48 protein-coding genes (1 of these 48 only partly in view) are annotated in these 57012 nt (G+C 70.5%); 19 read left to right on the top strand and 29 right to left on the bottom strand.

Annotated elements, in window-relative coordinates; genetic code table 11:
* Positions 1-565, top strand: partial view of a S9 family peptidase gene (locus ACILRB_RS08080; RefSeq protein WP_395665786.1) — the final stretch only. 1688 nt of this gene lie to the left of the window's left edge; 565 of the gene's 2253 nt are visible here — the last part of the coding sequence; the start codon falls outside the window, past its left edge; it ends in the stop codon at positions 563-565.
* Between the two features lie 3 nt (positions 566-568).
* Here ACILRB_RS08080 and ACILRB_RS08075 read toward each other — a convergent pair whose 3' ends face one another.
* On the bottom strand, positions 569-1588 hold the full coding sequence (locus ACILRB_RS08075) for a hypothetical protein (RefSeq protein WP_395665785.1): 1020 nt from the start codon (positions 1586-1588) through the stop codon (positions 569-571).
* 341 nt (positions 1589-1929) lie between these two features.
* On the opposite strand from ACILRB_RS08075, the gene ACILRB_RS08070 reads away from it, so the two are divergent.
* Entirely contained in the window at positions 1930-2529 is a 600-nt protein-coding gene (locus ACILRB_RS08070) for a superoxide dismutase (RefSeq protein ID WP_395665784.1), read from the top strand.
* Positions 2530-2625: 96 nt separating this feature from the next.
* Here the strand turns inward: ACILRB_RS08070 and ACILRB_RS08065 are convergent, their stop codons facing one another.
* The gene (locus ACILRB_RS08065) at positions 2626-3183 is read right to left on the bottom strand and encodes an HPF/RaiA family ribosome-associated protein (RefSeq protein ID WP_395665783.1); all 558 of its coding nucleotides are present in this window, start codon (positions 3181-3183) and stop codon (positions 2626-2628) included.
* 266 nt (positions 3184-3449) lie between these two features.
* On the opposite strand from ACILRB_RS08065, the gene lexA reads away from it, so the two are divergent.
* On the top strand, positions 3450-4151 hold the full coding sequence (gene lexA / locus ACILRB_RS08060) for a transcriptional repressor LexA (protein ID WP_395665782.1): 702 nt from the start codon (positions 3450-3452) through the stop codon (positions 4149-4151).
* A 37-nt stretch (positions 4152-4188) separates the two neighbouring features.
* Here lexA and ACILRB_RS08055 read toward each other — a convergent pair whose 3' ends face one another.
* The 7 genes from ACILRB_RS08055 to madL form a co-directional block, all read right to left on the bottom strand.
* Positions 4189-4857, bottom strand: coding sequence for a DUF1134 domain-containing protein (locus tag ACILRB_RS08055; RefSeq protein ID WP_395665781.1), 669 nt, complete (start codon positions 4855-4857; stop codon positions 4189-4191).
* Between the two features lie 105 nt (positions 4858-4962).
* Positions 4963-5850, bottom strand: a complete 888-nt coding sequence (cysQ, locus tag ACILRB_RS08050) for a 3'(2'),5'-bisphosphate nucleotidase CysQ (protein ID WP_395665780.1) — start codon at positions 5848-5850, stop codon at positions 4963-4965.
* A gap of 160 nt (positions 5851-6010) precedes the next feature.
* Positions 6011-7819, bottom strand: coding sequence for a glutaminase A (gene glsA / locus ACILRB_RS08045; RefSeq protein WP_395665779.1), 1809 nt, complete (start codon positions 7817-7819; stop codon positions 6011-6013).
* 106 nt (positions 7820-7925) lie between these two features.
* Positions 7926-8726, bottom strand: a complete 801-nt coding sequence (locus tag ACILRB_RS08040; protein ID WP_395665778.1) for a lytic transglycosylase domain-containing protein — start codon at positions 8724-8726, stop codon at positions 7926-7928.
* A 194-nt stretch (positions 8727-8920) separates the two neighbouring features.
* Positions 8921-9640 (bottom strand): GntR family transcriptional regulator, encoded by a 720-nt coding sequence (locus tag ACILRB_RS08035; protein ID WP_395665777.1) that lies wholly within the window; start codon positions 9638-9640, stop codon positions 8921-8923.
* A gap of 2 nt (positions 9641-9642) precedes the next feature.
* Positions 9643-10407 (bottom strand): malonate transporter subunit MadM, encoded by a 765-nt coding sequence (gene madM, locus ACILRB_RS08030; protein WP_395665776.1) that lies wholly within the window; start codon positions 10405-10407, stop codon positions 9643-9645.
* Complete coding sequence (madL, locus tag ACILRB_RS08025; RefSeq protein WP_395665775.1) at positions 10404-10862, bottom strand: malonate transporter subunit MadL; 459 nt, start codon at positions 10860-10862, stop codon at positions 10404-10406. Before madL ends, madM begins: the two co-directional genes overlap by 4 nt.
* Before the next feature lie 383 nt (positions 10863-11245).
* Here madL and mdcA point away from each other — a divergent pair, with 383 nt between their 5' ends.
* The 7 genes from mdcA (at position 11246) to ACILRB_RS07990 (ending at position 17404) form a co-directional block, all read left to right on the top strand.
* Positions 11246-12892, top strand: a complete 1647-nt coding sequence (mdcA, locus tag ACILRB_RS08020; protein ID WP_395665774.1) for a malonate decarboxylase subunit alpha — start codon at positions 11246-11248, stop codon at positions 12890-12892.
* A gap of 11 nt (positions 12893-12903) precedes the next feature.
* On the top strand, positions 12904-13221 hold the full coding sequence (gene mdcC, locus ACILRB_RS08015) for a malonate decarboxylase acyl carrier protein (RefSeq protein WP_395665773.1): 318 nt from the start codon (positions 12904-12906) through the stop codon (positions 13219-13221).
* Complete coding sequence (locus tag ACILRB_RS08010) at positions 13218-14174, top strand: biotin-independent malonate decarboxylase subunit beta (RefSeq protein ID WP_395665772.1); 957 nt, start codon at positions 13218-13220, stop codon at positions 14172-14174. The genes mdcC and ACILRB_RS08010 overlap by 4 nt, the downstream gene beginning before the upstream one ends.
* Positions 14161-14886: a biotin-independent malonate decarboxylase subunit gamma gene (locus ACILRB_RS08005; protein WP_395665771.1), complete on the top strand. Its 726-nt coding sequence runs from the start codon at positions 14161-14163 to the stop codon at positions 14884-14886. Before ACILRB_RS08010 ends, ACILRB_RS08005 begins: the two co-directional genes overlap by 14 nt.
* Before the next feature lie 81 nt (positions 14887-14967).
* Entirely contained in the window at positions 14968-15573 is a 606-nt protein-coding gene (gene mdcG / locus ACILRB_RS08000) for a malonate decarboxylase holo-[acyl-carrier-protein] synthase (RefSeq protein ID WP_395665812.1), read from the top strand.
* Positions 15570-16481 carry a triphosphoribosyl-dephospho-CoA synthase MdcB gene (mdcB, locus tag ACILRB_RS07995; protein WP_395665770.1) on the top strand — a complete coding sequence of 304 codons (912 nt, stop codon included), beginning with the start codon at positions 15570-15572 and terminating at the stop codon, positions 16479-16481. Before mdcG ends, mdcB begins: the two co-directional genes overlap by 4 nt.
* Complete coding sequence (locus ACILRB_RS07990) at positions 16478-17404, top strand: acyltransferase domain-containing protein (RefSeq protein ID WP_395665769.1); 927 nt, start codon at positions 16478-16480, stop codon at positions 17402-17404. The genes mdcB and ACILRB_RS07990 overlap by 4 nt, the downstream gene beginning before the upstream one ends.
* A gap of 7 nt (positions 17405-17411) precedes the next feature.
* Here ACILRB_RS07990 and ACILRB_RS07985 read toward each other — a convergent pair whose 3' ends face one another.
* Complete coding sequence (locus ACILRB_RS07985) at positions 17412-18872, bottom strand: hypothetical protein (protein WP_395665768.1); 1461 nt, start codon at positions 18870-18872, stop codon at positions 17412-17414.
* Between the two features lie 324 nt (positions 18873-19196).
* On the opposite strand from ACILRB_RS07985, the gene ACILRB_RS07980 reads away from it, so the two are divergent.
* The 3 genes from ACILRB_RS07980 to ACILRB_RS07970 all read left to right on the top strand — a co-directional run bounded on the left by ACILRB_RS07980 (position 19197) and on the right by ACILRB_RS07970 (position 25055).
* Positions 19197-20324 carry a hypothetical protein gene (locus tag ACILRB_RS07980; RefSeq protein ID WP_395665767.1) on the top strand — a complete coding sequence of 376 codons (1128 nt, stop codon included), beginning with the start codon at positions 19197-19199 and terminating at the stop codon, positions 20322-20324.
* 127 nt (positions 20325-20451) lie between these two features.
* The gene (locus ACILRB_RS07975) at positions 20452-21810 is read left to right on the top strand and encodes an aspartate aminotransferase family protein (RefSeq protein ID WP_395665766.1); all 1359 of its coding nucleotides are present in this window, start codon (positions 20452-20454) and stop codon (positions 21808-21810) included.
* Positions 21811-21902: 92 nt separating this feature from the next.
* On the top strand, positions 21903-25055 hold the full coding sequence (locus ACILRB_RS07970) for an AMP-binding protein (RefSeq protein WP_395665765.1): 3153 nt from the start codon (positions 21903-21905) through the stop codon (positions 25053-25055).
* Between the two features lie 88 nt (positions 25056-25143).
* Here ACILRB_RS07970 and ACILRB_RS07965 read toward each other — a convergent pair whose 3' ends face one another.
* Positions 25144-26049 (bottom strand): glycosyltransferase family 2 protein, encoded by a 906-nt coding sequence (locus ACILRB_RS07965; protein ID WP_395665764.1) that lies wholly within the window; start codon positions 26047-26049, stop codon positions 25144-25146.
* 277 nt (positions 26050-26326) lie between these two features.
* Between ACILRB_RS07965 and ACILRB_RS07960 the strand changes: the two genes are divergently transcribed.
* The 3 genes from ACILRB_RS07960 to ACILRB_RS07950 are packed head-to-tail and all read left to right on the top strand — an operon-like array spanning position 26327 to position 29809.
* Complete coding sequence (locus ACILRB_RS07960; protein WP_395665763.1) at positions 26327-27451, top strand: glycosyltransferase family 4 protein; 1125 nt, start codon at positions 26327-26329, stop codon at positions 27449-27451.
* Between the two features lie 4 nt (positions 27452-27455).
* Positions 27456-28583, top strand: a complete 1128-nt coding sequence (locus ACILRB_RS07955; protein ID WP_395665762.1) for a glycosyltransferase family 4 protein — start codon at positions 27456-27458, stop codon at positions 28581-28583.
* Complete coding sequence (locus ACILRB_RS07950; protein ID WP_395665761.1) at positions 28568-29809, top strand: glycosyltransferase family 4 protein; 1242 nt, start codon at positions 28568-28570, stop codon at positions 29807-29809. The genes ACILRB_RS07955 and ACILRB_RS07950 overlap by 16 nt, the downstream gene beginning before the upstream one ends.
* A 55-nt stretch (positions 29810-29864) precedes the next feature.
* Here the strand turns inward: ACILRB_RS07950 and ACILRB_RS07945 are convergent, their stop codons facing one another.
* The 7 genes from ACILRB_RS07945 to ACILRB_RS07915 form a co-directional block, all read right to left on the bottom strand.
* Positions 29865-31286 (bottom strand): glycosyl hydrolase, encoded by a 1422-nt coding sequence (locus ACILRB_RS07945; RefSeq protein WP_395665760.1) that lies wholly within the window; start codon positions 31284-31286, stop codon positions 29865-29867.
* Positions 31287-31297: 11 nt separating this feature from the next.
* Positions 31298-32251 carry a glycosyltransferase family 2 protein gene (locus ACILRB_RS07940; RefSeq protein WP_395665759.1) on the bottom strand — a complete coding sequence of 318 codons (954 nt, stop codon included), beginning with the start codon at positions 32249-32251 and terminating at the stop codon, positions 31298-31300.
* 212 nt (positions 32252-32463) lie between these two features.
* Positions 32464-34449 carry a hypothetical protein gene (locus tag ACILRB_RS07935; RefSeq protein ID WP_395665758.1) on the bottom strand — a complete coding sequence of 662 codons (1986 nt, stop codon included), beginning with the start codon at positions 34447-34449 and terminating at the stop codon, positions 32464-32466.
* A gap of 219 nt (positions 34450-34668) precedes the next feature.
* Entirely contained in the window at positions 34669-36120 is a 1452-nt protein-coding gene (locus ACILRB_RS07930) for a lipopolysaccharide biosynthesis protein (protein ID WP_395665757.1), read from the bottom strand.
* Between the two features lie 79 nt (positions 36121-36199).
* The gene (locus tag ACILRB_RS07925) at positions 36200-37039 is read right to left on the bottom strand and encodes an inositol oxygenase family protein (RefSeq protein ID WP_395665756.1); all 840 of its coding nucleotides are present in this window, start codon (positions 37037-37039) and stop codon (positions 36200-36202) included.
* Positions 37040-37134: 95 nt separating this feature from the next.
* On the bottom strand, positions 37135-38370 hold the full coding sequence (locus ACILRB_RS07920) for a class I SAM-dependent methyltransferase (RefSeq protein WP_395665755.1): 1236 nt from the start codon (positions 38368-38370) through the stop codon (positions 37135-37137).
* 61 nt (positions 38371-38431) lie between these two features.
* The gene (locus tag ACILRB_RS07915; RefSeq protein ID WP_395665754.1) at positions 38432-38716 is read right to left on the bottom strand and encodes a hypothetical protein; all 285 of its coding nucleotides are present in this window, start codon (positions 38714-38716) and stop codon (positions 38432-38434) included.
* 404 nt (positions 38717-39120) lie between these two features.
* On the opposite strand from ACILRB_RS07915, the gene ACILRB_RS07910 reads away from it, so the two are divergent.
* Positions 39121-40050, top strand: a complete 930-nt coding sequence (locus ACILRB_RS07910) for a hypothetical protein (RefSeq protein ID WP_395665753.1) — start codon at positions 39121-39123, stop codon at positions 40048-40050.
* Between the two features lie 57 nt (positions 40051-40107).
* On the opposite strand, the gene ACILRB_RS07905 is transcribed toward ACILRB_RS07910, so the two are convergent.
* The 6 genes from ACILRB_RS07905 to rfbF form a co-directional block, all read right to left on the bottom strand.
* Positions 40108-40458: a hypothetical protein gene (locus tag ACILRB_RS07905; RefSeq protein WP_395665752.1), complete on the bottom strand. Its 351-nt coding sequence runs from the start codon at positions 40456-40458 to the stop codon at positions 40108-40110.
* 87 nt (positions 40459-40545) lie between these two features.
* On the bottom strand, positions 40546-41655 hold the full coding sequence (locus tag ACILRB_RS07900) for an NAD(P)/FAD-dependent oxidoreductase (RefSeq protein ID WP_395665751.1): 1110 nt from the start codon (positions 41653-41655) through the stop codon (positions 40546-40548).
* Between the two features lie 108 nt (positions 41656-41763).
* Positions 41764-42537 (bottom strand): sugar transferase, encoded by a 774-nt coding sequence (locus ACILRB_RS07895; RefSeq protein WP_395665750.1) that lies wholly within the window; start codon positions 42535-42537, stop codon positions 41764-41766.
* A gap of 145 nt (positions 42538-42682) precedes the next feature.
* Entirely contained in the window at positions 42683-43930 is a 1248-nt protein-coding gene (locus tag ACILRB_RS07890; RefSeq protein ID WP_395665749.1) for a class I SAM-dependent methyltransferase, read from the bottom strand.
* Positions 43931-43958: 28 nt separating this feature from the next.
* A complete protein-coding gene (locus ACILRB_RS07885; RefSeq protein ID WP_395665748.1) occupies positions 43959-45005 on the bottom strand; it encodes an NAD-dependent epimerase/dehydratase family protein in 1047 nt (348 codons plus the stop codon).
* Positions 45002-45778 carry a glucose-1-phosphate cytidylyltransferase gene (gene rfbF / locus ACILRB_RS07880; RefSeq protein ID WP_395665747.1) on the bottom strand — a complete coding sequence of 259 codons (777 nt, stop codon included), beginning with the start codon at positions 45776-45778 and terminating at the stop codon, positions 45002-45004. The genes ACILRB_RS07885 and rfbF overlap by 4 nt, the downstream gene beginning before the upstream one ends.
* 495 nt (positions 45779-46273) lie before the next feature.
* On the opposite strand from rfbF, the gene ACILRB_RS07875 reads away from it, so the two are divergent.
* Entirely contained in the window at positions 46274-49453 is a 3180-nt protein-coding gene (locus ACILRB_RS07875; protein ID WP_395665746.1) for a response regulator, read from the top strand.
* Positions 49454-49637: 184 nt separating this feature from the next.
* Here ACILRB_RS07875 and ACILRB_RS07870 read toward each other — a convergent pair whose 3' ends face one another.
* From ACILRB_RS07870 to ACILRB_RS07860, 3 genes are all read right to left on the bottom strand, one after another.
* Positions 49638-50273, bottom strand: a complete 636-nt coding sequence (locus ACILRB_RS07870; protein WP_395665745.1) for a response regulator transcription factor — start codon at positions 50271-50273, stop codon at positions 49638-49640.
* Entirely contained in the window at positions 50270-52087 is a 1818-nt protein-coding gene (locus ACILRB_RS07865; RefSeq protein ID WP_395665744.1) for a PAS domain S-box protein, read from the bottom strand. The genes ACILRB_RS07870 and ACILRB_RS07865 overlap by 4 nt, the downstream gene beginning before the upstream one ends.
* Before the next feature lie 139 nt (positions 52088-52226).
* Positions 52227-52595, bottom strand: a complete 369-nt coding sequence (locus tag ACILRB_RS07860) for a response regulator transcription factor (RefSeq protein ID WP_395665743.1) — start codon at positions 52593-52595, stop codon at positions 52227-52229.
* A 202-nt stretch (positions 52596-52797) separates the two neighbouring features.
* Between ACILRB_RS07860 and ACILRB_RS07855 the strand changes: the two genes are divergently transcribed.
* On the top strand, positions 52798-54072 hold the full coding sequence (locus ACILRB_RS07855) for an MFS transporter (RefSeq protein ID WP_395665742.1): 1275 nt from the start codon (positions 52798-52800) through the stop codon (positions 54070-54072).
* Between the two features lie 166 nt (positions 54073-54238).
* Here ACILRB_RS07855 and ACILRB_RS07850 read toward each other — a convergent pair whose 3' ends face one another.
* On the bottom strand, positions 54239-54781 hold the full coding sequence (locus tag ACILRB_RS07850) for a DUF4399 domain-containing protein (RefSeq protein WP_395665741.1): 543 nt from the start codon (positions 54779-54781) through the stop codon (positions 54239-54241).
* Between the two features lie 37 nt (positions 54782-54818).
* Positions 54819-56819, bottom strand: a complete 2001-nt coding sequence (locus tag ACILRB_RS07845) for a bifunctional serine/threonine-protein kinase/formylglycine-generating enzyme family protein (RefSeq protein WP_395665740.1) — start codon at positions 56817-56819, stop codon at positions 54819-54821.
* Positions 56820-57012: the final 193 nt, after the last annotated feature.

The raw sequence follows: 57012 nt of genomic DNA, 5'->3' as shown, positions 1-57012 counted from the left end.
GCCGAACAGCTTTTCGGACTTCATCGCCGCCGCGCGCCATCTCGTCGCCGCCGGCTTCGCGCGGGAGGGCGGAATCGTGGCGCAGGGCGGCAGCGCCGGCGGCATGCTGATGGGCGCCGTCGTCAACACGGCGCCGGAGCTGTTTGCCGGAATCGTCGCCGACGTGCCCTTCGTCGACGTGCTCAACACGATTCTCGACGCCGAGCTGCCGCTGACCCCGCCCGAATGGCTCGAATGGGGCGACCCGATCCGCGATCCCGACGCTTTTGCGCGCATCAGGTCCTATTCGCCCTATGACAACGTCGAGGCGAAGCGCTATCCGCCGATCCTCGCGCTCGGCGGGCTGACCGATCCGCGCGTGACCTATTGGGAGCCGCTGAAATGGATCTCGCGGCTGCGCGCGACCATGACCGGCGGCGGGCCGGTCCTGTGCCGCACCAACATGGGCGCGGGCCATGGCGGCGCCTCGGGCCGCTTCGCCCGGCTCGAGGAGGCGGCGCTGCACTACGCCTTCGCCGTCGCCTGCGTCGAAGGCGGCTTTTCGGACGCCGGCGCGGGCGCCTGAGCCTCAGCCGCGCGGCTGGCTTTCCATGAACGCCTTGAGCTCGGCCATCGAGCCGAAACGGAACACGCCCCGGCCGGACGTCGCCTCGATCGAACCGTCGGCGTACATGACATAGGACGTGCCCTCGGATTCATGGCGGCCGAGGATCATGGGATCGCCCGCCGCCTCCGGGGACGCCAGGGCTGCGGCGGGAGCGGCTGCGACGGCCGCCCCGGGCTGGCGCGGGGCGAGCCCGGGCGCGACGCCTTCAAGGCCCACCGCGCGCGGCAGGTGAAACTCGCGCGCCGGCGCGCGGGGCGGCGCGGCCGGCCGACGCTCCGGCGGGCGGGCTTCGGCGGGCTGCGCCTGCGCCGCGCCGCCCGCGGATTCGGGCGCAGGCCAGCGGAACGCGTCGCCCGTAGACGGCCCGGAGGCAGGAGGCGCGGGCGACGGGGGAGCGGACCAGGACGGCCCCGGCGATGGCGGCGGGGGCGAAACGGGCCCGGCCGGCCGGGGCTCCGGGCGCACGGCGGCTTCAAACCGCCCGGCGTCGCGCGGCCAGGCGTATTCGGCCGGGGCGGCGTTTTCGCGCGTGACTTCGGCTTCAAGGCGCGATGGCGCGGCGGCGTCCGCCCCGGTCGCGGCGGCCGGCGTCTCGTCTTCGGCCGGACGCAGGGGCCGCCCCTTGATCGACTGGGCGACCACGCGGCGAACATCCTCGATGAGCGCGTGCGGCGGGGCTTCGTCTTCGGCGGGCGGCTGAAAGGCCAGCGCCTCCGGCGCCTCGTCCTGCGCAGGCGCGGGCTGCGGCGCAGCGGCTGGCGCAGACGGGCGCGCCTGCGCCAACAGCGCCGCGCGCAGCCGCGCGACGCCCCGCATGACGAGCGCCAGCGCCATGACCACGACGCCGCCCGAAAGCAGCACCGCGCCGGAGATCATGCTCGCCCAGCCGCGCTCGACGGCGACGATGCCCCAGCCAAACGACATGGCGTAACCGCCGCAGGCGGACAGAAGCAGACCGACGAGGAAAGTCACATAACTCATGAATTCACAATGCTCATGACGTCGCGGCGCCGCGGCTCCCGCGTCCGGCGGCGTCCGAACGCGCGTTGACGGCGCGCAGTTGATGGCGCGCAGTTGAGGCGAAGCCAAGGCGCGAGCGCCCGGGCCGCCCCGGCGATCCTGCCGCGTCAGGCCGCGCCGCGCCAGCGCCGCCGACTATGGCGGTCGATCCTTACGGGGCGCTTAAGCGTTGAGCAGGGCCCGGCCGCGCGGCGCCGAAGCTTTCGGCGCCGCCGGCCAAGGCGGTTGCTGCGCAAGAGCCAGCGGTCTAGTTAAAGCCGCGCGGCCCTCGCCGGCCGCCGGCGCGACACCAGGAGCAAGCCATGTCCTTCACCCTGCCCCCTCTTCCCTACGCCTATGAGGCGCTGCAGCCCTATATGTCGAAGGAGACGCTCGAATACCATCACGACAAGCATCATCAGGCCTATGTCACCAACGGCAACAATCTGCTGAAGGACTCAGGGCTCGAGGGCAAGTCGCTCGAGGAGATCGTCAAGGAGTCCTACGGCAAGAACGCCGGCCTCTTCAACAACGCCGGCCAGCACTACAACCATCTCCATTTCTGGAGCTGGATGAAGCCGAACGGCGGCGGCGCCATTCCGGGCGAAGTCGAGAAGGCGATCGTCGACAGCTTCGGCTCGGTCGACAAGTTCAAGGAGGAGTTCATCCAGGCGGGCGTCACCCAGTTCGGCTCCGGCTGGGCCTGGCTCTCGGTCAAGGACGGCAAGCTTGCCGTCAGCAAGACCCCGAACGGCGAGAACCCGCTCGTGCATGGCGCGACCCCGATTCTGGGCTGCGACGTCTGGGAGCACTCCTATTACATCGACTATCGCAACCGCCGGCCCGACTATCTCAAGGCGTTCGTCGAAAATCTCGTCAACTGGGATTATGTCGCCGAGCTTTACGCCAAGGCCGCCAAATAAGGCCGGGCGCGTCGCCGCCCCGTCCAGCGGCTGAACGGAGCGGGCCCGCGCGGCCCGCTCCCTTTTTGCGCCGGCGTCATCGCCAGCCGGCCGCGCTCACGCGTCGACGAGCGCGAGCACGGCGCTCGCCTGCGGGCCCATCGGGCCGTCGGGCGCGCGCGACACCTCGACCAGCATGCCGACCTTGAGGGCGTTGAAGTCGCCGCGCGTCACGCAGGCGCGGGTGAAATAGAGGTCCGGCCCGCCGCGCACCTCGACGAAGCCATGGTCCTGCTCGGGAAAGAGCCGCGCCACCACGCCCGTCTCGGGCGCGTTCTCGAGCCGGCGCGAAGTGTTCTTGACGAATTCGGAAACCTGCTCGAGCCGCCGCTCGGCGAGGTCGAAGACCTTGTTGACGAGCGCCGAGGCCTCTCCCTTGCGCTTGCCCTCGGCCTTGGCGACCACGAGCGGCTTGCCCGGAATCTCGACCTCGACGCACAGCGCCAGCGGAACGACCACGGAGTTGGGATCGCGATGCGACGTTCCGACCACGACCCGGCAGCCGATAATGCGGGAATAGGCGTTCTCAAGCCGCTGCGCTCGATCCTGAATGAGTTTTTCGAGCGCGTCCGAGTGCTGGATGTCGCGGAAGACGATCTGCAGCGGTCGATCCATGCCTTTTCTCCTCCAAATGGCCGGCGCCTTTGGCGAAAAGGGTCGCCGTGCGCCGGCGAGAGCGATTAACCTATGGCGCGGCTGAAAGTTCCGTCAACGCCCCGCCGCAAAATCTCTTCGTGAGCCGCCCCTGCCGACGCGCGGGGGCGGGGGGCTTGCGGAACGCAGCACGAACATGTACCGTTCGTTCACCCTTTGTGCGGACCGATTCGCGCGCGGGAGCCCGATTCGCGCGCCGAAAGGCGATCCATGGCGGCCGACGACCCATGTTGACCAAAAAGCAAAGCGAACTCCTGCGCTTCATCAGCGAGCGCCTGAAGGAGACCGGCGTGCCGCCCTCCTTCGACGAGATGAAGGACGCGCTCGACCTGCGCTCGAAGTCGGGCATCCATCGCCTCATCATCGCGCTCGAGGAGCGCGGCTTCATCCGCCGCCTGCCGAACCGCGCCCGCGCCATCGAGGTGCTGCGCATGCCGGGCTCACGGCCTGACGGCGCGCGCGGCCGCAAGTTTGAGCCGAGCGTGATTGAGGGCGATCTTGGACGCGTGCGCCCGCAGCCCGCCCGCGACGACGAGGCGGGCCGCGAAAGCGTCGCCATCCCGGTCATGGGCCGCATCGCCGCCGGCACGCCGATCAGCGCGCTGCAGACGCGCAGCCACGTCATCAGCCTGCCGCCCGACATGCTGACGCAGGGCGAGCATTACGCGCTCGAGGTGCGCGGCGACTCGATGATCGAAGCCGGCATCTTCGACGCCGACACGGTGGTCATCCGCAAGCAGGACACCGCCGAGACCGGAGACATCGTGGTCGCTCTCATCGACGATGAGGAGGCGACGCTGAAGCGGCTGCGCCGCCGCGGCGCCTCGGTCGCGCTCGAAGCCGCCAATCCGGCCTATGAGACGCGCATCTTCGGACCCGACCGGGTGCGCATCCAGGGACGGCTCGTCGCGCTGCTGCGGCGCTACTGACGCCGCGGCCAATGGGCGGCGCCGGGAACGGAGCCGGTCAGAACGGATTCCAGGTCGAAGCCGGCGTGAACTTCAGATAGGAGACGTTGACGCCGAGCCGCGCGCCGACGCCGGAGCGGATCGGCACCACGTAAACATCGTCGTTGATGAAGGCCGACAGGCCGAAGCCGCCGACGAGATAGGCCGAGCCCGCGACGCCGCCGAAACGGTTGAAGATCGCCCCGGTCGAAGGCAGGTTATAGACCAGCATCATGGTCCGCGCCCCGTCGGCGCCGGCGTCGAAGCCGAGCGAGGGGCCCTGCCAGAAGACTTTCACCTGGCCCGCGTTGCGGGTGTACATGGTCCCTTCGCCATAGCGCAGGCCGCCGATGAAGGCGCCGCTCGCCTCCTGCCCCAGAATATAGCCGTTGGGCTTGCCCCAGCGCCGCGTCGCCTGCTCGATCGCCTCGGCGAGGCCGCGCGAGATCGAGCCGAAGAATTTGTGGCCGTTCGTGACGATCTCGTCGGGAGCGAATTCGGAGGGGCGCTCGGTCGCGGCCACGGTCTGAGGCGCGAGCGCCGCGGCGGCGAGAAGCGCGACGCAGACCCCGGCCACGCGCCGGCGCGACGCGGCGCCGGGCCTGTCGCGGCGGCCGGCGGCGCATGGCGACGCCGGCGCGCCGGACCCGGCCCCGACGGCCGACGGCGTCTGTTCAAGCCTGCGCATCGCTCCTCCCTGACGGATCCGCCGCCGCGCTCGCGCCGGCGAGGCGAAAGAGTGTCGCGCCAAGGTTAACGACGGGTTGAGGACGCGTGAAAAAGGCGCGGCGCGTCAGGCGCGCGCCGCCGCCGGATCGCCCCAGGCGACAAAAGGCCCGTTCCTGAACTGCCGCCCGGCCTTGCCATAGCGCAGCGGATGGCGCTCGCCGTCGAGCACGACGCCGCCGGCGGCGCGCAGCACCGCGTCGCCCGCGGCCGTGTCCCATTCCATGGTCTGGCCGAAGCGGGGATAGACGTCGGCGTCGCCCTCGGCCACGGCGCAGAACTTCAGCGACGAGCCGGCGCTGCGCCGCTCATGCACCGGCAGCGTGGCGAGAAACGCCTCGGTCTCGGGGTCGCAGTGGGAGCGGCTCGCGAGCGCGGTCAGGCCCTGCGCCGGGGCGGCGCGGACATGAATCAGGCGGCGCTCGCCGGGCGCGGGCAGCGGCGCGCCGGGCTCGACGCGGCAGGCCGCGGCGGCGGCCCCGGCGATCCACATCCGCCCGAGCGCCGGCGCATAGACCACGCCGGCGACCGGCGCGCCCTCGACGACGAGGGCGATGTTGACGGTGAACTCGCCGTTATGGTCGAGAAATTCGCGCGTGCCGTCGACCGGATCGACCAGGATGAAGGCGTCGCAGGCGACCGTCTTCTTGCCGGCCGCGGCGGCCTCCTCGGCGAGCACCGGAAACTGCGGCAGCCGCTCGGCGAGCCGCTCGAGGATGATCGCTTCGGCGTCTTCGTCGGCGTCGCAGACGGGGCTCTGGTCGGGCTTGCGCCGCGCATGGCTGTCCGAGGCGTAGACCGACATCACGGCGATGGCCGCCTCGAGGGCGATCTCGGCGAAGATTTCCGCGACGGCGTCCCGGTCAAGGGCGGCGATCGGGGCGGCGGCGATCTGGGCGGCGTCGATCGACGCGTGGCGCGTTTCGCTGGCGGCGGATTCGCTGGCGGCGGACATGGAGCTCTCGAAAGCCGCCTCTCATTCATGCCGGGGCGGCGGTCGGCGCTGGACGATTCAGCCGTCAGGGTAAGCCAAGACGGCCATGTCGGGAAATAAAGTAAGCCTTCAGAGCATTAACATTTCGGCGAACGACCGTGAGCCGGAGCGCGGCCGCGCGTCAGCCGCCGAGCGCGCGCGCCGCCGCCGTCGAACGCCGCAGCCGGTCGGCGAGATCGGCGTTGAGCCTGAACAGGATCCGGCTCGCCGCTTCGGGGCGCGCCGCGAGAAAGGCGCGAAGCGCGTCGAGCGGCACGCTCCAGGCGACGGTGTCTTCTTCGGCGACGACGTCGGCCGAACGCGGCGCGGCGGCGAACAGCGCCAGCTCGCCGATCGTCGCGCCGGGCCCGACCGCCGCGACGCGCGGCGCCGCGCCGTCGGCGGCCTCGGCCTCGACGCGCAGGCGCCCGGAGGCGACGGTCAGAATGTCGCGCGCCGGCTCGCCCCGCCGGAACACATGTTCGCCGCGCGCGAAAACGCGCCGCGCCGGCGCGAGCGCGGCGAGGAGGGCCGCGGCCTCGTCCGGATCGAGGCCCGCGAGCCAGTCGGCCGCAAGCGGCGCGAACGCCTCGGGCGGCCCCGACGCGCCCTCGGCGAGAAGCTCGTCTTCGGCGGCTTCGAGCGCGGCGTCGAGATCGGCCGCGCGCGTCGCCGCCGTCGCGCCCGCGGGGAGGCCCGGCGGGGCATGGGCGAGGATGAGCCGGCGCGCCGCCGCGCCGCCCTGCGCCGCCAGCTCCGCGAGGAAGGTCTCGAACAGGAGGGCCGCGCCGCGCTCGACGCGGACGGCGCGGCTCAGGTTGAGGATCGTCACCTCGCCGCGCCCGAGCCCCTCGCCGGCGAGCCGCAGCAGCCGTTCGGCGGCGGCGGGGCAGATCTCGCCCTGGGCGTCGATCACGAGGATGCGCCGCGCCAGCGCGTCGAGCCGCGCCGCGTCCTGCGCCGGGCGTCCGCGCGTCGAGCGCAGAGCGTCGCCGGCGAGCACGCGGCCGGCGCGGGCCTGCGGGCGGGCGCCCAGCACATGCAGCGACAGGCGCTCCGACAGCAGCCGGCAGGCGGCGACGGCGCGCACGCTGTTGCCGAAACGGTCGAGCGGCGGCGAAAAGGCGGCGATCCCGAACTGGCCCGGCGCCGCCGCCACGATCCCGCCCGACACGCCGCTCTTGGCCGGCAGGCCGACCTCATGGGCCCATTGCCCGGCGTAGTCATACATGCCGCAGGTGAGCATCACGGTGAGCACGTCGCAGACATGGTCCTCGGCGACGGCGCGCGCGCCGGTGAGCGGATTGACCCCGCCGTTGGCGAGCGTCGCCGCCATGACGGCGAGGTCGCGCACGTCGACCGAGACGGCGCATTGCCTGAAATAGACGTCGAGCGCGTCGTCGGGCATGGCCTCGATCATGCCGGCGTTCAGCATCAGCCAGGCGATGGCGCGGTTGCGGTGCCCGCTCATCGCCTCCGACCGGAACATCTCCTCGTCGACGTCGAGCGGGCGGCCCGCGAAGCGCGACAAGGTTTCGAGCATGGCGCCGGCGCGCGCCGCCCGGCTGTCTCCGGGAAACAGCGCCGAGACGGCGATGGCGCCGGCGTTGACCATGGGGTTGAACGGACGGTTGCCGACGCTGTCGAGCACGATGGCGTTGAAGGCGTCGCCGGTCGGCTCGACGCCGACTTTCGCCAGCGTCGCCTCGCGGCCGAGGCGGTCGAGCGCCGCCGCATAAGCGAACGGCTTCGAGATCGACTGGATGGAGAAGCGCAGATCGGCGTCGCCGACGCTGAACACGCGCCCGTCGGTCGTCGCGACGGCGAGGGCGAGGGCGTTCGGATCGGCGCCGGCGAGCGCGGGAATGTAGGAGGCGACCTCGCCGCCCCCGACCCCCGCAAGCTCGGCGCGCAGCTCCTCAAGCAGCGTTTGCAGCGGAGAGGAAAGCAAGTCCCGCTCCCTCGTGGCGGATGTCGCGCCGCCCGTCGCCTCGCGGGCCGGCGGCGCGTCCCCAGATGTGGCCGAAGCCGGGCCGGCTGTCGAGCGCCGCGGCGCGTCAGCGCCCGGCGTCGATCTTCTGGCCGAGCAGCGCGATCGCCTGCTGATAGACGCTCGCGGCGTTCCAGGCCTGGATGGCGGCGAAATTGGGCTCGCCCGGCTGGTAGCCCGCGCCGGCGCGCCAGCCATGCGCCTTGAGGAAGTTCGCGGTCGAATTCAGCGCGTTGGCCGCGTTGTTGAGGTCGCCGCCGACGCCATATTGCAGCACCGCCTTGGGCATGAACTGGGTCTGCCCGACCTCGCCATGCATCGAGCCGCGCGCGTCGGGCGCGATCTGGCCGCGGTCGATAAGCTGCAGCGCGGCGTAGAGCTGGTCGGTGAAGAAGGCCGAGCGGCGGCAGTCATAGGCGAGCGTGGCGACGGAGGACAGCATGTGCTGGTTGCCGCGCACCGCGCCAAAGCCCGTCTCCATGCCCCAGATCGCGATCAGCGGCCCCGGCGGCACGCCATAGCGCTGCTCGATCGAGGCGAACAGGGCGGCGTGGCTCTGCCTGAAGGCGCGCCCGCGCGAGACGATCGCCGAGCCGCCGCGCTTGGCGAGGAACTGGTCGAGCGACAGCCTGAAGCTCTTCTGGCCGCGGTCGGCGGCGATGGTCGCCGCGGCGTAATGGGTGTTCATCAGCGCCGAGATCGCCGTCGGGCCGACGCGCCCCTTGGCCTCGTCGGCGAACTGCCGCTTCCAGGCGTCATAGCCCGCGGCCGAATTGCCGCATTGCGCGGCGAAGGCCTGGCCCGCCATGGCCGCGAGCGCGGCCGCCGCCGCGAGTCCGATTGCGCCTGACTTCGCCTGCTTCGTCATGAGGAGCGCCCCTGCCCTTCCGCGTTCGGCCGGGCGCCCTGCGCCCGTTTCGCCGTCAAGATCGGGCCCGCTCTGGCGAGAGGCCGCGCGTCCCGCCTAGCCCAGGAGAAGCGCGTTCCGCAAGGCCGTCGGCGACGCCGGCCACACTTAGGGTGAAAATGTGATTGACGCGCCACAAGGCGCGGCGCGCCGCTTCAGAATTCTCCGGCGTGCTCGGCGATATAGGCGCCGATCGCGCTCGCCGCGTTCATCATGTGCGCGCGCATGCGCCGCGCCGCCTCCTCGCCGTCGCCCTGGGCGATCGAGGTCATGATCGCGTCATGTTCCTCGCGCGAGCGCACGATGCGCGCGCCGTGGCGCAGCTGCGTGCGGCGGAACGCCTTGAGCCGCGCCCGGATCGCCATCGCCTGCTCGGCCATGAAGCCGTTGTGGGTCGCGGCGTAGATCGCTTCGTGGAACTTGACGTTGAAGGCGTCGTAGCCGTCGAGGTCGTTCGCCGCGACGAGCGCGCGCGAGGCCTCGTGCAGCTCCATCAGCCGGCTGCGTTCGAGCGGGGTGATGCGGTAGGTGGCGAGCCGCGCGCACATCGCCTCGACCTCGGCGGTCGTCTCGAACATGTCCATGATGCGTTCAGGCGTCATGCGCGCCACGACGACGCCGCGGCGCGGGCGCATCTCGACGAGGCCGCTCGCGGCGAGCTGGCGCAGCGCCTCGCGCACCGGGGTGCGGGAGGCGCCGAAGCGGTCGGCGAGGTCCTGTTCGTCGAGCGCCGCCCCGGCGGCGAAGGCGCCTGAGGCGATCTCGTCGGTCAGGGCGTTGCGGATCTGGTCGGAAAGGAGCGCAGGCTCCTCTCCCTTGAGCTCCGCGCGCGGAAGACCGGCGCGCGGAGGATCGGTCCGGGGAAGGTCGGTCATGGTCATCCCGTGAGAGACCGGACCGCCAGATAAAGGATCGACGGTCCGACGAGGCATCCAATGCCAGTGTGGAAGGTCGCCGTCAAAGCGCCATAGGGGACGAGCTTGGGGTCGGTGGCGGCGAGCCCGCCGGCGACGCCGCTGACCGTGCCCATCAACCCGCCGAAGGCCATCGCCGAGCGCGGATTGTCGAGCCCGATCAGCTTCGCCAGCATGGGCGTGAACACCATCACCATCACCGCCTTGAGGACGCCGGTGGCGATGGACAGGGCGATGATGACGGAATCCGCGCCGAGCGCCGCGCCGGTGACCGGGCCGACGATATAGGTGATGGCGCCGGCGCCGATCGTCGTCAGGGTGACCGCGTCGCGGTAGCCCCAGGCGAGCGCGATCGACACGCCGATGACGAACGGCAGGACGGTGCCGATGGCCAGCGCGCAGACGCCGATGAGGCCGGCTTTCTTCGCCTCGACGACGTCGACCTCGAAGGCGGTGGCGACGATGGCGAAGTCGCGCAGCATGGCGCCGCCGAGCAGGCCGACGCCGGCGAACACCGGAATGTCGGCGAGGCCCTTCTTGCCGCCGGTGACGACGCCGCCGAAATAGGCGAGCGCGAGGCCGATCAGGATGGCGATGGCCGAACCGTGGATGCGCCCGGCGGTCAGCCGCTTCGAGAGGATCAGCGAGACATACATCACCGCGCCGACGACGGCGAAGGCGGCGACGAGCCCCTGCTCGAGAAAGACGTGCTCGATCATGTGCGTCATGGCGTCTGAACCTTCACGTTCGCAGGAGCCGGAAGAAGGTCGCCGGAGATGACGTCGCCGCCATGCTCGACGGAAACCGGGTCATGCACGTCCGAGGGGCGCTCGCGGCCGATGCGGCCGAGCAGGGCGGTCGCGGCGAAGCAGGCGGAGACGGCGGCGACGGCGGTGACCGCGACGAGCGGCCCGCCGCTCAGCGCGGCGACGACGTTCTGCTGCGCGGCCATGGCGACGACGATGGGAATGTACATCGTCCCCCAGAACTCGACGCCGAGCTTCACGCCATGGTTCAGCCCGCCGGATTTCTGCAGGTAAACGCGGGCCGCGATCAGCAGCATCATGGCGAGGCCGACGCCGCCGACGTTCGCCTTGACGCCGAGCAGGACGCCGAGGAGATCGCCGAGAAAGACGCCGACGAGGGTGCAGATGGAAAGAAGGGCGACGCCGAAGATGGTCATGTCGCGGCCCTCCCGCGGCGCGCGTTCGCGCCGGCGCAGCCGTCAAGGCTGTGGCTCATGTGGGGCTCCTCCGATGGGCCGCTCTTACGGCGGCTCGTCATGTATACGTAAATTATTATTAATCGCAATAGTGCATACAAACAATTTTTGGCGGCGCGGCCGCGCTCTCGCCCCCGCGCGCCCGCGCCCGATGCGCGCCGCGCTCTCCGTCAGAGCCGGTTTCCTTCCCCAAAATGGCGACGGCTGAAGCCGCGCAGGACGGCGGCCGCGCCGGCTCGACAGATTTATGTATGCACTGACTTGCGTATTTGCTTTTTTCGTATAATGAAAGGGCATGCCGGGCGAACGCCCGCACGCGGCGGCGGAACGCCTGGGAGCAAGGGATGAAGCGCTGGGACTTGGAGCGCGAGGCGCGCAGGGAGCGGATCGCCGCGGGCGCCGCCTTCGCCAAAGGCAAGATCGTCGCCGCGGCCGACGCCACGCGCCTCATCGAGGCGGTGATCCGGCCGTTCGACCGCGTCTGCCTCGAAGGCGACAACCAGAAGCAGGCCGACCTTCTCGCCCGCGCGCTCGCCGCCGCCGACCCCGCAAAGATCCACGATCTGCACATGGCGCAGTCGGGCGTCGTGCTGCCCGAGCATCTCGACGTGTTCGAGACCGGCGTCGCGAAGCGGCTCGACTTCGCCTATTCCGGCCCGCAGGCCGGGCGCATCGCCAAAATGCTGTTCGGCGGCAAGATCGAGCTTGGCGCCGTCCACACCTATCTCGAACTGTTCGCGCGCTATTTTATCGACCTCACGCCGAACGTCGCGCTCGTCGCCGCGGTCAGCGCCGACCGCGACGGCAATCTCTATACCGGCCCCAACACCGAGGACACGCCGACCGTCGTCGAGGCGACCGCCTTCAAGAACGGGATCGTCGTCGCGCAGGTCAACGAGGTGGTCGAGCGCGTGCCGCGCGTCGACATCCCGGGCGACCGCGTGCATTTCGTGGTGGAGGCGAAGAAGCCGTTCTACGTCGAGCCGCTGTTCACGCGCGACCCCGCCGCCATCACCGAGACGCAGATCCTGACCGCCATGCTGGCGATCAGGGGCATTTACGAACCCTATGGAATCCGCCGCCTCAACCATGGCATCGGCTTCAACACCGCGGCGATCGAGCTTCTGCTGCCGACCTACGCCGAGCGCCTCGGGCTCAGGGGCAAGATCTGCACCCACTTCGCGCTCAATCCGCATCCGACGCTCATTCCGGCGATCGAATCGGGCTTCGTCGAGCAGATCCACTGCTTCGGCTCGGAAGTCGGCATGGACGGCTATGTCGAGGCGCGCTCCGACGTGTTCTTCACCGGCCCGGACGGCTCGCTGCGCTCGAACCGCGCCTTCTGCCAGACCGCCGGCCTCTACGCCTGCGACATGTTCATCGGCTCGACATTGCAGATCGACCTCGCCGGCCATTCCTCGACCGTCACGCCGGCGCGCATCGCGGGCTTTGGCGGCGCGCCCAACATGGGGTCTGACGCGCGCGGGCGCAGGCACCCGGCCGCCCCCTGGCTCAAGGCCGGCGCCGAGGCCGATCCCGTGACCGCGCCGGCGTTGCGGCGCGGCCGGAAACTCGTCGTGCAGATCGGCGAGACGTTTGGCGAGGGCAACGCGCCGACCTTCGTCGAAAGGCTCGACGCGCTGACGCTCGCCGAAAAGCTCGGCCTCGACCTCGCGCCCGTCATGATCTACGCCGACGACGTGACCCATATCGTCACCGAGGAGGGGATCGCCAACCTGCTGCTCTGCCGCGACGCCGACGAGCGCGAGCAGGCGGTGCGCGGCGTCGCCGGCTACACCGGGGTCGGGCGCGGACGCGACCGCAAAATGGTCGAGCGGCTGCGCGCGCGCGGCGTGATCCGCCGGCCCGAAGACCTCGGGATCAACGTGCTCGACGCCGACCGCAGCCTGCTCGCGGCGCGCTCGATCAAGGATCTCGCGCGCTGGTCCGGCGGGCTCTATCGTCCGCCGTCGAAATTCCGCAACTGGTGAGGAGGCTTCCGGTGGAGACCCTCTGTTTCGAGCATGAGACGCGCGCCCCCGCCGCCGGCGCGCGCAAGGCCGTCGTCGTCGGCGTCGTCGCGTCCGGCAATCTCGAGGCGCTCGTCGAGCGCGTCCTGCCCGAACGCCTCTGCCGCGTCGAGATCGCCACGCCCGCGCAAGGCTTCGGCGACGTCTGGGCGGCCGTGGTCGCCGATTTCGTCGAGCGCTATTCGCCGGGCGGCCTGCGCTTTTCCGTCAACGACGGCGGGGCGCGGCCGGACACCGTCGCCCTGCGGCTCGCCCAGGGCCTGAAGACGATCGAGGAGGACACGCCATGAGCGCGCTCGCCGAAGACGCCGCGCCGGACGACGCGCCGCCCGCCGACGCCCCCCTCATCAGCTGGAACGAGGCGAGCGCGCGCGCGCGCGTCGCGGCCTTCGTCGATCCCGGCAGCTTCGTCGAATTCCTCGGCCCCGAGGCGCGCGAGACGAGCCCGCATCTCGACGTCTTCGACCTGCCGAAGCAGTTCGACGACGGCATGATCGTCGGCCGCGCCCGGCTTGGCGGCGCGCCCGTCTTGGTCGCGGCGCAGGAAGGCCGCTTCATGGGCGGCGCCTTCGGCGAGGTGCATGGCGCGAAGCTCGTCGGCCTGCTGCGCGCGGCGACCGCGTCGCGCGGAAAGATCCGCGCCCTCCTGATCCTGTTCGACACCGGCGGCGTCAGGCTGCAGGAGGCCAACGCCGGCGAGATCGCCATCGCCGAGATCATGCGCGCCGTCCTCGACGCCCGCGCCAGGGGCGTCGCCGTCGTCGGCCTCATTGGCGGGCGCGCCGGCTGCTACGGCGGCGGCGGGCTGATTTCCGGCTGCTGCGGCGCCCTCGCCGTCTCCGAGGAAGGCCGGATCAGCGTGTCGGGCCCCGAGGTCATCGAGACCAACAGGGGAGTCGAGGAGTTCGACTCCAGGGACCGCGCGCTGGTCTGGCGCACCATGGGCGGCAAGCATCGCCGCCTGCTCGGCGTCGCCCAGGCGTTTTGCGAGGATACGGCGAAAAGCTTTCGCGACGCCGCCCTTACGCTCATGGAAAGCCCGCCGCCCTTCGATCTCGCGACGATGCTGAAGGAGCAGGCGCGGCTCGAACGCCGGCTCGAACGTTTCGGAGCCGCGCGTGACGGGCGCGACGTCTGGGCTTTGCTCGGCGCGCCGGACCCTGCCGCCGTGCCCGATCTTTCAACCGCAGACTTTCTTGCGCTCGCCGGCAAAATCGCGGAAGACGCCCATGACGCTCGATGAGATTCTCGCCTCGCTTTTTCCTGACGGCGGCGTGCGCGTCGACGACGACGGGCTGATTTCTGGCGAAGGCGCCGTTCCGGGCGTCGGCGCCGCGCATGTCGTCGGCGTCGCGCGCGGGACGGCGCTCGGCGTCGAGGCCGCGGCGCGCCTCGCCCGCATGACGCTCGACATTCTGGGCGGCGCGCGCAAGGGCCCGATCCTCGTCCTGATCGACAGCGACAGTCAGCGCATGAGCCGGCGCGACGAGCTTCTGGGCCTCTCCGAATATCTCGCCCATCTCGCCAAATGCCTGAACCTCGCCGAGCGCTCGGGCGTGCGCACGGTCGGGATTCTCTACGGGCATACGGCCGCCGGCGCCTTCATCGCCACCGCGCTCGCGACCGGGGTTCTCGTCGCCCTGCCCGGCGCGCATCCCGAAGTGATGGACCTGCCCTCCATGGCGCGCGTCACCAAGCTGCCGCTCGACCTCCTGAACGAGAAGGCGAAATCGACGCCGGTGTTCGCGCCGGGCGTCGACAATCTCGCGCGAACCGGCGCCGTGCTCGAAATCTGGGACCCGGCGCGCCCGCTCGGCGCGCAGCTCGCCGCGCTGCTGGCGAAGCCCGCCGACGGCGCCGACGCGCGCGACGCCCTTGGCGCGGCGCGCGGCGGACGCCCGAAAGCCCGCGACGTCGCCGCGCGCGTCGAACGCCTGGCGAACGCCGATGGCTGACGCCGCGGCGGCCTTCGGCACAAAAGCCGCGCCGCGCCGCCACGCCGTGCTGCGCGTCTCCCCCAGGGCTTCGCCGACGCGCTGGCGCGCCTCGCCGTCGCGCCAGGCCCAGCCGTCGAGGACTGGGCCCGGCGCGGGCGCCCCCTGATGGCGCGGCGGCCCGGGCCGTGCGACGTCGCCTGGCGCGCGCCGGCCGGCCTGCCGCTGCCGCCGGCGCTCGGCAAGCGCCGCATCGCGCTCTCGCTCGACCCTGGCGCCGTCGTCAGCGTCGAGCCGCCGCCAAAGCTCGAAGACTGCGCCGGCCTCGCGCCGAAGACGTGGCGGACGACGATCGAGGCCGCGCTCGCGGCGGGCGCGGCGGCCGGCGCGACGCCGCGCTGCTTCGGCTCGCTGGCGTGGCGCGCGCTCACGGGCCTCCCCTATCTTGGCGCGGCCTCAGATCTCGACCTGATCTTCTGCGTCGACGCGCGAACCGACGTCGAGGCCCTGCTCGCGCGCCTCGACGCGCTCGCCTCAAACGCGCCGACGCGCGTCGACGGCGAGGTCATTCGCGCCGAAACCGGCTGCGCCGCAAACTGGCGCGAGCTTGCGGACGGCGCGCCGGAGGTGCTCGCCAAATCCGTCGAGGGCGCCGTCCTCATGTCGCGCGCGGCTTTTCTGAGGCGCCCTGCCGGGGCCGCGGCATGACCGGCGCGGCCGCCCTGCGCCGTGCGCCCGCGCCGCGGCCGCGCGGCGTCCCCGCGCCGCGGGCGCTCGGCGCGCTCGCCGCCCGATGCCTGCGCCTCGAGGTCGACACCTTTCCAAAGCCGGGCCTCGTCAGCCATGTCGACAATGGCAGCCATCATGACATGACGGCCGGCATGCTGCGGCGCAGCGCCGACGCGCTCGAACCCTATTTCACGGCGCTCGCCGAAGCCGGCGCGCGCTACGCGCCGATGGACGAACTGCGCGTCATCGGCCTTGACGCCGAAGCGGCGATGATGAAGGCGACGGGCGGCGTCAACGCCCATCGCGGCGCGATCTTCGGGCTCGGCCTGTTCTGCGCCGTCGCCGCCGCGCCATGCGAGGCGGATCCTGGCGAGGCGGATTTTGGCGAGGCGGATCCTGGCGAGACGACTCTTGGCGAGACGACTCTTGGCGAGGCGGCGCGGCGGCGCTACGGCGAGGCCGTCCTGAAAGGCCCCGTCGCGCTTCTCAGCCACGGGACGGGCGCGCGGCGGCGCTTCGGCGCGCAGGGCGCGCGCGGCGAGGCGGCGGCGGGCTTTCAGAGCGTCTACCGGCTCGGCCTGCCGGCGCTCGAGGACGGCGCGCGGCTCGCCCCCTGCGACGCCGAGGCCATGCGCGTCCACGCCTGCTTCGCGCTGATCGCCGCGGTCGAGGACACCAATCTCCTGCATCGCGGCGGCGCCGAGGGCCTCGCCTTCGCGCAGGCGCAGGCGCGAGACTTTCTGGCGCAGGGCGGCGTCGGCGCGCCGGACTGGCGCAGGCGCGCGGAGCGGGTTCACGCCGCCTTCGTGCGCCGCAGGCTCAGCCCCGGCGGCTCGGCCGACCTTCTGGCCTTCAGCCTGTTCGCGCGCGCGGTCGAGGGCGCATGAGCCTCGCCATATTATTTTCCGGACAGGGGACGCAGCACCGGGAGATGTTCGCGCTGACGGCGCAGGCGCCTGAAGCGCGGCCGGTCTTCGAATCGGCCGCGGCCGCGCTCGGCGAGGATCCGCGCGACTTCGTGCGGGAGGCCGGCGACGACGCGTTGCACGCCAATCGCGCCGGGCAGATTCTCTGCGTGACCCAGGCGCTCGCGGCGTTCGCGGCGCTTGCCGGGACGCTGGCGGAGACGGGCGGGACGATCGCGCTCGCGGGCTACAGCATCGGCGAGCTTGCGGCCTGCGCCTGCGCCGGCATGATCCCGGCCGCGATGGTGCTGGAGCTTGCCGGCCGCCGCGCCGCGCTGATGGACGCGGCGGGCGGCCCCGACGAAGGGCTCGCCTTCGTGCGCGGCCTGCCGCGCGCCGCGGTCGAGGCGCTCTGCGCGCGCTTTGGCGCCGCGACCGCCATCGTCAATCCGGGCGAAGCCTTTGTCGTCGGCGGCGGGCGCGAGACCCTGCGCGCGCTGTGCGCGGCGGCGCTGGCGCAGGGCGCCGTCAAGGCCGGGGCGCTCAAGGTGAACGTCGCCTCGCACACGCCGCGCCTCAGGGCCGCGAGCGCCGGCTTCGCGCAGGCGCTGGCCGCGGCCGGGCTCGCGCGCCCGCGCCCCGACTTTCGCCTCTTCAGCGGGATCGACGCGGCCCGCGTGTTCACGCCCGCGCAGGCGTGCGAAAGGCTGGCGGCGCAGATTTCACAGACGATCGACTGGGCCGGATGCCTTGAGGCCTGCGTCGAATCGGGCGCGACGCGCGCGCTCGAACCAGGCCCCGGCCGCGCCCTCGCCGCCATGGCGTCGGACGTCGGGCTCGACGCGCGCGGCCTCGAGGATTTCCGCACGCTCGAAGGCGCGCGCGGCTGGCTCGCGGCGGGCTAGCCTCCGCTCAGGCGGCGGGCGCCGAACGCCGCACCCGCGCCGGCGCCGGGTCCGGCTCGCGCGCCGGCGCAAGCCGTTCGCGCCGCGCCGGCGCGGGCGGGCGCGCGCGCGCCGGACGGGCCGCCGCGACGCCGATGACGGCGCCGAACATCGCGCCGATATTGGCGCCGAAATCGACGTTGCCGGCGAGCGCCCAGGGCAGCAGCGCCGAGACGAGGGCGAGCCGCACGCCCTTGACGAAGGCCTCCGAGCTTTCGTCATATCCCTTGGTCATCAGGGTCTGCGTGATGAACAGCGCGATGATCGACGCGCCGACGACGCCGGTCGTGGCGGCGAGCGCGACATAGCCCGACGAGCTGCGGGTCGACCCCACGCCGACGCCAAGCCCGTGCGAGGCGACAAAGGCCGACAGCGAGGTCGCGTTCCAGAAGCTGCGCGCCTGATAGGAGACGGTGGCGGTCTTCTTGAACAGGATGGCGTCGAGAAAATCGCTCAGCTGCGCGTAAAGCGTGTCCATCATGGCGAACACCGCGATCGTCGCGAGCAGCAGGCAGATCAGCGTCAGAAGCTCGGCGCCGACGCGGGCCGAGGCGCGCCGGTCGCGCGTCGGCGTGAAGCCGCGCACGCCGAAGTCGATGAAGTACCACATGACGATCGAAATCAGCCACAGATAGCCCGTCGTCGAGGTCGACAGGACGACCATCAGCGCCAGCGCGCCGGCGGTCGCGAGCATGACGGCGCGGGTCAGCGCCTTTTCGACGGCGGGGCGCAGAAACAGCAGCATCGAGGCGAAGAAGGCGCCGTTCCAGCCGAAGGTCGAGGATTCGGGCGCGAGCCCGATCAGGCGGCGCACGCCGAGCGTCGCCGAATTGTCGAGAATGGCGTAGGAGGCGTTCCGGAACGGCTTCAGCACGCCGGAGTCGGCGAAGACGAGGTCGGCGACGCCGCTCAGCACGACGACGATTCCGCCAAGGAGAAGCGCGGAGACGAATTTGTCGCGGAAGCCCGGCTGCGTCGCCAGGACCGAAATCGACAGGCCGGCGAGAACCGACGTCGCGAGATAGGCGCATTGCGTCAGATTGGTCGTCGAGAAGGCGAGCTGGCCGGTCTGGAAGTCATCCTCGAGCCGGATCGGGATGACGCGGATCTGGCCTGCGAACAGATTGGGCGAAATCACCGAAATGACCACGGCTGCGGCGAGAAAGGCGAACAGCAGCCCGAACTTGTCGAAGTCGAGCGCATAGGCCGCGGCCCGTCCGCCAAGGCGCGGATCGAGCGCGATGCGGCCAAACAGCAACACCACGAGCACGGTCTGCGGCAGCAGCGACAGGCCGCCGATCGCGTCCGGCGGCAGCAGCGACAGCGAGGTGAAGGCGCTCGTCGCGAAGAACAGGCGGAACAGCAGGCCGGCGTCGCCGAAAAACCCGATCGCCAGCAGGGCGGCCATGACGACGCTTGGATAGCCCATCTGCTCCGCCTTTTATGATGCGCCTCATGTGGTCAGTCGGGCCGAAGCGGGACGGCGCCCGGGCGCTTCGGGCGCGTGAGCGACGCCGGCGGCGTTGCGGGAGAGCCGCCGCGCACGGCGGGACACGGCCATTTCCCCATGCCGGCGCGCATGAGGCAAGCATCGGGATTTACGGACCGGCCGCCCTTCTCTCGCATGCGTGCGGCCTCACGAACGCGTGTTTTCCGCAGCTTGGCCCGGCGCGCCGCCTCCGCGAGGATCGGCCCGGTCCAAGCCGCGTCGCCTCCGGCGCGGCGCCACACCGCCGATCAGCGGAAGGGTCGCATGGCTCAAACGCGCAACGCCTATGTCCTCGTCGACGGCGAGCCCGAGCCGATCGACCCGTTCGCGGCGAAAGACTACGGCCTCGGCGAGGATTTCTACGTCACGGTCTTCCGCGAGATCGAGGAGAGCACGACGCTCTCGGGCTACACGTTCTTTCTCGCCTATCACGTGCCGGACGCGCTGCCGGCCTATGGGCCGAAGGTCGTTTTCGTCGTGCTCGCCGACGAAGCCTATCAGCATCGCGCATGGTTCAGCGACGTCGGCTGCATCCTGCGCTGCCTTGGCGTCAGGCCGGTCTACCTCGACGGCGCGCCGTCAAGCGGGCTCAGGGCGGCGGCGCTGGTTCATTTCCTTTACAAATACGCGCAGCACCTGACGTCGGTCGCGCGATGCGTCGCGGCGACGCGGCGCTGGACCCTCGGCGAGGTCGAGCGCAAGACGCTGCACGTCCCGCTTGGAGTCTACGGAACCTTCGACCCGGCCCCGAAGCCCGCGGCCGAGCGCGACGTCGACTACGCCTTTCTCGGCAGCCTCGGCTTCGACGACCGCTTCAAAAAGCTCATCCATCGCCTGATGTCGCCGCCGAAAATTCTCGCCCGGCGCGCCATGCTGCGCGCCGTCGAGGCCCTGCCGAAGACGCTCAGGGGACGGCTCCGCGCCACTTCGGATTTCTGGGAGAGCGTGCAGACGCCGGAGGATTACGTGCGGACGATGAGCCGCACGAAGATCGCGCTCGCGCCGCGCGGCACGAGCTATGAGACCTACCGCTTCTTCGAGGCCTGCAAGGCGGGCTGCCTCGTCGTCTGCGAGCCCCTGCCGAAGACCTGGTGTTATGAGCGACATCCAGGCATTGAGCTCGCCGACTGGTCCGACCTTCCGGCCGTCGTCGCCGCCTGTCTCTCCGACCCCGCGTTTCTCGCCGCCAAGTCGCAGGAGACGCTCGACTACTGGCGCGAAGTGGCCTGCGAGCGCGCGATCGCCGCGCGCGTCGCCCGTTTCGTCGAAGCGACGGCGCCGAACGGCGCGCAGCCGGAAAGTCGCAATGGCCGCGTTCAAGGCGGAATGGTCGGCTCGGGATTTTCCGCGGCTATGAAAGCGCCGGCGCGGCGCATATGTCATGACGTATAAAATATAACAGCGCCGGCGCCGCCTGGCCTCCGGGCCGCTCCGCCCTCCTTCCGACGACGCTCATGACGGCCCCCGCCGGACGGCGTCTCTCTTCCGACACCGTGAGAATTGCTTCAAGGAGTTTGCGATGAATTTCATTTCCGACCGCCCGTCCCTCCGCAGCGAGACGGAGCGCCGCAACGAGGACATTCTGAGCCGCACGAAAGGCGCCATCGCCGGCGGCGACAGCAGCACGATGCGCGTGCCCTCCTACCATATCCCGCTCGTGGCCGAGCACGGCCTCGGCTCGCATGTCTGGGACGCGGACGGGAATGAATATGTCGACTTCAACATGGCCTATGGCCCGCTGATCCTCGGCCATCGCAACCCGGCGATCGTCGACGCGGTGACGCGGCAGCTCAAGACCGGCGGCAGCCAGCTCGGCTTTCCCACCAGGATCAACCTGCGCGTCGCCGAAAAGATCAAGTCGTTCTTCCCCGGCATGGAGCTGATGCGCTTCGCGAACTCCGGCACCGAAGCCGACGCGTCGGCGGTCCGCCTCGCCCGCGCCGTGACCGGGCGCCCGAAGCTCCTGATGTTCGAGGGCCATTACCACGGCTGGAGCGAGGGCGTCTTCCACCGCTACCACGCGCCGGTCGCCATGCTGCCCGACTGCGGGTTCGGCCCGGCCATTCCCGGCACGCAGGGCATGAGCGCCGGCATGCCCGACGCCGTCGTCGTGCGCTGGAACGACCTCGACGCGCTCGCCGCATGCCTCGACGTCCACGGCCCGGAAGTCGCGGCCGTGATCATGGAGCCGATCATGGGCAACGCCGGCGTGATCCCGCCGAAGCCCGGCTATCTCGAAGGCGCGCAAGCGCTCGCCCGCCAGCATGGCGCGCTGCTGATCTTCGACGAGGTCATCACCGGCCTCAGGGTCGCGCCCGGCGGCGCGCAGGAGCTTTACGGCGTCAGGCCCGACATCACCGTCATCTCGAAGGCGCTCGGCGGCGGCTTCCCGGTCGCGGCCTTCGGCGCCTCGAAGGAGATCATGGCGCCGATCGCCGAGGGCGCCGTGTTCCATGGCGGCGTCTATTCGAGCAACGCCACGGTGATGGCCGCGGCCGAAGCCGTGCTCGACCACATCGAGGCCGACGCCGAGGCCATCTACGCCCGCATGTATGCGCTGTCCGACATGCTGGCCGGGGGGCTGCGTGACATCTTCGCCCGCGCCGGCCGGCCCGCGGTGGTGCAGCATGTGGGCCCGATGCTGTCGCTGTTCCTGACCACGCGGGAGACGGACGCGATCCATGACTACAGGCAGGCGCGCGCGCTCTGCGACGCCGACGCCTACATCGCCCTGCAACACACGCTGCAGCGGGCCGGCGTCTACTTCCACCCGAATTATTTCGAACCGATGTATCTCTCGGCCGTCCATTCCGAGAAGGACGTCGCGGTGGCGCTCGACCGCATCGACGCCGCCGCGCAGGCGATGTTCAGGGCCTGACCGATCGGACGCGGCCGCCCCGCGCCGCCCTCGCCCGACGCCGCGCCGGCCAGAACGCCGGCGCGGCGAAGCCAAGCGTCACGGAGCCTCGCATGACCGAGCGTCAGCCCCTGTTCACTCCCTCAGCCGAAGACGTCGCGGCGACCCCCCTCTCGGCCTTCATGCGCCGCATGAGCGAAAGGACCGGCCGCGACTTTCCGGACTACCGCGACTTCGAAGCCTTCGCGATCGAGGACTTCCGCGCCTTCTGGGGCGGCCTGCTCGACTGGTCGCGGCTTCCGCACGAGGGCGACGCCGGCCGGGTCTGCGTCGGCGACGATTGCGAAACGGCGCAGTTCTTCCCCGACCTCCGCCTCAATTACGCCGAATGCCTCCTGCGCCGCATCGGCCCCGACGACGACTCGAGGCCGGCGCTGCGTTCGTGCCGTCCCGAGCGCCAGACCGTGGCGACGACCCGCGGCGAGCTGCGCCGCCGCGTCGAGGCGCTCGCCGCCTCGCTCGACGCCTCGGGCGTCGGCCCCGGGACCCGCGTCGCCCTCATCGCGCACAACGAGACCGAGGCCGCCGTCGCCATGCTGGCCGCGGCGGCGCTCGGCGCGCTGGTGTCGCTCACCGCGACGGATCTCGCGGCCTTCGCCACCCTCTCGCGCTTCAGCCAGACGCGGCCGGAGATCCTGTTCTGCAATCTGCGCAGCCCCTATCCCGACGTCGAGGCGCAGCTCCTCGCGCGCGTCGGCGAGGTGGTCGCGGCCCTGCCCAGCGTGACGCGCGTGATCGGCCTCGACCCGGGCCTTGGCGATCGGCCCGCCGCGCCGGTCCCGCTGCGCGACGGCGTTGTCTTCGACACGCTCGACCGGCTCGTCGCCGAAGCCCCGCAGGCGCGAAAACCCTGGCCCAGATTCGCGTTCAACCATCCGCTGTTCGCGCTGTTCACCTCGGGCACGAGCGGCCCGCCGAAATGCGTCGTTCATGGCGCGGGCGGCGTCCTCATCCAGAATTTCAAGGAGATGAGCCTGCATCTCGACGTGCGGGCGGGCGACCGCGTGTTCTTCCAGACGTCGACGGGCTGGGTCATCTGGCTTTTGCTCATGTCGAATCTCTCGGTCGGCGCCGAAGTGGTGCTGAACAGCCGGCCGGTGGTCGCGCCGCACGCCGTCTGGGAGATCGTCGGCGGCGAGGCGGTCACGATCTTCTGCACCAGCCCCGCCTTCCTGCAGCTCTGCGAGGCGAACGGCTACCGCCCCTGCGACGAGACGCGGCTCGACGCGCTGCGCAGCCTGATGGCGGCGGGCTCGGTGCTCTATGCGGCGCAGCAGGACTGGGCTTCAGTCAACGTCAAGCCGTTGCCGATCCGCTCGGTCTACGGCTCGACCGACGTCGCCGCCTGCTTCGTGCTGCCCTGCCCCAACCTGCCGGTCCACGCCGCCGAATGCCAGGCGCGCAGCCTCGGCGTCGACGTGCGCGCCGTCCGCCAGGGCGAGCTCGGCCTGCCCGCGCCGATCGGCGAGGCGGCGTGCGTCAACCCGTTTCCCTCGCGCCCGCTGGGCTTCCTCAACGACCCCGACGGGACGCGTTTCCACGAGACCTATTTCGCCCGAAACCCCGGCGCCTGGACGCAGGGCGACTTCATCGAATTCACGCCGCAGGGCGGGGCGCGGCTGCACGGCCGCTGCGACGGCGTGCTCAACATCCGCGGCGTGCGCATCGGCCCGGTCGAGATCTATGAGGCGGTGAAATGCGCGCCCGAGGTCGCGGCCTGCCTCGCCGTGGCGCAGGCCTGGCCGGAGGCGCCGGGCGGAACGCGCCTCGTGCTGCTCGTCGCGCTCAGCGACGGCGCGGTCCTCGGCGAGGCGCTGACGCGGCGGATCAAGACCGCGATCAGGCGCCGCGCCTCCGCCGTCCATGTGCCCGACGTGATCGCGCAGGTCCCCGAGCTTCCGGCGACGCATAACGGCAAGCTGTCGGAGCGCGCCGCCACCGACGCGGTCAACGGCCGCGAGGCCGCCAACCGCGACGCCCTGCGCAACCCGCCCTGCCTCGCCGCGATCGCGGCGCATCCGGCGCTCGGACGCGCGCCCGCGCCCGCCGCCGCGGCTTGCGGCGCGCTCGAGCCGCGCTCGGTCGAGGCGCGCGTCGCCTTCGCCTTCGAGCAGGCGTTCGACCGGCGCCCGCTCGCGCGCGACGAGAATTTCTTCGATCTCGGCGGCGATTCGCTGACGGCGATGCGGATTCTCTTCACGCTCAAGGAGACGCTCGGGCTCGACGTGCCGATCACCGAGATCTTTCACGCCCCGACCATCGGCGCGCTCGCGGCGGCGCTCGCGGCGCGCGCCGCGCGCGCCGGCCATCCCTCGCTCGTCAGGCTCAAGGACGGCGCCGACGTGCCGCCGCTGTTCATGATCCCGGGGGTCGACGGCAGCCCCATGAAGCTGCGCCGGCTGGCGCTCGCGATCGACTATCGCGGGCCGATCTACGGCCTGCAGGCGAAAGGCCTGAACGGCGAGGCCGAGCCGCTCGCAAGCATCGACGCGATGGCCCGCTTTCATGTCGAGGCGATCAAGTCGGTCGCGCCGCGCGGCCCTTACGCCCTCGCCGGCTTCTCGCTCGGCGGGCTCTGCGCGATCGAGACCGCCCGCGCCCTTCGCGAGGCGGGCGACGAAATCGGCGCGCTGATGCTGCTCGATCCTCCGCTCGAAGAGCGCTGGTGGCCCCTGACGCTGTGGATCGAGGCGCTCGCGCGGCGCGCCTGGCTGCATGCGCGCGGCATGTTCGCGCGCATCGGCCACGAGCGCTGGCGCTACGCCGGACGGCGTCTCGTCGGCCTCGCCCGGCATGTCCTGCGACGCTACGACCGCGAGACCCGCATGCGCTTCGCCGGCTTCGATCCGAACCTTCCGCCGTTGCTGCAGGCGGTGCAGGACCACGCCCTCGCCGCCGCCCTGAGCTACAGGCCGCGCTTCTACGACGGCGCGCTGACGCTGTTCGTGGCGGCGCGCGGCATCTATCAGGGCTGCGCGGCGGGCAGGCTGTGGTCGCGCTTCGCCGCCGAGGCGCGTGTCGAATCCGTGCCCGGAGATCATCTGTCGATGATCATGCCGCCCGAGCATCGCGTCCTCGCCGCGGCGATCGCCCGCAGCCTTGCGCGCGGGGACGAGGGCCGCGCCCCGCGCGCCGAGCCGACGCGGCCGCCGGCGGCGACGGGCGGCGTCATCGAAGCCAAGGTCGGGCAGGCGGCGCCGGTCTGAACGGCGCGCCGCGCGGGCGCCGGAAAAAGGCGGGGGCGGCCCGGAGGCCGCCCCTTTCGCTTGCGCGCTCCCGCCCGAAACGCCCGCCTCAGCGCGCCTTCACGGTGAGCTGCACGACCTTGCGCGGATCAAGACGCCCCCGCAAAAGATCAGCGAGCGCCAGCAGATTGCCCTTGAGCCTCCCCTTGCGGTCGACCCACGGCTCCGGCCAGAACAGCTTGCCGCAATTGGCGGCGAAATTCTTCGACATCATGCGCAGGGCGTGGTCGACGCGATAGGTGCCCTTGCGGCACATGTAGATCGGATTGGCGATCTGAGAATAGCCGAGCGGCACGCCCTTGGAGCGCCCGCCCTTGTGGCCGAGATGCACGCCCGTCATGGCGTGGTTCTTGACGATGCGGCCGCATTGCGCCACGCGGCGGCAGAAGTCGATGTCCTCGAGCCAGCCGTAGAGCGGCAAATCCTCGTCGAAACGCAGGCCGCGCTCATGGATCGGCTTCAGGCGGAAGCTCATGTTGCAGCCATAGGCCGCATATTGGTCGACGCGGTCGCGGACGCGCGCGCGCGTCTCATGGTCGACGAGGATCGCCTGCGCCGCGCCGACCGCGAGGCCCGGCCCCAGAACGCCGTCGGCGAGGACGCGCCCGCTCGCCGCGACCACGTCGGGCTCTTCGGCGAAGAGGCGTTCGAGCTCCTTCAGGAAATCGCGCGAGGCGAAGAAGTCGTCGTCGAAGAACGCGATCACGTCGAAGCCGCGCGCCGCTTCGAGGATGGCGTTGCGCTGCGCGCAGAGCCCGCGCCGGCCGGCGACCTGGCGCAGCTCGTAGGGGACGCCCTGCGTCTTTTCGGCGTAAAAGTCCGCGGGCGAGGCCGGGCACACGAAAACGGCGTCGGGCCGCCTGATCTGGCCGCCGAGCCGCCACAGCGTCTCGGCGAGAATGTCGGGACGTCCCACCGTCGCGATCCCGACCGCGATCTTCATTAGAGATGTCATATGACGTGCCTCGCGCTCCCGGCGTCCTGCGGCGCGCGGACCATGGACGCCGCCGCGCCGGGCCGCATTTTCGCAGCGCGGCGCGGCGCGGCAAGGATCGGAGACTACGCAGCCGCGCTTCGCGCGAACGGCGGCTGCGTGTTTTCCACGGCTTGCCCGGAAGCCTCCGTGTCCCGATGCTCGACCTCCAGAAGGCACGAGCCGCGGATCGCGAGGACGCCCGCGCCCGGCGGCATGCCGCGACGGCGGCGAAAGCGCAGGATGGATCGTCGCGCCAATGCATATCTTTCTTGCTCTGGAGACGGGCGGCGGAGGCTCCGGCCGTCATTTCCTGGATCTCGCCTCGGGTCTCGCCGCACGCGGCCACAGGGTCGTGGCCGGCGTGTCCTACGCTCGCGCCGAACGCGCCTTCACCGAGGCGCTGGAGGCGCTTCCGATCGCGGTCGAGCGGGTCGACATGAACCGCTCGGTCGGCTTCCATGACGTCGCGGCCGCGCGCGCCCTGCAACTGTCGGTCGCGCGGCACGGCCCTTTCGACATCGTGCACGGCCACAGCTCCAAGGCCGGCGCGCTGATCCGGCTCACGGCCGCGGGCCGGGCCAAGAAGGTCTACACGCCGCATGCCCTCGCCTCGATGAATCCGGGCGCGCCGGCGCCGGCGCGGCTGTTCTACCAGACGATCGAGACGGGGCTCGGATGGTTCGCCTCGGACGCGATCATCCTCGTCTCGCGCGAGGAGCATGACTTCGCCTGCGCCGTCGGCATGCCCCGCGCGAAATGCCACATGATCATGAACGGCCTGCCCGATTTCGCGCCGGCCTCGCGCGCCGCCGCGCGCGCCGCGCTCGGCGTTTCGGCCGACCACGTCGTGTTCGGCTTCGTCGGCCGCCTCTCAAGCCAGAAGGCGCCCGAACGCTTTCTTGAGGCGCTCGCCGAGGCGGCGCGCACGCAGGGCCAGGTCTATGGCGTGATGATCGGCGACGGCGAACTGCGCGGCGAAGTCGAGGACGCGGTCCGCAGGATGGGGCTTTCGGGGCGCGCGGCCATTCTCGGCGCCGTCGACGCGCGCGCCTACATGGCGGCCTTCGACGCGCTCGTCGTCACGAGCCGCTATGAGGCCCTCCCCTATGTGATGCTGGAGGCGCTGGCGACCGGACTGCCCATCATATCGACCGTCGTCGGCGGCGTCGGCGCCACGGTCGACGACACGAACGGAATTCTGGTCGAACAGACGCGCGCCTCGTCGGGCCTCGCCGCGGCGATGTCGGCGCTCGCGCGCTCGCCGGAGCTGCGCCGCCGCATGAAGGCCGCGTCGAAGGAAAAAAGCGCGCGCATCAACGGCCCGCGCATGATCGACGAAACCGAAGCCCTCTACCAATCCCTCTGGTCCACACGGCACTAGGCTCATGCGCCCCATCTACATCAACGGACGTTTTCTCACGCAGCCGATGAGCGGCGTGCAGCGCTACGCTTACGAGATCGTCAAGGCGCTCGACGAAAGGGCCGGCGCCGCCAACGCCGGGCAGGAGTGGATGCTGCTCGCGCCCCCCGGCGCGCCGGCGCCGAAGCTGCGCGCGATCGGCTTCAAAACCATCGGGACGCGCGCCGGCCATCTGTGGGACCAGACCTCCTTCGCGCATGCCTCGCGCGGCGGCGTGGCGCTCAGCCTCGCCATGAGCGGGCCGCTGTTCCACCCGCGCCATCTCGTGATCCTGCACGACGCGGCGGCGTTCCGGAGGCCTGAGCATTTCAGCCGGGCCTATGGCGCGTTCCACCGCATGGCGGAGCGCATCCTGTCGCGCACGGCCCGCATCGGCACCGTCTCGCAATTCTCGCGGCGCGAGCTCGCCGCCGTGCTCGGGCTCGACGCGCAGGCCATTCTCGTCGCCGGCAACGGCGCCGACCACGCCGGAACGGCTTTCGACGAGAGCGCGCTCGACCGACACGGGCTGCGCGGCGAAAAATTCTTCCTGACGCTCGGCAATCTGACGCGCAACAAGAACCTCGCCGTCGCGGCGCGCGCGCTCGGCAGGCTTCGGCCGGGCGCGGCGAAGCTTGTCGCCGTGGGGTCGGTCAACGCCGGCGTCTTCGGCGCCGCCGCGCCGCCGGCCGCGGCCGCAAATGTGATCTTCCCCGGCCGGTTGCCCGACGCCGAGGTCGCCGGCCTGATGCGCGCGGCGACGGCCTTCATCTTTCCAAGCCTCTATGAAGGCTTCGGCGTGCCGCCGCTCGAGGCGATGGCGAACGGCTGCCCCGTGCTGTCCTCGAACGCCGAGGCGATGCGCGAAGTCTGCGGCGACGCCGTCGATTATTTCAGCCCGACCGACGACGCGCGGCTCGCCCATCTGATGCGCGAGGCCGTCGCCGACGCAGGCGCCTGGCGCGCAAGACGCATCGACGCCGGGCGGGCGCGCGTCAAACTCTACAGCTGGAGAAATTCGGCGCGCGTCATCGCCGAGGCCTGCCTCGACCTTGCCGCCGCGGCGCCGGCGCGCGGCCCCCTGCCGGCGAAAGACGCATGCGCGCGCTCCTGATCAACACGCTCTATCCGACGCCGGGCGAGCCGAAAATCGTCGGCGGCGCCGAAATCTTCGTGCGCGCTCTGGCCGAGGGCCTCGCGGCCGCGGGCGACGAGGTCGAAGTCGTCCGCGCCGCGCATCGCGCCGAGCCGCATGACGAAACCCAGAACGGCGTCGTCGTGCGGTCGGCGCCGGTCGACAACATCTATGCGCCTTTCGCGGCGGCCCGCCCGAACGCGCTCAAACGCCTCGTCTGGCACGCGCTCGACGACTGGCGCCGGGACGCCGCCCATGTCGCGCGCCGGATCGAGGCGTTCAGGCCCGACGTCGTCCACACCCATACGCTCACGGGCCTGACGACGGGCGTGTGGGACGCCGCCGCCGTCCGCGGCGTTCCCGTCGTCCATACGCTGCACGACTATTATCTCACATGCCCGCGCTCGATCCGATTCAGGAATGGACGCTCCTGCGCGCGAAGCTGCGTGGACTGCCGGCTTCTGACGACGCGCCGCAGGCGCGCCTGCGAGACGCCGTCGGCGGTGATCGGAGTGAGCCGGCGCATCCTCGACATCCATCAGGAGCTCGGCCTGTTCCGCCATACCGCCATGACGGCCGTCATTCGCCATGCGGTCGAAAGGATCGACGCGCCGCCGCTGCGTCCGCGTCTCGCCGGGGCGGCGGCCCGCCCGCTCGCGCTCGGCTACATCGGCCGCGTGACGCAGGAGAAGGGCGTCGAAAACCTGGCGCGGGCGATCGCGCTGCTTCCGCCGGGGTCCGTCACCCTTGCGCTGGCGGGGCGGGCCGAGGACTCGGCGAAGCGCCGGCTGAAGGCGCTCGCGCCCGAAGCCGACCTGCGCTTCCTCGGCTTCGTCCGGCCGCTCGACTTCTACCGGCAGGTCGACGTCGTCGCCGCGCCCTCGATCTGGGAGGAGCCGGCGGGCCTCGTCATCGCCGAGGCGCAGGCGGCCGGGCGACCCGTGCTGTCGACGCGCTACGGCGGCGTCCCGGAAGGCGTCAGGGACGGCGTCGCCGGATGGCTGACGAACGGCGAGCCCGAAGATCTGGCGGCCCGCCTCAAAAGCCTGATCGACGACCCGTCGCAGATCCTGCGCGCCGCGCGGGCCTGCGAGGCGGCGCGCGGCGAACGCGGCTTTGGCGCCGTCGTCGACGAGCATCGCAGCCTCTATGCGCGGGTGGCCGGCCACGCCCTTGCGCCTGTCCCGGCCGCGGCCGCAGGCTGACGCGCCCTCGCCGGCTCCATGCCCGCCGGGGCCCAGGCGGCCCGCGCCGCCAGGCTTACGGGTCGATTTCGAGAAAGACGGGGTGGTCGGTCATCGTCAGCGCGACGCAGGAGACGGACTCGAACTTCGCCTGCGGCTCGACCCCGAGCGTCGGGTCATAGAGCCGCACGCGGCGCGCCTCGGCCCCAAGACGCACCTCGATCTCGTCGCGTTTCGCCGGCCAGCGCTCGTTCCAGACGACGAGCCAGAAGCGCCCGTCGGATTTCTGCAGCAGAAAGGCGTGAACCGTCGGATGGCCGAAGGCGTCGTTCGGAACGCCCTCGATCGACCAGCCGAGCACGCCCGGCGCCGCGGGCGCGGACCCATCGGACAAAATGGTCGTCATATTATGAACCCAGCGCGCGACGGGCTTCGGCTCGCGCGTCGCCGTGAACATGCCGAAGGTGTTGGCGAAGCCGCCCTCCTGGTCCTTGAGCTGATAGATGAACGTGTATGAATAGCCGCGCAGGAACTGCGCCAGATAGACGTTGAGCAGCGTCTTGCCCGACGCCTCGAGGCCGCCGTTGTCGCTCGGCCAGCCGGTTTCGGTGGTGATCCTCGGCAGGGCGGCGAGCTGTGCGCCGGAATAACCCCTGTGCTTGCGCAGCCAGGTCGTTCCATAGTCCTGCGGCAGCGTGTATTGGCGCCCGAGCACGTCGCCCGTGGGGTCGGCGGCGTGCCAGGCCGCATTGTCGACGGGCTCGGCGGCGTCCTTCCAGATGACGTAATTGTGCATGTTGGCCATGTCGGCGTAGGTCGTCCCCGCCGGCATCAGGGCGCCCGCGCCCTCGGGGATTTTCAGAAACTGCAGGCCGACGTCGTCGGGCTGCGCGCCATTGTGCGAGACGCTCGCCACCGGATAGCGCCGCAGCGCAGGGTCGCTCTTCATGGCCGCGTAGAAATCGCGCATCAGCTCGGCGAGCGGCCGCCAGCTGACGTCCCTGTCCGTCCTGACCCCGTTATAGGTCACCGGCCATGTCTCGGGCTCGTTCGGCCCCTCGACCGCGAGCAGGCGCCCCGCCGCCGCCAGCACGCGGATTTCGGGCAGCTCGACCGAATACATGCGCTCGCCGGTCCCGCCCTTCGTCGGCGCGCCATAGATGACCCTCGCGTCGGCGGCGTTGGCGAGCGTCGTCATGTAGCGCGCGGTGTTGCCGGTCGGGTCGCTCGCCGAGCCGCGCAGATTGCGCACGCCGAGATAGCGGATCATCTTCGCATATTCGGGAATGCGGTCGTTGACGCGCGGCGACGGGCCGATGTTGATTCCGAGCGAGTTCAAAAAATCCGCGGCGGCCACCGCCTGTTCGGGGCGGTTCGGATCGGGATTGCGCGGCAGGGCGGGCGGCGGCGGAAAGGCCGGCGCCGCCGCCGCGCAAAGCAGCGCGAGCGCCGCGACGCAGGCGGCCCTCGCGGCGGATCTTCTGGCGCGCGAGACCATCCGGCGCGGCGCTAGGTCAGGCGCATCTGCGCCTTGTTGACAAGGCTCCAGCCGCGCTCGCGCAGCCAGGACCGCAGCGCCGGCGAGGCGAGGCCGGCCGCGTCGAGACCGTAGCGCATCAGCTGGATCGGCCGAAGCTCGGAACGGGCGACGGCGAAGAGGCTCACGGCCGGATCGACCTCGCCGCGATGGCGCCAGGCGATCTCCATCAGATGCGCCAGATGCTTGAGATGCTGCATCGAATGTTTGGCGTTCTTGCTCGTGTCCTGCCACAGCACGCGGGCCTGGATGTCCGTCATGTTGATCGAACGGTCCTTGTGCTCGCGGTTGTAGAACACCGTGTCCGGCACGAAGACATAATCTCCAAGCAGCGCGATCTCGGCGAGCAGCGCGTGGTCCGAGCCGTAATAGCTTCTCTGCAGCGTGCTGCGCGCGAGCGTGGCCCGACGGTAGAGGCCGAAGATCTCGTAGCAGGTGCCGACATAGCGCATGACGTTGTAGAAGCGCTCCGCCGGCGGCTGGCCGGTGACGACCGGCCCGAGGGAGCCGACGAGGGGCATGACGTCGCCGTTCTCGTCGACGCTCTTCGTTTCGCCGTAGGCGAGCGCCGCGCCCGGGTTCTCGTCGAGCGCGCGCACGCATTTCCCGATGAAGTCGGGCGCGAGATAGTCGTCGCTCGCGCACCATTTGAAGAATTCGCCGCGGGCGGCGGCGAAGCCGATGTTGTGGTTGGGCGCCGCGCCGAGATTGACCGGGTTGCGCATGTAGCGGACGCGCGCGTCCTTCTCGGCGAAGGCGAGGCAGATCGCCCCCGTCGCGTCCGTCGAAGCGTTGTCGTTGACGATGAGCTCGAAGTTCTCGTAGGTCTGGTCGAGGATCGAGCGGACGGCCTGAGCGACATACGCCTCGCCGTTGTAGACGGGCATCGCCAGGGAGACCCGCGGCGCCTCTGCTGCCTTGCTCATGCGGCTACCTCATGAAGATGCGGCGGCGGGCCGTCGCGGCCCCGCCGCGCCCGCCTTGCCGCCGCGCCCGGTCGGGGCGCGGCCGTTTCTTCGCGGGGGCGCGGCGCGGTCCTGACGTCCCGGCCGTCGTCATTTTCTTGAGTTCGGCGGCCGCCGCAACGACCGGAGACTACGGAGGCCGACCCGCCGGCCCCGGCCCGCCGCCTGCGTCGTCAGTCCTCGATTTCAAGGATCATCGGGTGATCCGTGAGGCCGAGCGGAACGGTCCGCACATTGGTCAGCGTCTGCTTCGGCGACACGCCCGAGACGACGTCATAGACGCGCACGGTTTTGCGCGTCGCGCCGAGATCGACCGTCACGTCGTCGCCGCCCTGCCCGACCGGCCGCTCGTCCCAGACGACGAGCTCGAACCTGCCGTCGCTCTTTTGCAGCAAAAGATCGTGAACGGTCCCGGGCTGGCCGGCGATGGCGTAGGGCAGCGAGCCCGGCGTCGCCGAAACCGCCGCGTCGTCGGCCAGGATCGTCGTCAGATTATGGATGTAATGCGCGGCGAGGCGCGGCGAGTTGTCAGCCTTGAAAATGCCGAAGCGCTCGCTCCAGCGGTCCTTGATGGCGTAGAGGAAGGTGTATTTGTAGCCGCGCTTGAACTGCGCCAGATAGACGTTGAGCAGCGTCTTGCCCTGGTTCTCCTCGCCGCCCGAATCGACCCACCAGCCGGTCTCCGTGGTCACGCGCGGCAGCGTCGCGAGCTGCTCCTTCGCGTAGCCTGAATATTTTCGCTTCCAGGTGGTCCCATAGTCGTCGGGCAGGATGTATTGCGTCGGCGGAACCCAGTCATAGGGCGAGGCCGAGTTCCAGGCGGCGTTGGCCACGGGCGTCTTGGCGCCCGCCCAGATCACGTAATTGTGCATGTTGGCGTAGTCGGCGTATTTCGTGCCGTCGGGCATCGCCGTCTTGGCGCCGTTCGGGATGGTCAGATATTGCAGGCCGACATTGTCGATCTCGGCGCCGCCGTGGGTGGTCTGGAAAACGGGATAGTTCTTCAGCACCGGATCGGCCTTGACCGCCGCATAGAGGTCGCGCTGGAGTTTGGCCGCCGCAATCCACGAGCCGCTTCCGCCGCCCGTCGCGCCCTGATAGGTCACGGGCCAGGTGTCCGGCTCATTGGCGCCCTCGACCGCGAGAAGCACGCCCGCGTCGGCGAGCTGGCGGCTCGCCGCGATCTCCTTTGAAAGGTCGCGCGCCCAGCCGGCCGAAAGGCCCCAGGTGATCTTCGTTCCGGTCGCCCTGGCGATGTTGATCGCGCTCGCGGCGGTGTAGCCGCCCTCGAACGAGCCGCCGCGCAGATTGCGCACGCCGATGTAGTTGACGAGCGGCGCGACGTCCATGTCGAGGACGCCGCCTCCGACGCCGAGCGAGTTCAGAAAGTCCGTGGCGCTCGCGGCCTTGACGCCCGAGCCCGCGGCCGGAGCGGCGGGCGGCGGCTCGGGCGTCGCGACCGGCGTCGACGTCGACGCCGGACGGATCGTCACGCCGATTCCGTCGAAGAAGGCCGCGCCGACGCTCACTGTCGCGGTCGCCGCGGCGACGGTCTTCGCGCCCGAGCCCGAAAGCGCCTTGTCGCCCGTCGCCGTCGCGCGCTGCGTGAAGTCGATCGAGACGTTGCCGAGGTCGGACGGCGGCGCGATGCGCGCCGAGGCCGTGTTGAAGTCCCAGAAGGCGACATAGCGCTCGCCCTCGACCATGGCCTCGGAGAAGGCCGGAAGCTGGCACGCGGCGGCGTTGGCGCCGCAGCCGACGCTTCCGCCGACCGGCGTCTTGGCGTCGACGCCGCGATAAGTCCTGATGATCGCCTTGGGATAGGACGCGCCGCTCCAGCTGTAGGAGGCCGGCTCGTCCCTGGCCACGCGCCAGTAGAGTTGCGCGCTCTGCACCGAGTTGAAGGTCTTGATCGCCGGCGTCCAGCCCGCCGGCGCCGTCAGCCATTCGCCCTTGGTCGATTGCGTCGCGACATAGGCGAGCATCAGGTCGCCGTCCTGCGTGCCGGCCGGCGGCTTGATCGTGACCGGCCCCGCCGCGACGTTGGAGGAGCCATAGGACACGCCGACATAGCTTGGCGGCGCGGCGAGCGCCGCCGACGCCGGAATCAGGGCCAAAGACGCCGCGACCGACGCGGCGCGTGCTACGAAACAGGTCATCCCCACCCCCTTTCAGGACGCGATCCAACTTGACCTGCGCCGTATGGGGAGGGGATGTGGCCATTGATGGCCGAGAGAATGGCTAAAATGAGTAATGATGAAAATTATTATTTATCATACAGCATACGCTAACCATTAATCAACCACGAGCGCCGCCCGGAGCCGGAGCCTCGGGCGGCGCTCGGGATCTCGGGAGAAGGCGGAGGGGCTCGCGCCGCCTCAGCTTGGCATGCGGTTCTTCAACACGAGGTCGCGGGCCAGCGCGAGATCGCCGCGCACGAGGCCGAGGGCGCCGGCGACATAGACCGCGGCCCCGACCAGTATGGCGAAGGCCAGCACCGCGAGCTGCGGCGCCTGGGCCGGCGCGTTGAGCTCGGCGGCGCGCGCGGCGACGAACATCAGGAGCGACGCCAGCGCGAGCTTAGGGAAGATGTCGAGCGGCCGGCGCACGTCGACGCCGGCGATCCGGCGCGCCGAGACCATCATGAGCGGCAGGAAGGCGAGCTGGCAGAGCACCACCGTCGCCGCGAGCGCCTCGGGGCTCACATGCGCGGCGACGACGATCGGCCCGGCCGAGACGATGGTGAAGGCGCCCTTGAGCTTGAACACGAGCTTCGAATGGCCGAGCGCGAGAATGGTGTAGACGCAGAGCGCGTCGATGATCATCAGGATCGCGAGCGGCGTCAAAATCGTCACGACGACGACGGCGCCGCTCCATTGCGGTCCGAAGACGACCGGAACGGCGACGGGGGCCACCGCCGCAAAGCCGATGAAGACGGGAAAGGCGCAGAGCGCCGTCATGCGCAGGGCGGCGTTGAAGAAGCGGTCGGTCTTGCCCGGATCGTCGCGGATGCGCGCCACCGTCGGCATGACGAGACCAAGGAGCGGCGTCAGGCACACCTCCCACAAAACCTGGAACGGCCGGCGCGCGAAGGAGTAGACGCCGACCGCCGCGGGCCCAAGGAACGCGCCGAGGACGAAGGCCGGCAGCTCCCCGTTGACGAAGGCGAGCAGCGACTGGGCGACGATCGGCCGCGCGAAGGGAAGCAGCTCCGCGATCCGCGCGCGCGAATAGGAGAAGGAGGGCAGGAAGCGCGAGCCGGCGAAAACGAGCGCCGTTCCTGCGCCGGTGCGCGCGAGCTGATAGGCGATGAGGCTCCAGACGCCAAAGCCATGCGCCGCCATGCCGACGCCGACGATGGCGCTCGTCGCCGTGGCGAAGAAGCCGCGCAGCGCCAGCGTGCGGAAGGCGAGATCGCGCCGCAGCAGCGCAGTCGGCACGACCGCGAAGGATTCGATCGCCACGACGAGGCAGCTCCAGCGCAGCAGCTCGCGCAGCTCGGGCTGGCCGAAGAAGGCCGCGAGCAGCTCCGCGCCCGCGAAAATGGCGCCGCTCAGGGCCAAGCCCATGGCGCAGACGAGCCAGAAGGCCGAGACGAGATGGCCGCGCTCGACGTCGCGGCGCTGCACCAGCGCGTCGACGATTCCGGTCGTCACGAACACTGACAGAAAGAAGGGCGGGATCATCGCCAGCGTGGCGAGGCCGAACTGCTGCGGCGTGAGAAAGCGCGCGAGCGCCACGAACACGCCGAAGGCGATGATCTGCGAGCCCCAGGAGGCGGCGGCCGTCCAGATCGCGCCGCTGACGAGTTTGCGCCCGAGAGAAGGCAAGTGCCGGCCTTTCACGCAAGAGGGAAGAGCGCGCGCCGGCGCCCGGCGCGTTCATGAGGTTTGGCGCGGCGGGGGCGGGCTAAAGCACGGCCGCCGCGAGCGACAGCTCGTCCGCGAAAAGACCGAGCGGCGCCAGCATCGACAAGCAGAACAGCACCGTCTTGGGGAAGAACTCCTCGATCAGCCCCACGTAATCGTCGAGCCGCTTCTTTGGCAGGTGATAGAAGATGAAGGTGCGGTCGTGGCGCACGAAGGTCTTGAAGTATTTTTCATAAAGGGAGCGGTCGTGCGCGTCCATGTAGGGCTCGCAGGGCGTCTGGATCGAGTGCCACCTGAGCAGCCACTGCATGTCCTTTGAGACATAGGGCGCGAGCCGCGCATGGACGATGTCGGCGTGGTCCCATTTGAACGTGCAGTTGGCGAGGCCCGCGCCCGGCCTGTTGTCGTCGCCGATCGGAAACTTGCCGCCGCCCTCGATGTTCTCCCATTTCTCGCCCTTGAACACGGCGAGCTTGCCGAGGTCGTGGATCAGCGTGGTCGCCAGAAGCTCGCGGTCGTCGACGCCGGCCTCCTCCATGCTCTCCATGATCTGCAGCGTGTGGGTGAGCTGGCTGCCGCAGTAGAGATAGAGATTGGTCGGGTCGATCACCTGGGCCTGCAGTTCGAGAAGCCTGTAGATCGACATCTCGCCGAAGATCGGCTCCTCGTATTTTTTCCGCAGGGCCTCGACGTCGGCGGGCGTCTGCGCGCGCGAGCGCGCCATGACCTCGCCGGAGTTCGCCCTGAAGTCCTCGATGTGGCGGATCGCGTCGAGGCCCGTGATGTTGTAATAGCCCTGCCTGTTGAGAACGCTGACGACCATGCTCTTGACGGCGCTGTTGCCGCTCAGCAGCTTGCGGACCGGATCCATGATGCCCATCGACAGTCTCCCTGGCGTTTTCGTGGACGCCCGTTCTGGTTAGGCCCCAAGGCGCGGGGCGCCTAGGATCGGAGAATACGGGCGGGCGCGCCGCCTCAGGCCCCGACCGCCACGACCGACGGACGCAGGCCCATCGCCTCGAGCGCGGCGGTGATCTCCGGCACATAGATCGGGTTCATGACGATGACGACGTCGGGCGGGTTTGAGGCGAGCTCGGAAGGCGCGCCGACGCGGCGGCCCGCGCCCGGCATGAACCGGCCCTGCTTGTAGGGATTGACGTCGACCACCGCCGAGATCTCGTCGGCGAGGCCGAGCGTGGTCAGGAACGACACGGCCTTCGAGCCGCCGCCCCAGAGCGCGACCCTGCGCCCCCCGGCCACGGCCGAGAGCACGAGATTACGCCAGTAATCCTGCACGGCGGCGACGCGGGCCGGATAGTCGCGGGCGAGCGCGCGCATCGCCTCGAGGTCGTCTTCGAGCGGCAGGCGCGGCGCCGTCGGCCCCGCGGCCGGGCGCGCGTACTGGACGATATACTGGCCGCCGTATTCGACCGCGAGCGCATGGACGTCGAAGCCAAGCGCGCGGAACAGCCGCGCATGGGTCCCGGCGCTGAAGTAGGAGCAGTGCTCGTAATACATGTCCCAGAAGGCGCCTTCCTCGAGCACCCGCCTGACGTCCGGCGTCTCGAACACCACTTCGGCGTCGGGCCGCCCCTCGCATCCGGCGCGGATCGCCTGCACGAATTCGCGCGTCGGGCCGATATGCTCCAGCGTGTGGCGGCACAACACGACGTCGCCGCCGAAGTCGCGTTCGGGCCTGTAGTAGTCGACGACGAAGCGCACGCTTTCGTCGCCGCCGCGCCCGGGATCGGCGCGATAGCCCGGATCGACGCCGACGCCGGTCGCGCCGCCGACGCGGCAGAGCTCGCGCAGGAACTCGCCCTTGCCGCAGCCGATCTCAAGGACTTCCTTGCCCCTGACGTCGCACCGCTGCGCGATCTCGCCGGCGAGGCCGCGCGCGAAGGCGTTGAACGTGTCCGAAAAATGCTGCGACTCCTCGAAGTCGCCGGCGTAGCTCATCGCGGACGCGTCAAAAATCTCGTTGAACAGAAAGCCGCAGGCGTCGCAGAAGGCGATCTGCAGGTCGCGGCGCGGAAAGGCCTTCGCCTCGTCTTCCGAGCCGAGCAGCACGCAGCTGTGCACCGGCACGCCCGCGACCCTGTAGATCGTCTGCGTCCGCGTGCTTCCGCAACAGGGGCAGGCGGACGCCGTCGCGTCCGTTTCGACGGCGGTCGCGGCGAGGAGACTGGTCGGGGGCGTCGTCTGGTTCATGTTCCACCCTTCGGGCGTGAGGGACGTTTCGGATTCGGAAGAAGGTCGGGGCGCGAAATCGTCAGAGGCCGCCTTTCGCGCCGCCGCGTACGCCGCCGCGAAAAAATCGACGCCCCGCGCGAAAAAACGACGCGTCGGCGCGGACCTTGTCGCGGGCGCGCCGCTCGATCTCTCCGGCCGCCCGGTTCGACGTCGCGCCGACGACGAATCCGAGCTGCAGCGCGCCGACGAGCGCGGCCGCGCGCCAGGCCATTCCCAGCGGCGTCGCGTCGGCGGCCGCCGCCGCCGCCGCGAGCGCCGCCAGCAGCGCCGCGCAGGAGGTCGGCAGAAGACAGAAGGCGGTCATGGTCCGGCCCGCGGCCGCTCCGCCCAGCAATGCGACGACCGTAAGGACGAGCATTCCTCATTTCCCCGCTTGCCTGCGCCGTCGCCAGGCGGTCAAGAAAGACGCCAGGCCGCCGCCGCGCGTCGCGCTCGATGAATGACTTTGCAATATATGATGGCCGGTCCGCGCCGGGCCCGCGCCGCGGACGATCTCCTGCGACGCGCAGCCAGAATGGGCGAAGGCGCGCGCGCCGGACAAGCGCCGGCATTTACTGACTCGGCGGCGCCCGGCGCGCCGTCCGGTAGTTTCCGAGTCTTGCCGCGCGGCGGCGCCCAAAGCGACCATGGCGGCCATGTTCGACGCGGCCGAAAAGCGGCGTCGCGGCCCACGCCCGGCTCGAAGCCGTCATTATGGAGGCGTCAAAAATGAGCGCAGTCTATTTCGACTCGACGATGAGCGACGCGGAACGGCGCGAGCGGCTCTATCGTGGAGACGTCTTCGTTTATTCGCCAAAGCCGTCGACGCTCGCCCTCATCGGCTTCGCGCGCGAGTTCCTGACCCAGGCGTTCGCGCCGCATGCGCCGGAGCTCGCGCAGCATCACATCGACGTCCGCGCCTTCGTCGACGTCTTCGGCCCGCTGAAGCCGGCGTTCATCCATCATCAGACGACGAAGGCGCTGCTCGCCGACGTCGTCGCCGAACTCGGCTGCGATCTCGACGAAACCTTCGTCGACGTGCCGCGGCTGCGCGGCGTCACCAGCGACAGATATCTGACCGCCGGCGTCGGCTACGCCTTTCCGCCGCATCGCGACACCTGGTGGTCGGCGCCGCTCGCGCAGCTGAACTGGTGGCTGCCGATCTTTCCGTTCCAGTCGGAATCGAGCATGGCCTTCCATCCAGCCTACTGGCGCACGCCGATCAGCAACGGGTCGGAGGAGTTCAACTACTATGAGTACAACGCGGTCGGCCGCAAGGAGGCCGCGCGGCATGTGGCCTCCGACACGCGCAAGCAGCCGGGCCCGCGCCAGCCGATGGACCTTGAGGGGCAGTTCCGGGTGGTCTGCCCGCCCGGCGGCGTCATCCTGTTCTCGGCGGCGCAGATGCATTCGACCGTTCCGAACGCCTCCGGCCGCACGCGCTTCAGCATCGACTTCAGGACCGCCAATCTCGCCGACCTCGAATCCGGGCGCGGCGCGCCGAACGTCGACACCTTCGCGCAGGGCACGAGCCTGCGCGACTTTAGGCGCGGCGCGGACGGCGCGGCGCTGCCCGAAGAGGTCGTCGCCCGCTACGACTGCGGCGAGAAGCCCGAAGGCGCGGTGCTGGTGTTCGAGCCGCAGTCGGGCGCAGCGTGAAGCCTCGGGCGCGGCGCGCCCCGAAAACCCCGGCCGCGCGCGGCGCGGCCTGCGCCCTCAGGCGCCCTCCCGGTCGGCGCCCCGTCTCGGGCGCGCGCGTTTTTCGCGCGCCGCGAACGGACGCCTGACGTCCCGGCGCGGCTCCTGCGCCAGCGCGCGCAGCGCAAGGCCGGCGAAATAGCCGCACTGAAGCAGCGCGCCGGCCGCAAGCCACAGCCAGAAATTGTCGAGCCGGCCCAGCGCCGCGACCACGGCCAGCGTCAGCGCCCAGGCCGCGAGCGCGAGCAGAAGCGCGCGCACGCCGACGAAAAGGCCGAGCGCGCCGCCGAGAAGAAAGATGCAGATCGTCCAGGCGGACATCGCCTCACGCGGCCAGACCGGCGCGTGGCCCGCGAAGCCGGGCCGCAACGCGGGCGCCGTCAATGAAACCGGGCGCGGGCCTCCGCGTCAAGCGCCGCGCGCAGGGCCGCCTTGCTTCAGCCTGGCCCCGCCCCCTCAGCCGCGCCCCGCCAGCGCCGCGACATGCTCGCCGATCGCCAGCGACGAGGTGAGGCCCGGCGATTCGACGCCGAACAGGTTGACGAGCGCGACCCCGCCATGATCCTCGGGCCCCAAAATGAGAAAATCCTGCGCCGGCGCGCCGGGCGGCGCGATCTTGGGGCGCAGCCCGCAAAAGGAGGGCTGGAGCGTCCCGTCGCGCAGGCCCGGCCAGTAGCGCCGGATCGCGGCGTAGAACGAGGAGGCGCGCTCCGGATCGACGCGATAGTCCTCCGTCTCGACCCATTCGACGTCAGGCCCGAAGCGCGCCTGGCCGGCGAGGTCGAAGGTCAGATGCACGCCAAGGCCGCCCGGGACCGGGGCCGGATAGATGAGCCGCGAGAACGGCGCCTTCTGGCCGGAGAGGGCGAAATAATTGCCCTTGGCGAGATAGCTCTGCGGCACGAGACGCGGGTCGAGGCCCTTGATGCGGCGCGCGAACTTGGTCGCCGACAGGCCGGCGGCGTTGACGAGCAGGTTGCAGCGCAGCCGGATCGGCGTCACGCCGCCGACCTCGACGGCCACGACGTCGCCCATCACCTCGCCCCGCAGCGCCGGCGTCTCGAGCACGACCACGCCGCCAAATGACTCGAGCTCGCCCTGGAGCGCCGTCATATAGGCGTGGCTGTCGAGGATGCCGGTCGAGGGCGAGAGCAGCGCCGCCTCGCAGGAGAGGTCGGGCTCGAGCGCATGGGCCTCGGCGCCGTCGAGCAGCACGAGGTCGCCAACCCCGTTGCCCTCCGCGCGCGCCCGGATCGCGCCGAGCTTGCCGATCTCTTCCGGCGAGGCCGCGACGATCATCTTGCCGCATTTTCTGTGGGGGATGTGGCGCGAGGCGCAGAAGTCGTAGAGCGCCGTCCGCCCCGAGACGCAGAGCCGCCCCATCAGGCTGCCCTCGGGATAATAGAGGCCTGCGTGGATGACCTCGCTGTTGCGCGACGAGATGCCGGCGCCGATCCGGTCGGCCGCCTCGATGACGATCACGTCCCGGCCGCGCGCCGCAAGCGCGCGCGCCGCGGCGAGCCCGATCACGCCCGCTCCAACGACGAGGCAATCCACGCTTTCCATACGAGGGCCGTCCCTTCGGCTGTTGCGGCTCAAGGCTCCGCCCGCGTCGGGCTGAAGATCTGGGTAGCCCGATCTTTCGCGTCCGCCAAGCGCCTCGCGCCGCTGGGGTCAGCAGGCGTCGTCGGACCCGAACAGGGCCGGCAGCGTCCGCATGATGATGAGGACGTCGAGCGCGAGACGCCAGTTGCGCGCGTAACAGGCGTCGCAGGCGACGCGCTTCGCATAGCTCGCGCGGCTGCGCCCGCTCGTCTGCCACAGCCCGGTCAGCCCGGGCCGGCAGCGCACATAGGCGGCGCGGCGCGCGCCGTAGCGCGCGAGCTCCTGCTCGACCACCGGCCGCGGCCCGACGAGGCTCATCTCGCCGCGCACGACGTTGAAGAGCTGCGGCAGCTCGTCGACGCTGGTCTTGCGCAGGATGCGGCCGAAACGCGTCACGCGCGGATCGTCGCGCAGCTTGCGCGTCGCCTCCCATTCGGCGCGCGCGTCGGGATTGGCGTCGAAATAGGCGCGCAGGGCGCTTTCGCCGTCGCCCGTCATGGTGCGGAACTTCAGGCAGTCGAACGTCTCGCCGCCGAAGCCGACGCGCCGGTGGCGGTAGATCGGCGACGCGCCCGAGGTCGCGGCCACGCCGAGAGCGCAGAGCGCGAGGAACGGCGACAGGGCGACGATCGCCGTCGAGGCGAGGCAGAGGTCGACCGTCCGCTTCAGCAGCCCGCCGGTCGGCGAGCGCCCCCGTTCGGCCTGCGTCCGCTCGATTTGCGTCCGCTCCGTTTGCGCCCTTTCGCCAAGGCCTGCGAACAGGCCCCGGCCCGCGCCCTGCGCCGTGGCCTGCTGGGCCGGCGCGGCCGCCAGCAGGTCATGTGAACTCGCCTCCATCGGCATGGCCGTCTCCGGATCCGAGGCTGAAAGGCGCGGCCTCGCGCTCCGCCCGTGCGGGCGGCGACGCCGGCGCCTCTCCGATGAATTGAGAAAATCCGCCCGCACGCGTCGGGCGCGGCCTGCGGCGAGGCCGCGCCCCGCGCCGTGCTCAGACGATCCGGGGCGTCGGAACGGGCAGGATGAACCTGCCGCCCCCCGCGCGATATTCGGCCTGCTGGGCCAGGATCTCGTCGGCGAAATTCCAGGCGAGCACGAGCACGTAATCGGGGCGTCGCTCGACCAGCGCCTCGACCGGCAGGATCGGAATGTCCTGGCCCGGCATGTATTTGCCATGCTTGTGGACGTTGCGGTCGACCACGAAGTCGACGAGCTCGCGGCCGACGCCGGCCGTGTTGATCATGGTCGCGCCCTTGGCCGCCGCGCCATAGGCGGCGATCGACTTGCCCTGCGCCTTGAGATCCTTCAGCAGCGCGACGAGATCGCGCTTGAGCGCGTCGACCTTGGCCGAGAAGCCGCGGAAATAGTCGATTCCGTCGAGGCCCTGCGCGGTTTCGGCGGCGAGAAGATCCTTGACGGACGCTTCGACGTTCTCGACCGGCTCCACATAAAGCCGCAGCGAGCCGCCATGGATCGCGAGATGCTCGACCCTGTTGAGATAAAGCCCGTGACGGCGAAACAGTTTGTCGAGCGCGACGCCCGAGAAATAACACAGGTGCTCGTGGTAGATCGTGTCGAATTCGCAATGCTCGGTCAGCGGGGCGAGATAGGGCGCCTCGATCACGGCGACGCCGTCGTCCTTGAGCAGCAGCCTGATCGCGGCGACGAAGCCGTTGGTGTCGGCGACATGGGCGAGCACGTTGTTGCCGTGGATGACGTCGGCGCGGATTCCTTCCTCGCGCAGGCCGAGCGCGTAGTCATAGGTGAAGAAGGCGCAGCGCGTCGGCACGCCGATCTTTTCGGCCGCCGCCGCCGGCCCGTCCGCCGGGTCGATCCCGAGCGCCGGGATTCCCGCCTCGACGTAATTCTTCAGAAGATAGCCGTCATTGCTCGCAAGCTCGACGACGAGGCTCTCCGGCCCGAGCCGCCGGCTCTCGATCAGGCCGAGCGCGTTTTTGCGCGAATGCTCGAGCAGCGCGGGGGAGAAGGACGAATAATAGGGATAGGCGTCGGCGAACAGGATCTCGGGGCTGACCGTCTCGGTGATCTGCACCAGGGCGCAGTCCTTGCAGAAGGCGACCTTGAGCGGGAAGGTCAGCTCGGGCTCGCCGCGCCGCTCCTCCGGCACGAGCCGGTCGGCGAGCGGCGTGTCGCCGAGGTCGAGAAAGTTTTCGAGATTTTCGGAGCCGCAGGAACGGCAGCGATGCTCGGCCACGGAGAGTTTGAAGTCATGAGTCATGAAAATCGTTTCCGTTGCTTTGCGGCGGTCAGGCGATGGCGCGGGCGCGCGCATGGACGCGGCGGAGATCCTCGTCGATCGACCCTTCGCGAATGAGCTTCTTGATGTGGGCGATGCGCTTGAACCGCTCGCCCTCGAAATCGTCGAGCGTCAGCCCTGAGTCGCAGAAGGCGCCGTAGAGCTGCTCCACGCCGCGCCGCGCCGTCCATTGCGGCTTGAAGGCGTGCAGCGTGCGCGCGATGTGGCCGCAGTCGACGCGGTAGCAGCGCGTGTCGGGGCCCGCGTCCGGCGCGAAGTCGACGCGGCTTCCGGGCACGACGTCCTTCACCATGTCGGCGATCTCGCGCATCTGGTAGTTTTCGGTGGTGAGCCCGACGTTGAACGCCTTGTTGTGCACGAGCTGGCGGTCGGCGGTCATCGCCGCGACATAGGCGGCGGCGATGTCCTCGACATGCACGATCGGGCGCCATGGCGTTCCGTCGCTCTTGAGATAGACTTCGCCTGTGGTGAAGGCCCAGGCGGTGAGGTTGTTGAGCACGAGGTCGAAGCGCAGCCTGGGCGACAGCCCGTAGGCGGTCGAGGCGCGGATGAAGGTCGGGCTGAAGCTTTCGTCGGCCATCGGCGCGACGGCCAGCTCGACGTCGACCTTCGAGGCGCCATAGGGCGTCACCGGATTGAACGCCGCCGTCTCGTCGAGAAAATCCTGGCCCGCGGCGCCATAGGTCGAGCAGGACGAGGCGAACAGGAAGCGCGGCACGCCGGCCGTCTTGGCGAGGGCCGCGAGCCGGACCGACGCCTTGCAGTTGATCGCGTCGGTGAGCCCCGGGCGATAGTCGCCGAGCGGATCGTTGGAGAGTCCGGCGAGATGGATCACGGCGTCGAAGCCGCGCAGATCCTCGACGCTGGCGTCGCGCACGTCGCTCTCGAATTCGGGAACCTCGGCGAGCTCGCCCGTGAAGGTGCAGGCGCGGTAGAGGTCGCTGTCGTAGCCCGTGACGTCATGGCCCTTCTCGAGCAGAAGGGCGGTCAGCACGGAGCCGATGTAGCCGCGATGGCCGGTGACGAGGACTTTCATGCGTCGCTCCATGATTTCCACGGCGCTTTGCCGCCGTCCCAGATCTTCTGCAGGAGATGTTTCTCGCGCAGCGTGTCCATGCATTGCCAGAAGTCGTCGTGGCGGTAGGCCATCAGCTGGCCGTCGGCCGCGAGCCGCTGCATCGGCGCGTGCTCGAACATCACGTCGTCGCCGTCGATGTAGTCGACGACGCCGGGCTCGAGCACGAAGAAGGCGCCGTTGATCCAGCCTTCCGCGGTCTGCGGCTTCTCGGTGAATTCAAGCACCCTGTCGCCGTCGAACTCCATGTAGCCATAGCGCGCCGGCGGGCGCACGGCGGTCATGGTCGCGAGCTTGCCATGCGCCTTGTGGAAGGCGAGCAGCTTGTGGAGATCGACGTTCGAGAGGCCGTCGCCCCAGGTAAGCATGATCGGCTGCGGCGTCATCCAGTTCATCAGCCGCTTGACGCGTCCGCCGGTCAGCGTCGGCAGGCCGGTCTCGACGAGGTCGACGGACCAGGCGGGGGCGTTCGGGTTGTGGCGCTTCACGCCGCCGGTCTGCATGTGCAGCGTCATGCTGCCGTTCAGCGAACAATAGTCGGAGAACCAGCGCTTGATGTATTCGCCCTTGTAGCCGAGGGCGACGGCGAACTCGTTGTGGCCGTAGCTGTGGTAATGCATCATGATGTGCCACAAAATCGGCATGCCGCCGATTTCGACCATCGGCTTCGGCCGCACGTCGGTTTCTTCAGCCAATCGGGTGCCAGCCCCGCCCGCCAGGATTGCAACTTTCACGTTTCACCTATTGAGCATGGTCGTCGGGCGGAAAACGCCGGACGCGTTGGTCAGTCGAGGCGAGCCGGTCGCTCGGGCCCCGACGCTCAATCTGTCCATCAATCCCGACGTGGCGGACAAGGATCGGAATGTGCTGAGCGCGTGGCCGCGCCGCGACGCCCCCGCGCCGGACTTGCGCATCGGTAAATGCCGCTATTGAAACGCATGCGATTTCAATGCTAAGCTAGTTAACATTAAAAAGAATGCTTTCGCCGCAAGGAAATGCTCCGCCGGCGGCCTGTTTTGTGTCCTGACAATTTTCAACATTTGTCGCGATTACTGCGAGCGCCTCGCTTATGTCCTTGACCTCCGTCCATTGGCCGCAACGCCGACGCCGTTTTCTCCATCGTCTCCCGACGCCGCGGCCGCATGTACGCTCCGCCGACGCGCGTCCGACGCAGGTGTCCGGCCGGCGCGAGCAGCCCCTTCGCCATTCAGTCAACAGGAGCCGCCGCAATGGGAACAACCACGACGCGCAGCCAGCGAGACTACGCGTCGCGCGCGCTCCCCGCGCAGCCTGTTGACCCGGACGGCGCCGACGCCTGCGTCGTCGTCAACATGCGCTTCGAGATCCTGAGCTGCGCCGGGCCGGTCGCGCGATATCTGACCTCGCCCGACCCGCGTCCGGGCAGCGCGCTTGCGGCGGCGCTGCCGCCAGGCCTCTCGGGGCCGGCGCTCGGCGCGTTGCGGCGGGCCGCAGGCCCCTGCGCCGCAGGCGGCGCGAGCGCGGTCTGGCGCGGCGGCGGCGTGCTGGTGACGCTTCATGCGCGGCGCGTCCGGGACGACGGCGACGACGCGATTCTCCTCAGCTTTTCTGAAGACGCGGACGACGCCGAAGACGAAGGCGCCCGCGACCCCGACGCAATCACGGAGCCTCAATCCATGACGTCCGTCGAAACGGAGCTTGATTTCGGCGTCGACCGGACCCGCCTCGAAGATGCGCTGAGGACGCTCGAGCTCGTCAACGACGGGCTCGCCCTCGCCAACCACGAGGCCGCGACGCTCAACGAGGAGCTGCGCCGCAGGGTCGACGAGCTCGAAGCCGCGCAGGCCGAGGCGCGCGCCCTCAACGGCGAGCTCCGCGAGGTCAACCGGCGGCTCGAGGAGGACCGCGCGCGGGACGCCCGCGCCGCGGCCGGCCTGCTCGACATTCTGGAGAGCGCCGACGTCGCCACGCTGGCGCTCGGCGCGGATTTCAGCATCCGCTTCTTCACGCCGCGCGCGACCGGACTGTTCGGGCTGATCGCCTCGGACGTCGGCCGCCCGCTGTCGGACCTCGCGCCGCGCGTCGAGGACATTCATCTGACGGATGACATAAGAAGCGCGCTCGCCGGCCGCCCCGTGGCGGCGCGCGAGGTGCGCGCGCGCGACGGAAGCTGGTTCCTGCGCATGACCGCGCCGCGCCGCTTTGGCGGAGACGACGCCGGCGTGGTCATCACCTATGTGGCGATCGGCGGCCTCAAGCGCGCCGAAGACGAGCTGAGGGCGGCGGGCGCCTATCTCGAAAGCGTGCTCGAAACCGTGCGCAAGCCGCTGCTGACCTTCGACCGCTCGCTCTCGGTGCGCTCGGTCAACAAGGCCTGCCGCGAGCTGTTTGACGCGGACCGCGAGGCGTTCCTCGGCCGCCCGCTCGGCGAGACGCCGGCCGCGGCGCTCGCGCCCTTTCTCATGGACATGCTGTGGCCCGGGTCGGCGACGCTCGGCGACGTCGAAAACCACCGCCTCCAGATCGAAACGCCCGGAGGGGGCGAGCTCATCCTGCTCACCACCTTGCGCAGGATGGCGGGCGCCTGTGACGACGCCTTCCTGCTCTCCCTCGACGACGTCACCGAGAAGGAGCGCGTCGAGGAGAGCCTCGCCGCCGTCACGCGCGGCCTTGAAAAGGCGAACCGCCTGAAGTCGCAGTTCCTCGCCGCCGCGAGCCACGACCTGCGCCAGCCGTTGCAGACCATGTGCCTGCTGTCGGCGATCCTGAGGCGCAAGCTGACGGGCCGCGCGCTCCAGCTCAGCGCGAAGTTCGACGAGACCATCGAGGCCATGAACGGCGTCGTCAACGCCATCCTCGACATCAACCAGCTCGAGGCCGGCGCGATCACGCCCGTGATCCAGAGCTTTCCGGCCGACATGCTGCTCAACAAGCTGTTCGCGGAGTTCGACACGCTCGTCCAGGCGAAGGGGCTCGACTGGCGCCTCGTCGGCTGCGGCGCGGTCGTCAAGAGCGATCCGCGGCTGCTCATCCAGATCCTTCGCAACCTCGTCAGCAACGCCATCAAGTTCACCGCCTCGGGCAAGATCCTGATCGGCTGCAGGCGGCGCGGCGACGCGATCAGCATCGAGGTGCTCGACTCAGGGCCCGGCGTCAGGGAGTCGGAGATCGCCTCGATCTTCGAGTTCTTCCACAAGGGCGCCGAGAATCTGAAAGGCTCGGACGACGGCCTCGGCCTCGGCCTCGCCATCGTGCGCCATCTTGCGACCATGCTCGGACATGAGGTGAAGGTCCAGTCGCGCTTTGGCAGGGGCTCGCGCTTCAGCGTGCTCGTGCCGCTCGGCGAGGCGGAGGCGACGGTCGACGCCAAGCCCGCGCGCCTGCCGCCGCCCGTGATGAGAGATCGCGCCTGCCGCATCCTGATCGTCGAGGACGAGCCGTCCGTGCGCGAAAGCCTCGAGATGCTGCTCGAGGCCGAAGGCCACGCCGTCTGCGCCGCGGCGAGCGGCCCCGCGGCCCTGCGCCTCGTCGAATCGGGCGTCTGCCTGCCCGATCTCGTCATCGTCGACTACAGCGTGCCGGGCGGCATGAACGGGCTCGAGACGATCGACGCCGTGCGCGGCGCGCTCGGCCGCCGGACGCCGGCGATCGCGCTGACCGGCGACATCTCCTCGGCCGCGATCGAGAAGATCAAGGCCGGCGCCGACGCGCATCTGACGAAGCCGGTGCAGGCCGACGACCTGCTCGACGCCATACAGGCGCTGCGGGCCGACGCCCGCGCCGCCGCCGAAAGCTGCCTCGCCGGGGAGCTCCCCCATCTCCCGCCGCCGCGCGAGGAGCTGCGGGAGGCGACGGTCTATATCGTCGACGACGATTCGAACGTCCGCAGCTCGCTGCGCGAACTGCTCGAATCCTGCGGCTACGCCGCGCGCCCGCTCGCGAGCGGGCTCGACGTCGAGGGCCTCGCCTTCCGCCCCGAGGACTGCCTCATCCTCGACGCCAACCTGCCGGACCTCGACGGCTTCGAAGTGCTCGCCCGCCTCAAGAGCGCGGCCGCGCGGCCGTCGGTCATCATGATCACGGGGCGCGGCGACGTCGACACCGCCGTGCGGGCGATGCGCGAAGGCGCCTGCGACTTCCTGGAAAAGCCGTTCAGCCCCGAGCAGCTCCTCAAAAGCCTCGGCCGCGCGCTGGAGGCCAAGGCGCCCGCCGCCGACGTGCGGCGGGAGGCGCGCCAGCGCGTCGGCCGGCTGACCGAACGCCAGCGCGCGGTGCTCGACCTGATCGTCGCCGGCCGCGCCAACAAGGTCATCGCCAACGACCTCGGCATCGGCCAGCGGACCGTGGAGAGCCATCGCGCCACGCTCATGAAAAAGCTCGGCGTGCGCACCTTCGCCGACCTCATCCGCATGGCGATCGCCGCCCGCTAGAGCATGTTCAGTAAAAGTTGCCGACTTTTACGTCAAGAAAACGCGCTTAAACAGCGAGATGAGGCCTTTTCAGCGAAAGTTGCAGACTTTCGCGTAAAGAAAATTCGCAAAGACAAGATGTTCGAGCGCGCTCCAGGACACGATCCGGCGACACGATCCGGCCGGAGCGGCCGGCGTCCCGGCCTCAGCCGCCGCCGCGCCGGCCAAGCGCCTCCGACATGCGCACGAGGTCGGCGACGGAGCGCGCGCCCATCTTGCGCATCAGATGGCCGCGATGGATCTTCACCGTGATCTCGGCGAGCCCCATCTCGCCGGCGATCTGCTTGTTGAGCAGCCCCTTGACGACGAACTCCATCACCTCGGCCTCGCGCGGGGTCAGTCCGTCGTAGAGCGCCTGCAGCTCGCCGCCGCGCCGGCGCGTCTCGCGCCGCGCCCTGTCGCGCGCGATCGCCGACGACACGGCGTCGATCATGTCCTGGTCGCGGAACGGCTTCGTCAAGAAATCCACGGCCCCGGCCTTCATCGCGCGCACCGTCATGGGAATGTCGCCATGGCCGGTCATGAACACGATCGGCAGGTCGACGCCGGCGTGGGCGAGCTGGTCCTGGAACTCGAGCCCGCCGACGCCCGGAAGGCGGATGTCGAGCACGAGGCAGGACGGCGCGTCGGGCAGTTGCGCGCGGGTCATCTCGGCGGCCGAACGGAAGGCCAGAACGCCGAGCCCGATCGAGGCGAACAGGTTCTGCAGCGCGTCGCGCATGTCGTCGTCGTCCTCGACGACGATCGCCATGGGCCCGGCCTCCTGCGGCGGACGCGTCATGTCCGGGCTCCCTCGGCCTCGACCGGAAGGACGAGGCGGAATTTCGCGCCGGCCGCGCCGTTCGCCTGCGCCTCGATCCGCCCGCCATGCGCCTCGACGATCGACCGGCAGATCGAAAGCCCCATGCCGAGCCCGTCCCCCTTGGTCGTGTAGAAGGCGTCGAAAAGCTTCGCCGCCTCGGCGCCGCCGAGCCCGACGCCGGTGTCGGCGATCTCCGCCAGCACGGTCTCGCCGCCGTCGCGCCGCTCGGCCCCGGCGGCGATGGTCAGAACGCGGGCGCGGCCGTCGACGCCGTCCATCGCCTGAAGCGCGTTCATCGCGAGATTGATGACGACCTGCTGAAGCTGCACGCGGTCGCCTGGAACGGGCGGCGTCGGCGCGAGCCTCAGCTCCAGCTTCGCCCCGTGGCGCTCGATCTCGCGTTGCAGCAGGCCCAGCGTCTCCTCGATCAGGCCGTTGAGGTCGACCGGCCGCCGCTCGGGCTCGGACCTGCGCGCGAGGGCGCGCAGCCGCGCGACCACCTCGCTCGCCCGGCGTGCGCCGGCGATCGTCTTTTCGAGCGAGGCGCGCACGGCGTCGAGCCGCGGCGGGTCCCGCGACAGCCAGCGCAGGCCGGCCTCGCCGTTGGTGACGACGGACGCGAGCGGCTGGTTGACCTCATGCGCGATCGAGGCGGCGAGCTCGCCGAGCGTCGTGACCCGGGCCATGTGCGACAGCTCCGCCTGGACGCGGCTCAGGCTTTCCTCGGCCCGCATCTGGTCCTCGACGTCGCTCGCGACGCCGTACCACCGCTTGACCGCGCCGGCCCCGTCATGCAGCGGCGCGGCCCTGATCACCATGCGGCGGCATTCGCCGGAGGCGTCGCGGATGCGCGCCATGTCCTCATAGGACGCGCCCGAAGCCAGCGCCGCGGCCCAGCCCGCGTCGATCCGGCCGAGATCGTCGGGATGGACCATGACGCGCCAGCCGGGGCCGCCGACGTCGTCGAAGGTCCAGCCGAGGTCGCGCCAGCGCGCGTTGATCGAATCGATCTCGCCGCGCCCGGGCGAGGAGGTCCACACCAGCGCCGGGATGGTGTCGACGACGCGCCGCAGCTCCTGCTCCGCCTCGCGCAGGCGGTCGTCGGCGCGCTTGCGCTCGGTCACGTCGTTGCTCGTCTCCATGACGGCGGCGGCGCGGCCGCGCTCGTCCCTGTGCAGCGACAGCCTGCTCGCCACGATCGCCGTCGATCCGTCCTTGCGCCGGCGCGTGAATTCGCCCCGCCAGCGTCCGTCGCGGGCGAGCGCGGCGTCGACGCCGGCGCGCACGCCGGCGTCCGCGGTGCGCAGCAGCGCGCCCGCGTCCTGCCCCATCGCCTCGGCGGCGCTCCAGCCGTAAAGCGCTTCGGCGCCAGGGTTCCAGTAGGCGACCGCGCCCTTCGCGTCGGTGACGAAGATGGCGTCATGGGTCAGTTCGAGCAGCGCCGCCTGGCGCCGCAGATGCGTCGTCGCCTCAAGGTCCTTCGCCACGAGAAAGCCCGTCGAGGCGATGGCGCACAGGCTGACGGCGCAGCGGACCGTCGCGTCGAGCATCGGCGCGTGCGCATGGCCGACGAGGAAGCTCACGATCGTCAGCGCCATGCAGATCGCGGCGATGACGAGAACCCCGCGCCGGTCGACAAAACCCGCGCTCAGGATCACGACGAGCGCGTAAAGCACGGCGATCGCTATGCCGAGCGGAGACAGCGTGTCGAACAGGAAGATTCCGGCGGCGAGCGCCGCCGCCGCCATGGGCCGCCACGGCGACGGCCGTTGGGGAGGGAGATCGATCGGCATCGCGTTCCGGAGCTTTCGGCTGTCCGTGGTTCTTGCCGCTGGCGTCGCGACGCGCCGCGCGGCGGGCAGGATAGCGACGCGGCGGCGGCGCCGCAAACCGGCCGCGGCCGGGCCCCCGCGGCGAGGCGAGGCGTCCGCGTCAGGGGCGGCCCAGCGCCGCCTCGACGCATTCGATGAGCGCCGCGGCCTCGAACGGCTTGGAGAGAAAGCCGAGCGCCCCCACGGCCACGGCCTCGTCGCGCAGGCGCGCCTCGGGAAAAGCGGTGATGAAGACGATCGGCAGCCGGCGCCCGCGCGCGATCAGCGCCCGGTGCAGCTCGAACCCGCCCATGCCCGGCATCTGCACGTCGGCGACGAGACAGGCCGCGCCCTCGACGTCGCCGGATTCGAGAACGGCCTCCGCCGACGCGAACACGCGCGCGTCGAAGCCATAGGATTCGACGAGGTTCTGCGTCGCGACGCGGACGTCCTCATTGTCGTCGACGATGATGATCGAAGGGGTGCCCACTTTGTTCCGCCCAAACCTGTTCGCGCCGCGCCCGCGCGAAGCTGCGACAAAACAATGCGCCCGAACGGCCTTCGATAAAACTATACGGAGGTTTTACGCAGCGCGCGCGACGGCGCGACGCCTTGCGCCCGGGCGCGGCCGCGCTTAAACGGACCGCACCGCGGCGCCCGAATCGCCGCCGTCGAGACGAGAAGGCGCGCGCATGGCCCTGCTCACAAAACCTCCCGTCAGCGTGTCGCAGGACGAACATCTGCGGATCGGCTTCATCGCCGCCTGGATGCTGTGCCTGATCTTCTATTTTGCGCAATATGCGCTGCGCTCGGCGCCGGGCGTGATGCTGCCCGAGCTCGCGCAGGCGCATGGGCTCGGCCGCGTCGAGCTCGGCTCGCTGATCGGCCTTTATTATTACACCTACGCCCTGTTCGCGATCGTCGCCGGCGCGGCGCTCGACCGGCTCGGCGCGAAATACGTCATTCCCGTCGGCGTGCTCGCGCTCGCCGCCGGCGCGGCGCTGTTTGGCTCGGGCGAGCTCGCCGGGGCGCGGATCGGACGCCTGCTGCAGGGGGCGGGCTCGGCCGTGGCCTTCACCGGCGCGGTCTATCTCGCCGCGCGCGGCTTTCCGCGGGAATGGCTCGCGACGGCGGTCGGCGTGACGCAGTGCCTCGGCATGCTCGGCGGCTCGGTCGGGCAGTTCGGCGTCGCGCCGCTCGTCCATTCGGTCCTCGACTGGCGGAGCTTCTGGCTCATCTCGGCGACGTTCCTCGTCGGCGTCGCGCTCTCCATGATGATGATCACGCCCGGCGCCCGCGACGCGCGCGCCCCCGCGGGCCCATGGCGCAATCTGTTCGCCCCCTACCGGACGGTGCTCGCCAATCCGCAGTCGTGGCTCTGCGGCGTCGTCGCCGGGCTTCTGTTCCTGCCGACGACCATCTTCGACATGATCTGGGGCGTCCCCTTCCTGCGCGAGGGGCTGCATGTCGACTTCGCCCATGCGGCGCTGCGCGCGAGCATGGTGCCGATGGGCTGGGTGATCGGCTGCCCGCTGCTCGGCTACGCCGCCGACTATCTCGGGCGCCGCAAGCCGGTCGTGGTGGCGGGCGTCGCCGTCATGCTGGCGACCGGCGCGGCCATCCTCTATCTGCCGGACGGCGCCGTTCCGCCCTACCTGCTCGGCCTGCTGTTCGGCGTCGGCTCAAGCGCCGCGATGATCCCCTACAGCGTCATCAAGGAGGTCAACCCGGACGAGGTGAAGGGCAGCGCGACGGGCGCGATCAACTTCCTCGTCTTCGCCATGACGGCGCTCGTCAATCCGCTGTTTGGGCGGTATCTGCAATCGCGCGACCCGGGCGGCGCGCTGACGCTGGCCGATTTCCGCAGCGCCGGAAGCTGGCTCCTCGCCGGCGTGGCGCTCGCCGGGGTCTTGACCTTTTTCCTGCGCGAGACGGGCCATGCCGCGCAGGGCGGGACGACGCGCTAGCGCGCGTTCGGACGTCATCGCGTCGCGCACGCGCTCCAAGATTTTGTCTTTACGCATTTTCTTGCCGTAAAAGCCTGCAACTTTTACTGAAAATGCTCCAGGCCCGGCGCCGGACAGGCGGCGCCGGGGCGCGGCGGAGCGCCGGGGCGCGGCGGAACGGGCGGCGTCAGTCGTGGCGATGGCGCTTCTTTTTGCCCGGCTGGACCACCACAATCTCGATCTTCCGCGAGGCGACGAGCGGCGCGAACGGCCTGTGCTTCGCGTCGCCGAGGACGAGCTGCAGCGTGTGCCGCCCGGGCGGAAGGTCGATCGTCGTCTCGGTCTGGCCGCCGCCGAAATGCAGATGGTTCTTGTCGGAGGGAATGACCTCGGTCTCCGACACGGGCTCCCTGACGTCGATGAGCAGATGATGATGCCCGGCGTTCGCCGCCGCGCTGCCCGCCTGCGTCACGCCCATGCCCCTGAGGCCGAACTGCACCGTGACCGGCGAGCGCACCCGCGCCCCATTGGCCGGCGCGATGATGTAGAGCCGCGCGCCGGCCGGCGCCGGCGCCGGCGGCGCGGCGGCCGCCCCCTGCGGCTGCGCCTGCTGCGGCGCCGGAGCCGGCGTTTGCGCCGGCGTCCGCCCCTGTTCTTGCGTCTGCCCCCGCGCCGGCGCGACGCAGGCCGCCGCCAGCAGGGCGAAGGCCAGGCCGAACTGCTGCTTCATCGCTTTTCCTCCCCTGCGGCCGGCGGCCGCCCCGGCCTCACGGATCGCGCGCGACGCGAAGCCCGTGGCCGGGATAGCGCACCTTCGGATCGTAGAATTCGCGGTTCGCCACCCTGAGGTCGGGGGGCGCGCTCGCCCATGAGCCGCCGCGCAGCACCCGCTCCGGGCAATCGGCGCCGCCGACGGCGCTTCCGTTCGCCGGGGCGCCCCTGTAGTTGCGCCGCCAGCAATCCTCGACCCATTGCTTGGCCGAGCCCGTCACGTCCTGCAGGCCGAAGCGGTTCGGCGGAAACTGGCCGACCTTCGGCGGGCCGTCGCCGCTCTCCTCGCCGCAGCCGCGGCAGGCCGACATGCCAGGCCGGAACGCGTCGCCCCACCAGAATTTCGTCGTCACGCCGCCGCGCGCGGCATATTCCCATTCAGCCTCGCTCGGCAGACGATAACGGCGCCCCGTCGCGCCCGACAGCCAGGCGACATATTGCTTCGCGTCGTCGAAGCTGAGGTTGTGGGCCGGCGCGTCGTCGTCGCCGCCGGGATCGTAGGCGCAGCCATGGGCCTCGACGCAGGCCCGCCACTCGGCCCCCGTCACCGGAAAGCGTCCGATCATGAAGGCGGCGAGCCGCACCTTGTGGATCGGCCGCTCGCTCGGATCGGCGTTTCCGCCCATGGAGAACGCGCCGCCCGGCAGCGCCAGCATTTCGGGGCAGCGCGCGCAGTCGCGCGTCGCGCCCTCGGGCCCGGGCGTCGTGGGCGCGGCCGGAACGGAAGGCGCCGCCGCTGACGACGCCTGCTCCGGCGTCGCGCCCGCCGAAGGCGCGAACGGAATTTCGGACAGCTTCAGCTCGGAAAGATGGTCGTCGGCCGCGGCCGGCGGCCCGGACGCCGGCGCCGTCGCGGGCGGATCCTCGCGGCGCTCCTGCGCCGCGGTCTCGGGCGCGGCGGCCGTCGGCTCTTCGGCGACGAGGCGCGGCGCCTCGGCCGCATGTCTTTCGCCGGCAGGTCTTTGGTCGGCAGGTCTTTGGTCGGCAGGTCTTTCGCCGGCAGGTCTTTCGCCGGCGCCCGAATCGGCGCCCGCGCCGCGCCCGCCAGCGAGGCGCGCGGCGAGAAGCCCCGCGCCGACGAGCGCCAGCGCGACGAGGCCTGCGGCGATCAGGCGGCGCGGGCTCCCGTTTCCGGCCGGCGCGGCGGGCGCCTGCGCCGGCGACCAGGCCGCGACCTCGGCCATGGTCGGCCGGGCCTGCGGGTCGGGTTCGAGCATGCGCGCGAGCAGCGGGCGGATTTCGGCCGGAACGCCCGAGAGATCGGGCACGCTGCTGCGCTTGCGCACGACCTCGGCCGGCAGCCCGTCCATGTCGAGGGGGCGCCCGAGCAGCGCCGCGACCAGCGTGAGGCCGAGGCTGTAGACGTCCGACTGCGGCCCCACCTCGCCGCCGTAAAGGCCGATCTGCTCGGGCGAGACGAAGTTCGACTTGCCGGCGAATTCGCCGCCGATCACCGTCGCGTCGCCCTTGGCGTCGCGGGCGATGCCGAAGTCGATGATCTTGGCGCGGTTGGCGTCGTTCTCGGGCAGGATGACGTTGTCGGGCGAGACGTCTCTGTGCACGACGCCCGCGCGATGGGCGACGTCGAGCCCCGAGGCGACGCGCCGCTGCAGCACGCGCACGGTTTCGAGCGGCAGCGGGCCGCGCCCCAGCACGGCCGCGAGCGAATCTCCCTCGACGAACTCCATCGCCAGATAGGGGCAGCCGAGTTCGGGGTCGGTGGTGAACAGATAATAGCGGACGATGGCGTCGTGCGGCGCCCGGTGCAGCGCCGCCGCCTCCTTGCGGAACAGCGCGAGATAGGTGTCGCTTTTGGCGAGTTCGGGGCGGATCATCTTGATCGCCACCTTGTCGGCGGTCTCGATGGCGCGGCCGGCGTACACCTGCCCCATGCCGCCGGTGGCGATCAGGCGGTCGATCACATAGACGTCATTGAGCCGCGTGCCGGGTCCCGCCGTCGAATAGGAGGCGGCCGGAGAGCTGGCGGAGTCATTCACCGAAGCGGGCTCCGTTCGAGAGGCGCGCACCCCCGCGCGATTGGCAGCGCCCTGCGCCTGTCCGCAATGGTAATGCGGAGCGCGCCGCGGGGCCACGGCAAAATTGCGCGTCGTCCCCAACCGCCGCGGCGCCGATCCGCACACGCCGGCGTGCGCCGGGCGCCGTCAGTCCGGGCGCGGCGCCGGCGCCGCC

It is taken from the genome of Methylocella sp., from assembly GCF_044226135.1.
In the GTDB taxonomy this organism is placed as follows: Bacteria; Pseudomonadota; Alphaproteobacteria; order Rhizobiales; family Beijerinckiaceae; genus Methylocapsa.
Note: the sequence above shows the minus strand (reverse complement) of the source record. Positions and strands in the feature narration are given on the sequence as shown.

Coding starts and splice junctions, on each gene's coding strand:
- ACILRB_RS08075 (WP_395665785.1), bottom strand. CDS start 1,588: ATGAGTTATGTGACTTTCCTCGTCGGTCTGCTTCTGTCCGCCTGCGGC.
- ACILRB_RS08070 (WP_395665784.1), top strand. CDS start 1,930: ATGTCCTTCACCCTGCCCCCTCTTCCCTACGCCTATGAGGCGCTGCAG.
- ACILRB_RS08065 (WP_395665783.1), bottom strand. CDS start 3,183: ATGGATCGACCGCTGCAGATCGTCTTCCGCGACATCCAGCACTCGGAC.
- lexA (WP_395665782.1), top strand. CDS start 3,450: ATGTTGACCAAAAAGCAAAGCGAACTCCTGCGCTTCATCAGCGAGCGC.
- ACILRB_RS08055 (WP_395665781.1), bottom strand. CDS start 4,857: ATGCGCAGGCTTGAACAGACGCCGTCGGCCGTCGGGGCCGGGTCCGGC.
- cysQ (WP_395665780.1), bottom strand. CDS start 5,850: ATGTCCGCCGCCAGCGAATCCGCCGCCAGCGAAACGCGCCACGCGTCG.
- ACILRB_RS08040 (WP_395665778.1), bottom strand. CDS start 8,726: ATGACGAAGCAGGCGAAGTCAGGCGCAATCGGACTCGCGGCGGCGGCC.
- ACILRB_RS08035 (WP_395665777.1), bottom strand. CDS start 9,640: ATGACCGACCTTCCCCGGACCGATCCTCCGCGCGCCGGTCTTCCGCGC.
- madM (WP_395665776.1), bottom strand. CDS start 10,407: ATGACGCACATGATCGAGCACGTCTTTCTCGAGCAGGGGCTCGTCGCC.
- madL (WP_395665775.1), bottom strand. CDS start 10,862: ATGACCATCTTCGGCGTCGCCCTTCTTTCCATCTGCACCCTCGTCGGC.
- mdcA (WP_395665774.1), top strand. CDS start 11,246: ATGAAGCGCTGGGACTTGGAGCGCGAGGCGCGCAGGGAGCGGATCGCC.
- ACILRB_RS08010 (WP_395665772.1), top strand. CDS start 13,218: ATGAGCGCGCTCGCCGAAGACGCCGCGCCGGACGACGCGCCGCCCGCC.
- ACILRB_RS08005 (WP_395665771.1), top strand. CDS start 14,161: ATGACGCTCGATGAGATTCTCGCCTCGCTTTTTCCTGACGGCGGCGTG.
- mdcB (WP_395665770.1), top strand. CDS start 15,570: ATGACCGGCGCGGCCGCCCTGCGCCGTGCGCCCGCGCCGCGGCCGCGC.
- ACILRB_RS07990 (WP_395665769.1), top strand. CDS start 16,478: ATGAGCCTCGCCATATTATTTTCCGGACAGGGGACGCAGCACCGGGAG.
- ACILRB_RS07985 (WP_395665768.1), bottom strand. CDS start 18,872: ATGGGCTATCCAAGCGTCGTCATGGCCGCCCTGCTGGCGATCGGGTTT.
- ACILRB_RS07980 (WP_395665767.1), top strand. CDS start 19,197: ATGGCTCAAACGCGCAACGCCTATGTCCTCGTCGACGGCGAGCCCGAG.
- ACILRB_RS07975 (WP_395665766.1), top strand. CDS start 20,452: ATGAATTTCATTTCCGACCGCCCGTCCCTCCGCAGCGAGACGGAGCGC.
- ACILRB_RS07970 (WP_395665765.1), top strand. CDS start 21,903: ATGACCGAGCGTCAGCCCCTGTTCACTCCCTCAGCCGAAGACGTCGCG.
- ACILRB_RS07965 (WP_395665764.1), bottom strand. CDS start 26,049: ATGACATCTCTAATGAAGATCGCGGTCGGGATCGCGACGGTGGGACGT.
- ACILRB_RS07960 (WP_395665763.1), top strand. CDS start 26,327: ATGCATATCTTTCTTGCTCTGGAGACGGGCGGCGGAGGCTCCGGCCGT.
- ACILRB_RS07955 (WP_395665762.1), top strand. CDS start 27,456: ATGCGCCCCATCTACATCAACGGACGTTTTCTCACGCAGCCGATGAGC.
- ACILRB_RS07950 (WP_395665761.1), top strand. CDS start 28,568: ATGCGCGCGCTCCTGATCAACACGCTCTATCCGACGCCGGGCGAGCCG.
- ACILRB_RS07945 (WP_395665760.1), bottom strand. CDS start 31,286: ATGGTCTCGCGCGCCAGAAGATCCGCCGCGAGGGCCGCCTGCGTCGCG.
- ACILRB_RS07940 (WP_395665759.1), bottom strand. CDS start 32,251: ATGAGCAAGGCAGCAGAGGCGCCGCGGGTCTCCCTGGCGATGCCCGTC.
- ACILRB_RS07935 (WP_395665758.1), bottom strand. CDS start 34,449: ATGACCTGTTTCGTAGCACGCGCCGCGTCGGTCGCGGCGTCTTTGGCC.
- ACILRB_RS07925 (WP_395665756.1), bottom strand. CDS start 37,039: ATGGGCATCATGGATCCGGTCCGCAAGCTGCTGAGCGGCAACAGCGCC.
- ACILRB_RS07920 (WP_395665755.1), bottom strand. CDS start 38,370: ATGAACCAGACGACGCCCCCGACCAGTCTCCTCGCCGCGACCGCCGTC.
- ACILRB_RS07915 (WP_395665754.1), bottom strand. CDS start 38,716: ATGACCGCCTTCTGTCTTCTGCCGACCTCCTGCGCGGCGCTGCTGGCG.
- ACILRB_RS07910 (WP_395665753.1), top strand. CDS start 39,121: ATGAGCGCAGTCTATTTCGACTCGACGATGAGCGACGCGGAACGGCGC.
- ACILRB_RS07900 (WP_395665751.1), bottom strand. CDS start 41,655: ATGGAAAGCGTGGATTGCCTCGTCGTTGGAGCGGGCGTGATCGGGCTC.
- ACILRB_RS07895 (WP_395665750.1), bottom strand. CDS start 42,537: ATGCCGATGGAGGCGAGTTCACATGACCTGCTGGCGGCCGCGCCGGCC.
- ACILRB_RS07890 (WP_395665749.1), bottom strand. CDS start 43,930: ATGACTCATGACTTCAAACTCTCCGTGGCCGAGCATCGCTGCCGTTCC.
- ACILRB_RS07885 (WP_395665748.1), bottom strand. CDS start 45,005: ATGAAAGTCCTCGTCACCGGCCATCGCGGCTACATCGGCTCCGTGCTG.
- ACILRB_RS07875 (WP_395665746.1), top strand. CDS start 46,274: ATGGGAACAACCACGACGCGCAGCCAGCGAGACTACGCGTCGCGCGCG.
- ACILRB_RS07870 (WP_395665745.1), bottom strand. CDS start 50,273: ATGACGCGTCCGCCGCAGGAGGCCGGGCCCATGGCGATCGTCGTCGAG.
- ACILRB_RS07865 (WP_395665744.1), bottom strand. CDS start 52,087: ATGCCGATCGATCTCCCTCCCCAACGGCCGTCGCCGTGGCGGCCCATG.
- ACILRB_RS07855 (WP_395665742.1), top strand. CDS start 52,798: ATGGCCCTGCTCACAAAACCTCCCGTCAGCGTGTCGCAGGACGAACAT.
- ACILRB_RS07850 (WP_395665741.1), bottom strand. CDS start 54,781: ATGAAGCAGCAGTTCGGCCTGGCCTTCGCCCTGCTGGCGGCGGCCTGC.